This window comes from Dyadobacter sp. 3J3, assembly GCF_009801115.1.
In the GTDB taxonomy this organism is placed as follows: domain Bacteria; phylum Bacteroidota; class Bacteroidia; order Cytophagales; family Spirosomataceae; genus Dyadobacter.
In genome coordinates this window covers 288356-346026 of the sequence record NZ_VTOL01000002.1, presented here as the reverse complement: position 1 = coordinate 346026, position 57671 = coordinate 288356, and the positions used below count along the sequence as shown (strand labels likewise).

Sequence of the window (57671 nt, the reverse complement as noted above, 5' to 3'; positions counted from 1 at the left end):
GAGGGACCGATAAGCTTACTTATTATGCATCCATGGGTATGCAGAAGCAGGACGGGATTCTAAAAAACAGTAATCTTAACAGATACACAGGAAGAATTAATTTGAATCAAAAACTGCTTAATGATAAGGTCAGCGTTGATATCAATTTGAATGCTACCAATACAAAAAATACAAGGCCTCCTGAGGGAATCGTTGGAAGTGCAATTGCTGCAAATCCTACTTATCCGGCTTATGACGCAAAGGGAGCACCTTTCCAATATGCAGATGGTACGAACCCGCTGATTACGTTGGCACTTGAAAAGGATCTGACTACGACAAATCGTCTAATCGGTAATATTTCTCCGTCGGTAACGATCATCAAAGGTCTGGTTTACAAACTAAACTTTGGTATCGACAATTCTACTTCTACGCGGGATTTACAGTCTCTGGCAAGTACTGTACCTTTAAACCTTGGAAGGTTAGAGACAAGAGATGTCCGTAACAGTAACAAGCTGATCGAAAACTACATCACCTACACACTTGATAAAAAGGATCATAATTTCTCCGCGTTAGTTGGTCACTCGTATCAAAAAATCTCTTTAACAGGAAGAATTTATAGCATCAATAAATTTCCTGTTGGCGGAGTTGAACCGATTTATAATCCGGGTGTGGGCCAGGATCTTACTTTGGCAGTGAACAGGCCAACGGGTACTGCAACTTTGAATGAGCTGCAATCTTTCTTTTCGAGAGTGAATTATGCCTTCAAAGATAAATACCTGGTAACGGCTACGGTACGTGCGGATGGTTCTTCCAAATTTGGAGCAAACAACAAATATGGTGTGTTCCCATCGTTCTCTTTGGGATGGAGACTTTCTGAGGAGAAATTCCTTAAATCATCGGCTTTTACGGATTTGAAACTTCGTGCAGGTTGGGGACAAACAGGTAACCAGGAAATTCCTTCTAAAATTACTCAGGCCTTGTTTACTTCAACAATTACGGACAAAACAAGTTATCCATTATTTAATACAGGAGCTTATCCTGGCGGAACTACTTATGCGCGTCTTGCTAACCCTAATATTCAGTGGGAAACTTCTTCTCAAACGGATTTAGGTATTGACTTTGCTCTTTTCAAAGGCGCATTGAGTGGATCGATTGATTATTTCAGCAAAACATCCGGTAAAATTCTTTTGGAAGTAATTCCGTCGGATCCGGTTCAGCCAGCAGGTACTTTCTGGACGAATGTTGAAAATATGAAAATCGTTAACCAGGGAACTGAAATTGATCTTGCTTACAGAAAAACACTTGGAAACGGTATCAGATTTGGATTGAGCGGTAACATCACGTTTATCAAAAATAAAGTAAAGAACTCACCTTATTCTGTAATTCCATCGGGTGCGGCACAAGGTTCAGGACTTACTTCGGCTACGATCAACGGATATATCAGCGGACAGCCAATCGGTACTTTCTTTTTGAAAGAATTCACAGGGTTTGATGATAAAGGAATCAGTACTTTTAAAGACGTGGATGGTGATGGAATTATTACGGACAAAGACCGTGTAGCGGCTGGATCTGCGCTTCCTACCAAAATGTATAATTTCAGTGGAAACATCGGTTTCAAAGGATTTGACCTGGTTGCTAACTTCAATGGAGTATCAGGTAACAAACTTTACGATAACACAGCCAACTCCAATTTTTACAAATTGAGATTATCCAAAGGCTTAAATGTAACGCCGGAAGCTATTGCTTATCCGAACGAATCAACGAATAATTCGGCTCCGGTTTCTACCCGTTATCTTAAAAATGGCTCATTCCTGAGATTAAACAACCTTGCATTAGGTTATAATTTCAATACCACGGCATTGGGAATCAACAACTGGGTTCATTCGATCCGTTTATCCGTAACGGGACAAAATCTGTTTGTTGCCACAAAATACAATGGTTATGATCCAGAGGTGAACAACGACCGGTCGATTAATGGAATTACTTCCTATGGTATCGATTACCTGAGCTATCCAAAAGCTAGAACGGTGATTGTTGGTTTAAATATTGGCTTCTAATCTTACGACAATGAATAAGAAATTACCTATCATACTTACAGTTGCAGGGATGTTTTTGATAACAGCCTGTACAGATTTAAAGGAACAAGTGCTGGATGAAACGTTAGGGTCTAACCTTACAGATGAACAAACGGCTAATGGGCTGATTGCGCCGGTATATGCGCTTCTGCCTGAACTTCATAAGCATACCAACTATTTTGCTTTACAGGAAATTTCAACTGATGAGGCAATCTTGCCTTACCGCGGTGGTACTGACTGGGGTGATAACGGAATTTACCTGGCAATGCACGCGCACACGTCGGTAAGTACGGATCCGAATATTAAAGCAACCTGGGATAATATCGTTCAAAGTATTTCAAGATCCATCACTGCGATCACCACGTTGTCTACGGCGAAAGATGCAACTTCTGCGCTTTATTTGGCCGAAGCAAGAGGAATGAGAGCGTATTATTCGATGATGATGCTGGATTTGTTCGGTATTGTTTTCGTGAAAGAAGATCCGGGAACTGTATCGAAAATCATTCGTGGTGCAGAGGCCGTTTCTTATATCGAAAGTGAATTACTTGCTGTTGAGCCCTTAGTTCAAAATAAAGCTACGGTTGGACCAGGAAGATTGACAAAAGCTGCGGTTTGGGGACTTCTTGCAAGGCTTTATCTGAATGCTGCTGTTTACCGTGATATTTATGCTCCGCAATTTACTTTTGCAAGTACGGATATGGACAAGGTTATTGACTATACCACACGTATTATCAGCTCAGGTGAATCCAAATTATCAGCAGATTATTTCTCGATTTTTGGAAATACAAACCATGATAACACGGAATTGATTTTTGCAGTGGATCAGCGTCCTGACCTGAACGGACATAATCGTATGGCTTATTTCTCTCTTTCGGGTGATCAGTTTCCAATAGCAGCTTTTCCGGCAGCGAACGGTACGGATGGACCTGCTATTACTTCTGATTTTTACCAAAGTTGGGTGCAGGCTTATGGTGCAGTTGATCCAAAACGTGATCCTCGTTTCTACAAGGAGAACATGTCGGTTTACACCAATCCGGGAGATACTTGTCTGGTAGATGCTGATTATAAAATAAATCGTGGGATTTTACGTGGACAACAATATGGTGCAATCCGTGTAAATGGTGCATTTTTAAGATGTCCGGATGGAAAATTGAAGGTTGGTAAATTGACAAACCTAAGCCGTAACCGTAACGATTTGCCTGTAATTTTTACGGAAAAAATTGACTTTACAACGGCAGGAAGTGGATATAGTTCAGGATATAGAGTTGAAAAATACGAATTCAGCCGTGTTTCTGATTCGGGTAGAAATAAAGGAGAAGCTGATATTTCAATTCTTCGTCTGGCTGATGTGTATCTGATGCGTGCCGAAGCAAAATTGCGTAAAAGTGCAGGTGATGCAACGGCTCTTGATGATGTTAATACGGTAAGGGCGTCAAGAACAGCTACAACACCTCCTCCGGCTTTGACTTCGATGAACCTGGATTTGCTATTCCGCGAAAGAGGTTTTGAATTGTATTGGGAAATGGTTCGCCGTACGGATATGATCCGTTTTGGTAAATATGAAGGAACATGGACTGAAAAAACAAGTACTGACGTTCACAAACGTATTTTCCCAATTCCTCAAACTGCCATTGACGGTGCATCAAACTTACCGGGTTATATGCAGCAGAATATAGGTTATTGATCTGATAATCTGATTTGTAATAATTTCAAAAAAAAGGCTTTCGGGATTTCCGGAAGCCTTTTTTTGAAGATAAATTTGTCCAATCAAATAATTTTCAATTCTAGTTTTTAGTCCATATTTCCCTTAAACCCTTACTCGTACCCAGAAATGGATCATTATCAGGAAAAAGTACTTTTGAAATATTAATTTCAGCCTGTTTTCTTTCTTCTGGTTTTCCTCTTAAAATGTCGTAATTCATACCATTTGGATAAGCGCCAATTACTTTAAAATCGGTTGAAGATTCCAGGTTTTTATGACCGACGCCTGCGGGAATTACGATTATATCTCCTGCGCTGACTTTTAATTTCTGACCCTTTTCTCCGCCTAAAAGAAGTGTGGCAGAACCATCATAAATCCCCAAAACTTCATGAGAAATGCTGTGGTAATGATGATAGGAAAAAACTCCGTTCCGCCAGGAATTTTACCAATTATTACTTTCAAAAAGTTTTTCTAGCCAGGCGCCAGCATTAGTTCCTCGCTCGATGACAGCGTTTTTGTAAATAATCAAGGGGTATTTACTATTTGGAATTAATCCGTCGTCTTTAAAAAAGTAGGTTTCAGTTTTTTTTTCCATGATTTTAAAAGCATTATTTTCTCAACGGCCCGTCACTTACTTTTTTCCCATCCTTCCAGACCGATTCTATTTTTCTGGTATTCTTGATATTCTTTTCAGGACTTTCGGTTAAAACAATAAAATCTGCTTTTTTGCCTTTTTGGATTGTTCCATATAGATTATCAATTCTAAGAATTTTCGCAGAATTCAGCGTGGCTGCTGTAATGGTTTGCATAGGCGTCAGGCCAGCCTGAACCATTAATTCCATTTCCAGATGCTCCGAAAAACCTTGTGCGCGAATAGGGAAAGCACCAGAATCTGTCCCCAAGGCTACCAAAATTCCTGCGTCATGAATCTTTTTTAGATTTTTCAATGCGATATTGAATCCTGCAATATTTCGCTGATAATCAGGTGAAGTTTTAACCTGATCCTGATATTTTTGGCTGACAATCATGTCATAAACGCCAGGTTCCAGAGAAGCTTTGAAAAATTTATTTTCAACCCATTCAGGCTTTCTGGCGTAGATATAAGCATATTCATCCAGGGAAAGCGTTGGAATATATGTGACTCCCTTAGCTTTCATCGATTTAAGTAAATCCGCATCAATTTCCTTATCCCGAATGCTGTGTGCCATAATATCCAAACCGGATTCAGTCAAATCACGGGCATCTTCAACGTTGTACAAATGGCTTGCAACCCGAAGCCCTTTTTTATGCGCTTCACGAATAATTGCTTTATAAACCTCCGGTTTCATTTTATCGGCTTTTCCGCCGTGATCATCCACCCAAATTTTAACAACCGTCGGTTTAACTTTGGAAAGTTGTTCAATTTGCGCTGGAACCTGGTCTGCCGAATCTGGTCTCCATAACAAGTTCATCCAGGAACCTGGCGCTTTATCCGGCGTATTAAAACCGTAACCCGCAGAATACAATCGGGCTCCGGGCAATAAACCAGCTTTTGTAGAATCGATCAATCCTTCAAAAATTAAAGGCCGGTCGGTGCCCATGGTCAGGATTGTGCCTACACCGTAATCCTGGTATCTTTTTAATTGTCTCAGAATATTTTCCCGGGTATAGTTTTCAGCGGTTGTGGAATTTCCTTTTAGGGTACCAATATGGGTGTGAGCGCTGATGATGGCGGGCATAATTGTCTTTCCCTTTAAGTCAATTTGAGTTGCGGCAGGATCTTTTAATTCGGATTGAATTGCTGCTATGGTCCCGTCCTTGATCAGGATATTAACATTAGGTTTGGAAGCCGATCCAGTTCCATCAATCAGATTTACATTTTTCAACAAAATTAAATTGTGCGGCTGCGCATTGGATTTTGTCGAAAACAGGACCAAAACCCAAAACAGCGCATATTGAAAATATAGTTTCATAACATTTTAGTTTTCATTTTCTGCATTATAATTATACCAGAACTGAGAAATGGTATGGGATCTTAATATGTTCAAATAAAAATAAAAACCCTGAATTGGCAAGTTAAAGCCAATTCAGGGTTTTTATTTAAATAAGATATTTTCTTATTCCTGATTCTTAAAAAATGCAATTGAATTCTCTTTGTCAATCTTGATTTGTGCAATCAAAGCATCCAACCCATTAAATTTTTGTTCCGGACGGAGATAGTGGAGTAATTCAACGGTTAAATCTTCGCCGTAAATTTCTTTGTCAAAATCAAAAATATTGGCCTCAATAGTACGGAAAGTTCCATCAACAGTTGGACGAACGCCAATATTAAGCATTCCCTGATATGCTTCCCCGTTGTGGTACGCTTTGATAACGTAAACCCCGTTTGCAGGAATAAGTTTGTAAGATTCGTGAAGCTGAATATTGGCGGTTGGAAATCCAATTGTTCGTCCCAATTGCTTTCCTTTTACAACCAGGCCAGTAATCGAGTAGGGGCGACCTAACAGATATTTCGCTTCGTCCACATTCCCGGACAAAAGCGAATGACGGATTCTCGAAGAACTAATCGCCAGATCTTCAATATCCTGACGAGGAATTTCTTCAACCTCGAAACCATAAGCAGATGCATTCTTTTGAAGAAATTCAAAACTCCCTTCCCGGTTTCTCCCAAATCGGTGGTCATATCCGATCACCAGCTTTTTCGTCCCAATTTTGTCAACCAAAATCTGGCGAATGAAATCATCGGATGACAATTCAGAAAAAGCTCTGGTAAATGGAATGATCGCCAAATGCTGGATACCCATTTGGGAAAACAATTCTATTTTTTCATCAATAGTAGAAAGCAACTGCAAATCCTGACTATCTTCTGAAACCACCATTCTAGGATGTGGCCAGAAAGTGAGTACGGTAGATTCGCCATCGCATTGATTACTGATTTCTTTAAGCCGGGAAAGTATTTTTTTATGGCCAACATGCAAGCCATCAAAAGTGCCACTGGTTACGACGGCGCATTCCAATCTGTGAAAGGAATCAAGGCTGTGGTATATGTTCATTCTTCAACGGATAGCTTCAATTCAACACGCTTCTGGTAGATGAAATCGGTCAGGTTTTTGGCATCTTTTAGTTCAAAAGCACCGATTCTGGTACGACATAAAACGCTCAGATATGCCCCGCTTCCTGCAACAACACCGAAATCTCTGACAATACTACGAATGTATGTACCTTTTGAACAAATGATCCGAAAATCGATGGCCGGGAAATTAGTACTGTCAATTTCAAAAAGTGAAATCTCTACACTGCGTTTTTTTATTTCAGCAGTTTCACCGCGACGGGCTTTTTTGTAAAGTCTTTCACCGTCTACTTTAACAGCAGAATAAATAGGGGGGATTTGCTCAATTTGACCAAGAAAAGTTTTTCTCGCCGATTCAAGTATTTCCGGTGTGATATGTTCCGTAGGAAATTCTGCGTCAAATTCCGTTTCCAGATCAACCGAAGGCGTTGTTTTACCTAATACAAAAGTGCCGGTATATTCCTTTTCCTGTGCCTGATAGGTGTCAATGATCTTTGTTTTCTTTCCTGTACATAAAATGAGCAAGCCGGTCGCCAGAGGATCCAGCGTGCCGGCATGACCGATTTTATTATATTTACAAGCTCTCTTTATCTTGTTGACAACATCAAAAGATGTCCATTTTAGTGGTTTGTCAATCAATAGAACTTCTCCTTCGTCTTGTATGGTCGTCTCGTTACTCAAACTGTGCTTATGTTATCTAAAAATATCTCCTCGTTCTTTGTCAAAAAACACTAAACGATGTCTAGTTTATAACCCGACGCCAAAAGTGCCAACAGAATAATTCCTAAAATGATACGGTAGTAGCCAAAAACTTTGAAACCGTATTTTGTAAGGAAATTAATAAAGAATTTGATTGCCAGCATCGCAACAACAAACGCGACCACATTACCAATCAATAAAGTTTGAATATCAGATGCCTGAATGGTATCGTATGTTTTCAAAAGTTTGTAACCACCGGCCGCAGCCATGGTTGGAACTGCAAGAAAAAATGAAAATTCAGCAGCTTGTTTCCTTGAAAGACCTTGAAGCATCCCTCCGATGATCGTAGAAGCAGATCTTGAAACACCTGGAATCATTGCGATACACTGGAAAAAACCAATTTTTAGGGCATCAAAATAAGATATTTCTCTTTCTTTGGTTTCGTCGTTTGCAATGCGATCAATAAATATTAAAATGATTCCACCGACTAAAAGTGAAATTGCAACTACAACAACATTTTCAAGCATTGAATCGATAAAATCGTTCAATAAAAATCCTAAAACAGCAGCCGGAAGAAATGCTACAAACAACTTGAAATAAAAATCAGTGGATTGAAAAAAACGTTTCCAGTATAAAACGACAACGGAAAGAATAGCGCCAAACTGAATGTTAACCGTAAACATTTTAGTGAAATCCAGATGGCTGATCCCCATAACAGAGGATGCAATGATCATATGGCCAGTGGATGAAACGGGTAGGAATTCTGTAATTCCTTCAACAATTGCTAAAATAATAGCCTGCCAAATGGTCATGAATTAGCTGGTTTACGTAAAATGGCCCAGAACTCAACAACGAAACCAATCACTACAATAATCGGTCCGACGGTTAATCCTAATGCACCAAAACCAAACTCTTCTTTGTCCATGCTCATGATCGCAAATCCTAAAAGAATCACGGCTAAACCGATCAGCATCATTTTATAATTTGACGCTCCGAAAGGAAGACTGTTTTTTGTGTTGCTCATAAATATTTTTTTAACGGGTAAGATTTTACAATTCAATTAATATAAATCATCCAAAGCCATACGTAAATAGCGTGCAAGCGACTGATATGTACTTGCTATACCAATCATAATACCCAAAGCAAGAACGACAGCAACAAGAATGACAAGCTTGTCATATTCCTGCAACATACCCAGGCCTTCAACATTTCGTACTGCAATTTGTTGTAAACCAATAAGTAACCCACCGGCAAGAACTCCTCCGATAGTACCTTGCATAGCACCACGCATAATATACGGACGCTGAATAAAACCATTGGTAGCACCAACGAGCTGCATACTTCTGATTAAAAAACGTTGGGAATAAATGGCTAGTTTGATGGTGTTATTAACCAGTAAAACAATGATAATCAGCATGATCAAAGCGAAACTTGCAAGGACAGCATAGATCTTTGTTACATTACGATTGATATTATCAGCGAGATCTTCCTGATAAACGACTTCGTAAACACCGCTCAACTTATCAATATCTTTTTTGATCGCCTGTAATTTTGACTCTTCAAAATAATCTTCGCCGATTTTTACACGGTAACTATCACGCAATGGATTTTCTCCTAAAAAAGCGGTGAAATCTTCTTTTGTGCCTTCAATAAATTCTTTTGCAGCCTCTTCCTTGGATACAAAAGTGATTGGATTTGTAGTTTCCGGAGTATTCAGCACATATGGCCGGCTTTTCAAAATAGTCAGTAAGGAATCCTGACCAGCTTTTGTGACAGCCTTATCAATGAAAACTCTTACCTCAATATTTTGACGAATGATCGAAACCAGTTTCTTGGATTGTAATACCAGAAGCCCGCAAAAGCCGATCAGAAATAATGCAGCCGTCAGACTCATTACGATCATTGCGTTGGGGTAACTACCAATCTTCTTCTTTTTTTTAGGCATAAAAAGGAATATTACGCGAATCAGGTTTGTAAAAACTTACTTGCGAAGTATTAGTGGCAAAAATAAGGATTAATATCACATGAGAACCCGGTACGGCCGGGTCTTAACTATTTTTAACTATTTCGTAAGAAACAGATTAATTTCTCTTGCTCATTTCGTCGCGGATTTTCGCAGCTTTTTCGTAATCTTCTTTCGAAAGTGCGTCATCGAGCATACGCTGAAGTTCGTCAAAAGAAAGATCTCTTAACTGATCCATCAGACTTCCACGCGATTGCAAAGTTTCCTTCACAGCTTCCTCGTCACCATCTTCTTCATCTTCGGTTAAAGAGCTTGAAATAATGCCTGCTTCGGATAATATCGCTTCGTAAGTATATATAGGAATATCAAAACGCAACCCGATGGCGATAGCATCAGATGGACGTGCATCAATTTCTACTTCACGTAAACTGTCTTTACAAACAATTTTAGCATAAAAAATACCTTCTTTCAAATCGGAAATTACGATTTCTTTCAAGGTGTAATTCATTCCTTCGGCAAAGGATTTGAAAAGATCGTGGGTCATTGGCCGGTTTGGAACAATGTTCTCAATCTGGACCGCGATGGCCTGCGCTTCGAACACGCCAATGATAATAGGAAGACGGCGGTTTCCTAATTCTTCGCCCAATACAAGAGCGAAGGAACCTGCCTGAGACTGGCTTGGGGAAAGCCCCAATATTTCTAACTTAATTTTTTTCACGTTTGGACTTTAATGGGCTAACGCAACGGTTTTCTAAACAGTTCGGATGATTTTGCGCAATGGGTACTAAGATTCTTGGTGAATAGCTTCCGCTCTGTTCAAATGCATTTTTAATCATATTTAGATAGATACCGACTTGTCAGCCAACGATCTAAGAAAATAAAAATACAGTTAATTTTACATTTTTCAAGTTATGGAAACGTATTCGTTTGCAAAAATAAATAACCCGACCTGCATAAAAAAATGCAAGCCGGGTTATCTCTGAAAACAATTGGTTATTTCAAGTCCTCAACGGCCTTTGTAAGCTTTGGTAAAATGTCAAAAACGTCACCAACAATACCATAATCTGCCGCTTTGAAAAAGGGAGCTTCCGGGTCTTTATTAATCACAACGATATATTTTGATCCGTTAACCCCGGCAAGATGCTGGATCGCTCCTGAAATTCCACAGGCGATGTATAGATTAGGCGCAACCTTAATTCCGGTTTGTCCAATATGTTCATGATGCGGCCGCCAATCAAGATCCGAAACGGGTTTGGAGCAACCTGTCGCTGCACCCAGCGCTTTTGCCAGATCCAGAAGAGGCTGCCAGTTTTCCGGACTTTTCATGCCGCGACCACCGGAAACAATAATATCTGCTTCGGCTAGTGATAATTCAGAACTTGCTTTTTCAATCGTGCCAACACTCGCCTGAAAATCCTGATCACGCAGAATCGGAGAGAAAGTTTCAACAGTTGCTTTTTCTGATGATTCAGTCGCTTCGATAGCATTTTTCTTCACGACCAGAATTTTAATGTCTGATTTTATTTCAACATTTGAAAATGCTTTTCCTGTGAAAATACTTCTTTTAACGGTAAAATTTCTATTGATAACAGGCAAATCTGTAACACCGGAAATAATTCCTGCTTTCAGTTTAGCAGATGCTCTCGCCGCAACGGCATCGCCAAGACCGGATTTTGCTAGGATAATAATTTTGCTGTTTTCCTGTTTTACAGCCTGTGCAAGCACATCTGCATAAGCAAGACTATTTTCATGCGTTAATTTTTCATCCGAAACATGAAGAACTTTGGATGCGCCAAAACCACCTACTTGTTCAAGTGAAGCTGAATCGGCTTTTCCAAGTGCCAAAACAGTGGCGGTAGTTCCTGTCATTTTCGCGACTTCTGCGCCGTATGCAACAGCTTCCAGTGATGTTTTTTTCACAGAGCCGTTGTCTAATTCTACAAATATGAGTACTGACATTTTTTGATCAATTTTAACATTTGAAAAGCCAAATTGTGCTTTAACAAATAAGATTAAATAACTTTCGCCTCTGTTTTTAAGAGTTTTATAAGCGTTTCGGCCTGATCTGCCGGAATCATTTTACAAGCACCTTTGGGAGCTGGAAGTGAATAGTTTTCCGGAACTGTAAATTCTTCCATATTAATAGGTTCAACGACTACCAAAGGTTTAGTACGGGCTGTCATAATTCCACGCATGTTTGGGATTTTCCATTCAGAAATGGGTTCCTGACAACCTAATACCAATGGCAAAGTTGCTGAAAGTGTTTCTTTTCCTCCATCAATTTCTCTTGCCAAAGTTGCGGTCGTTCCTTCAATTTCAAGTTTCATAACCGGAGAATAAGAAGGGATACCCAGCATTTCTCCAACAAGTCCGTGGACTACACCGCTATTAAAATCAATGGATTCCCGGCCCATTAATATAAGATCGTAATTATTTTGTCCGGCCACATGCGCAATCTGGCTTGCTGTGAAATAAGAATCAAGTGGTTCGGCATTGATACGAATCGCGTCGTCAGCGCCAATAGCAAGTGCTTTTCTGATCTGTGGATCCGCATCCGCACCACCAACATGAAGCACGGTCACTGAACCACCCAGCTTTTCTTTCAGTTCTACTGCGCGGGCCAGTGCGTAATCATCGTAAGGCCCGATTATAAATTGTACACCGGCTTTGTTAAGTTTGGTGTTATTATCGGTGAAAGTTATTTTGGCCGTCGTATCCGGCACATTGGTAATACATACGAGTATTTTCATGATTAAAATGGAAGTGACTGGTTAAAAAGCTGTTGATATAATTATCGCCAAACGTAACCTGGATAATTTGAAAAGCCGTTTACCGTCGTTATTTATAATTTTTTAAAAGTAAATTTATAATGGCGAATATACAGAAAATCTTAAATAGTATGCAAGCATAACAATATTAAAATGGAAAACTCATTGCTTCAAAATCTGATTACTTTTTACGAGGAAGATCCCAACGATCCGTTCAACATATATGCATTAGCTTTGGAATATTTAAAGTCTGATTCGGGACAGGCAGAGAAATATTTTGATATACTTTTGACAGAGCATCCCGATTATTTAGCGACCTATTATCCGGCGGGGGCGTTCTTTGCAGAACTTGAAAAAGTAGAAAAAGCAGAATTAATATATCAGAAAGGAATTGATCTGGCGCTACTTAAGAACAATTCAAAAACGCACCAGGAGCTTCTAAGAGCCTATCGGTCGTTCCTGGATGAGCTGGATGATTAGCATCCGGATTGATAAATTAATTTTGTAGTTTGGCGAAAAAATAGTAGTTTTCCTAATTGGTAAGAAATGTGGCTTGTTTGGCGACTTTTATAGGTTACAACGCTTTCACTCTGCTCAGTTTTAGTTTTTAATATTTTACGTTGAGTTTCCCCGTCGGTCGGGGGAAGAAATCATTCATTGTTATTTATGGAAAAGGAATCATTTATTCCCATTGTTGTAAAATGGGCTCAAGCTCATGGATTTAAGGAAATTCAAGCCAATATGGAAGGCTTTGAAACACCTAAATCGTATGAAAGAGCTGCTGATAATGAGAAATTCACGCCGGATGTTACAGGTGTGAATATGTTCAACAGACATTATCTAGAGGTGTCCATGAAAACAGATCAGCTTCGCGGAAGTGTTTCCAAATGGAAACTTTTGAGCGAACTGGCAGGAATGAAAGGTGCTAAGTTGTATCTAATGGCACCGCGTGGTCACGTCCGTTTTACACGTGAAATAATTACTCAATATAATATTCCGGCAGAAGTTATTAAAATTGACTAATTGCTGTTAGCCAGAATAAGAAATCAAAAACCGGGTTGAATATTTAAATTCAACCCGGTTTTTTGTGTTATACTGACTTTTTCAGACTTCTGGATATTTCCATTCCCCGCGGTAATCTCTCCGCAATAATTTATTTGCCTCGGCGTCTCCCGGAATTATTTCTTTTTCTCCATCCCAAATAATACTTCTTCCTAATTTATAAGATAGCATGCCTAATAAGGCTAGATTTGTCGATCGCTGACCTACTTCTATTTCACAAATTGGTGGTGTATTTGTTTTAATAGAGCTTAGGAAATTAGCCCACAATTGCTGAATATTCTGATCATCCGGTTTGTTCAGTTGAGCATCCTGGTGAATGATCGGTTTGTTAGGATTGGATGGATAAAATGTCCAGCCATCCAGCCAGCCCATGTGAAATGTTCCTTCGGTTCCATAAAAGTAAACACCTACGGCTTGCTGCGAATGCGTTTTCTCTGCGTTGTTCGCTCCAAAATTCCGGTGTTCCCATTCCAGTGTGAAACCATCAAAATCATATACGGCGACCTGATGATCCGGAGCATCGGTATTGTCCTGTCGAATGGCCCGGCCACCCGTTGAATATACCTTTTTTGGATATTTCTGTTCCGACCACCACATGACCTGATCCAGCCAGTGAATTCCCCAGTCGCCCAATGTTCCGTTGGCGAAATTGAGATAGTTACGGAATCCTTTCGGATGGATCGTTTTGTTGTATGGCACCATTTGAGCAGGCCCACAATACATGTCCCAATCCAGTCCTTTTGGAACTTCTTCATCCGGTGTTTTTTGTCCGGGTCCTCCGCCATAATGGACAAAAGCTCTTGCCATACCAATTTTCCCTGCTTTACCGGATTTAAGAAATTCCATTCCGGAAATATTATGAGGAGAAACGCGTCTATGCGTTCCAACCTGAACAATCCGGCCGTGTTTTCTTGTCGCATTTACCATCGCCCTGCCTTCTTGAATGGTATGGCAAATGGGTTTTTCAACATAAACATGCGCCCCGGATTCTACTGCGGCAATACAGCATAACGCATGCCAATGGTCAGGCGTAGCGACTATCACGATTTCCGGTTTCTCTTTCAAAAGCATTTCGCGGTAATCTTTATAAAGCTTAGGCTTGTCGGGAGTCAGTTTTGTGACTTCTGAATTCGTAATTTTCAACTGGTTTTCATCCACATCACAAAGCGCAACTACTTTGGATTCTCCGGCTTGTATGGCACAGCGGAGAATATTGGTGCCCCACCAACCCGAACCAATCAGGGCAGTTTTAAATTGTGTTGTTCTTTTTAACGATGTCAAAAGTGGAAGCGAGGAAAATGCTGCTCCCGCAAGTACCGATTGTTCAATGAATTTCCTGCGATCCATCTATTTAATGATTGAATTTTTGAATGAGAGAATGATTGAATGGCGTCTTATTGGCTATTTTCCTTTAAGTTTTGTGATTAGCCAGTTGTTCATTACGTCGCGCTCTTCTGGATAAGTCCAGTGACCGGTTTCCAGATATAGCTTCAATTCTTTTGGTGCGGTTGTGACATTGTAAGCAGAATACATAGAAGTTGGTGGACAGGTTTCATCGTTATAGCCCCACATATAATAACCCGGAACCTTCACACGTCTTGCAAAATTAACCACGTCATAGTAGCCGACTGTCGCCAGTTTTTCTTTGGTATTATTTACTTTAACACTTGTTTTGTCAAAATAATGAGGCCATCCGCCAGCTCTTCCGCTAAGATATCCTGTTACATCGCTCAAAGCAGGATAAAATGCGCCCAGCCATTTTACACGAGAATCTAAACCAGCAGTAATAATCGACAATGCGCCCCCCTGACTTCCACCCGTTACGGCCAGATTTGTTCCGTCATATTGTGGTAAACTTGTCAGGAAATCATTGGCACGAACGCAGCCCATGTAAACGCGTTTATAATAAAAACGGTCTTTATCATCCAGATTATAATTTGGATATCCATTTAAAGCACCCAGGCCCAGATCGGTATAAACACTCGGATCCATAATTACCGAAATGCCATGAATCCCGATTTCAAATGTGATGATATCCTTTTCTGCCATAACCGGATCTCCATAATAAGCACGAACACCCGCACCTGGTACTTTCAATAAAGCCGGATATTTTCCTTCCTTTTTTGGAACACTCAAAATTCCGTAAAGACGAGTGCCAACCTTAAAATTCTGTAAATTAACGTGATAAACATTTACCTTTTCCGTGCAGCGTTCCGGAAGTAAAGTCATTTTGGCATCCATCGGAATTGTTGCCAGCTCCTTTTTTGCGGTTTCCCAAAAAGTATCAAAATCAGCTGGATTGGTTACGGTCGGTTGAATTTTTTCCGGTTCAAAACCAGCCGTTGCGAGTCCACGGTATTCGCCTTCGCCATTGGCTGTCCAGGCAACACATCTTAAAAATCCAGGTGTTTTTAAAGTTCCGGCGTCAACAGTAATGGTTCCGTTGGCAGCTGTTTTAGTATCTTTGATAGTCGGCTCCATTTTTTCAAGTCCGATTTCATACCGGATAGAAGCATTTTTTACTGGATTTCCATTTTTTAAAACCGTAATTGTAAATTTTACTTTATCACCTGTTTTGTAAGTCCAGTCTTCACGATCGGGTGCGACGATTATTTTTGTCGCGCGCTCGATAGGTTGGGGAAAAGCCGGTGTAAAGGCCAGGCACAGGAATAGAAAAAAATAATAAAACCGGAGTTTCTGGGATTCAGGATTAATGATGTTTCGCATGGATATAGATTATAAATTCTTTGTATTGGTATAGAAAGGGGGAGAGAGGCTATTTCTTTGATTTCAATCCGGATTTTTTTTGCAATATTTAAATCAGTATAGTGAAATCAGGGTGTGAACATCAATTAGTAGTAGTTTGATACGTATAAATAAGTTTATAAGCGAAACGGGTTTTTGTTCCCGTCGTGAGGCCGACAGGCTGGTAGAACAGGGTAGGGTTACATTAAACGGTAGGCCAGCAGTTTTAGGTGATAAGGCGACGGATGAAGATGAAGTTTTGGTGGATAGAAAACCATTGAAAGCTAAAAAGGCCGGCGTTTATATAGCTTTTAATAAACCCGTTGGAATAACCTGTACGACAGAGCGTCAGATCAAAGGTAATATCATTGATTTCATCAACCATAAGGAAAGGATTTTTCCCATTGGTCGGCTGGATAAGCCATCCGAAGGTTTAATTTTTCTTACCAGTGACGGTGATATTGTGAATAAAATTCTTCGTGCAGGAAATAATCATGAAAAGGAATATGTCGTCACGGTTGACAAACCGATAAAACCAGATTTTGTTCAAAAAATGGGTAATGGAATTCCGATTCTGGATACAATTACCAAAAAATGTTTTGTAAGGAAAGACAGTAATTACGTTTTCACCATTATTCTGACGCAAGGTTTAAACCGGCAAATTCGCCGAATGTGTGAATATTTGGGTTACAGCGTAACGAAGTTGAAACGGGTACGAATTATGAATGTAACATTAGAAAATTTACCGGAAGGGAAATGGAGGAATTTGACGATGGACGAGTTGAAATTTATCAATGAGGCGGTGGAAAGTTCTACCAAAACCGAAGAGGGATCTTATGTGGAGGGTTTAGATGAGGAATAATGATAGCGGAATGATTTGTAGCAAAATTATTTCGGTGCGCTGCAACTATGGAAACTGGCTTCGGTACCTTGTTTCTACAAATAATTCAGTGCTCCGCACCTTTTTTGGAGAAAATGATGAATGAATTATAGGAGACAAGGTGCAGCGCACCATAATATTTGTAGGGAAACGGGATCAATAATTTAAATTGGCGAAGGTGCAGCGCACCGCAATATTTGTAGGGAAACAGGATCAATAATTTAAATTGACTAAGGTGCAGCGCACCGCAATATTTGTAGGGAAACAGGATCAATAATTCAAATTGGCGAAGGTGCAGCGCACCGCAACATTTGTAGTGAAACGGGATCAATAATTTAAATTACCCAAGGTGCAGCGCACCGTAATATTTGTAGGGAAACAGGATCAATAATTTAAATTAGCGAAGGTGCGGCGCACCGCAATATTTGTAGAACAAACGCGATTTATATTCAAAATTATCCGAGGTGCAGCGCACCGCAATATTTTTAGGGAATCAGGATCAATAATTTAAATTGGCGAAGGTGCAGCCCACCGCAATATTTTTAGGGAAACAGGATCAATAATTTAAATTATCGAAGGTGCTGCGCACCGCAATATTTGTAGAACAAACGCGATTTATATTCAAAATTATCCGAGGTGCAGCACACCGTAATATTTGTAGGGAAACAGGATAAATAATTAAATTGACCAAGGTGCAGCGCACCGTAATATTTCTAGGGAAACAGGATCAATAATTTAAATTGGCGAAGGTGCGGCGCACCGCAATATTTGTAGGGAAACAGGATCAATAATTCAAATTGGTGAAGGTGCAGCGCACCGTAAAATTTTAGGGAAACAGGATGAATAATTTAAATTACCCAAGGTGCAGCGCACCATAATATTTGTAGGGAAACAGGATAAATAATTAAATTGGCCAAAGTGCAGCGCACCGCAATATTTGTAGAACAAACGCGATTTATATTCAAAATTATCCGAGGTGCGGCGCACCGCAATATTTGTAGAACAAACGCGATTTATATTCAAAATTATCCAAGGTGCAGCGCACCGCAATATTTGTAGGGAAACAGGATAAATAATTAAATTGGCCAAAGTGCAGCGCACCATAATATTTGTAGGGAAGCAGGATCAATAATTTAAATTGGCGAAGGTGCAGCGCACCGTAATATTTGTAGGGAAATAGGATCCAAAATCTAAATTGTCTAAGGTGCAGCGCACCGCAATATTTGTAGGGTAAACGTGATCAATAATTTTAATTATATAAGGTGTAGCGCACCATAAAATTTGTAGGGAAACGGGACGAATAATCTAAATTAGCTAAGGTGCAGCGCACCTTAATATTTTTCTAAAAACAAACGAATAATTTCTATTATCACAGATACTAATTCAACAATAAATGAAAAGAATAATACTCTCCTTACTGTTGATTTCATGCGTAGGAATTAATACATATTCACAAAAAATTGATACGGTTTATCTGGTAAAGCTTCTTGAAAGTCACCCGGACAAATTTTCACATATTTTAAACCATCCCCAAAAAAATCAGGTTCAGATTTTATATACTCAAATTGACCGGGACAAAAACAATGCTCCGCATTTTAGAACTTATAGTTACAATCTGGATGACCATCGTTATTTTTTTCCCGCGAGCACGGTTAAACTTCCAACCCTAATTTTTGCCTTGGAAAAGATAAACAAACTAAAAATACAGGATTTTAGTAAGACGAGTACAATGATTACGGGTGCTGATTTTGACAAACAAACAACCGTTGAAAAGGACTCAACGGCAGAAAATGGCTTGCCTTCGATCCAACAGTATATTAAGAAAATTCTATTGGTGAGTGACAATGACGCTTATAATCGACTCTATGAATTTGTTGGAAGGGCAGAAATAAATCAAAGACTAAAAGATTATGGTTTGACGACAAGCCGGATCTTAAATCGTTACGCTGTAAAAGATACGGAACTGACTTCCCGCCATACAAATCCGGTTTCTTTTTATTCCAATGGCAAAATGGTTTACAGCCAACCGGGCAAATTTGATCCTGCAAATTATCCAATTGAGCTGAGTAATCTTGTTATGGGAAAAGCCTATCTGGATAGTTCTGATCGCTTGGTAAATAAGCCTTTTAACATGACCAATCGTAATGTTTTCAGTATGACCGATCAGCAAGAGGTGATGAAGAAATTAATTTTTCCGGAGGTTTTTCCCATTAAGGAGCAATTTCAACTAACACCAGACGATTATAATCTCGTATATACTTATATGAGCAAGTATCCGCCTGAAAGTAATTATCCTAAATATGATCCGAAGGAAAACTGGGCAACCGGTGCCAAATTTTTATTTTATGGCGCAGATTCCACAATAAAGCCCGATCCTGAGATCCGTATTTTCAACAAGTATGGCGATTCTTATGGCTTCATTATTGATAATTCCTATTTCGTCGATTTTAAAAATAAGGTAGAATTTTTACTAACCGCAATCGTGCAGTCGAATGATGATGAAATCTACAATGATGGGAAATACGAATACAAGGAAGTTTGTTATCCTTTTATGAAAAATCTGGGACAGGTTATCTATCAGACTGAATTAAAAAGAAAGAAAAAATACCTTCCCGATTTGACAAAGTATAAAATGAAATACTGACGGAGATCTAATTTTCTAGAAAATCCGCCGTCCGTTAAAAAAGGACTGAACAAAAAATAAAAACATACCCACCACCAGAGAAACGTCTGCCATATTGAAAATACCGGTTTGGACGAAGCCCAAATCAATGTGAAGGAAATCGGTCACGGATCCGTGAACTACCCGGTCGTAGATATTTCCAATGCCACCGCCAATGGCAAAACTAAGCGCAAGCATACTCATGAAGGATATGTTTTTTCTCAAAAACATATAGGCCACGCCAAATGCAAGGGCTAATAAAGGAATCCCGGAAAGTAGAATAAATTTGATCGTTTCAGGTAAGGCACTTCCCAGGCTTAGAAAAGCCCCGTCGTTTTCTACTTTTGTAAGTGTAAAATAACTACTGATCAGACTGATACTTTCATAGTAACCCACTTTTTTCCGTACAATGTTTTTTGAGATCTGATCGCATCCTATGTTGGCGATCAGGATCAATAAAATGGCACTATTTCTTATAATTCGATTCTTGTTCATTACTAAGCTAACACTTCTATTTTAAGTAAGTTTTAAGAAAAACTGAAATCTTTTTTCTGTTGGATTCTACATCAAACATTTCTCCATAATGCGGAGCATTGGAAACAATCGTTAATTCATTTGGCACCTTTACCCGCGATAAATAGGAACGTAGCAAAACAGATTGTGTATAGGGAACGGATTCATCTTTTTCTCCATGGAAAATGATAAATGGCGGATCATTGGCATCCACGTAAGTGGTGGGACTTGCCAAAGTTGCGATATCCGGCCTTTCTAAAATAGTAGCACCAAACAAGGAAGTTACCGCGTCAGTTGGATCGTTTATTTCAATTTTTGGAATGAGCGCCATGAAATTTGATGGTCCATAAAAATCAATAACAGCCTTAATTTTAAATGGAACTCCTTTTCCGTCAGGCGTAAATTGTTTGATTTTATTATTGTTTGAAAGCGCAAGCAACGATGCTAAATGTCCACCGGCGGAAAAGCCAATTACAGCGAATTTATTTTTATCAATTCCATACTTTCCGGCATTCTGGTAAAGCCATGAAATTGCCTGGTTACAATCCTGTATCTGAGCTGGAAAAATAGCGTCTGTGCTATACCGGTAGTCGATACTGGCAAAGGCGTAGCCTTCATCAATAAAAGATTTAACCGTATTTTTCATATACCCGATATCCGCAAACTTATCATTCAGCTTCCAGGCACCGCCATGAATCCAGATGACAAGCGGTATATTTCCTTTCGCATTGGCAGGAAGATAAATGTCCAGTTTATGCCTTTTCAGCGTATCATTTGCATAAGCCAGATTGTTATGCATGATCGTTCCCACCGGAAATATATTTTTTATTTTTTCCGGAATCTGAGCCTTTACAGCCGCAGTGCTGATTAAAACAAGCACAAATATTTTTACTGTTTTTGACATTTGAAAATGCATATCCGGTATTACTCAGGTTGGTTCTAAGATATTTTTGAAACTTTGTCTTCTACATAAATCTTATTATAATCACACCACTTTTTAATGACCAGATTTATAAAGCGAGACAAATATATCTCATTCAGGAAAACGTTGGACCAATTGTCAAAACGCTGGCATTGTATGCCCAGGAAGAAGAAATAAACTGATGTGCTTACAAATGGAATAATCCGTTTCTCCTCCTCACTAAGGCTTGTGACACTTTCATAACCTTTCAGAAAACTTTCCAGTTTCAGGTTAAACTGGTTTTCGTCTTTTTCCAGATTGTAAAGCTGCATGATATAATAGCCCAAATCCTGGCAAAGCATCCCATTTCCACAGAAATCGAAGTCAAAAATTGTGACTTCGTCTTCACCGAAAAAATGCATATTGTCAAACCATATATCTGTATGAACCGCTCCGGATCTTATTTTGTAACGGTCTGCATTTTGTAGTTCATTCCTCAGAATTTCTTTCAAGTCGGACATATAAACCATTTCTTCCTGTTCAGGATTTAGAAATAATTTAAAGTAATCAAAACAATTTTCAAGCAAAATTTCAGGCGTGTAAGTAACACGTTCAAGTTTGAAATTTTCTGTCAGTGAATGAATTTTTCCAATTGTTTCTCCAACTTTATAATGCATGTCAGCAGAATAATTCAAAGCTTTTGCGCCTCTGGCATGAGAAAACAAAACACCAAAACGAATTCCTTCGGGAGCATTTAGTTCTTTAATATAATGTCCCGCAGGATCTGCAATGGGATAGGAGACAGGTATGGCGTTGGCCTTTAAATGATTGATCAGTCGGATTTCTTCCAGAATTTCGGATTGTGTCCGCCAGTTTAAACTGTAAATTCTAAAAATATATTTTTCAGATTCTGTTGTTACCAGATAGGTGTGGCTGATTCCTGTTTTTAAAAGTTTACAATTTGTTTTTGATTCAAACTTATATTCCTTTTGAAGAAAATCAGCAAGATGTTCGGTTGATAATGTAGAGTTTGAAACAGGAAAAGGTAGCATGTCAATGATTTTTCAGTAATGTTTTAGCACGCAAAAGAACAGAAATTTTTGAATAATTTCCTGATTTGCCATTTATTAGCCTGGTTTATTCTTATAATCATCATTTCGTAAGCTGTTTAATGGGAGTGACTTCCACTTTTTTAAACTCTACTTCCGCACCTTCCGACTGCAAGGCAATGTGGCCTTTCTGTGCTGTTGCATTATATCCGTAATTAACAAAATCGCCATTCAGCCAAACTTTGATAGAATTTTTTACACATTCAATCGTCATGCTGTTCCATTCACCAAGCGGTTTTTCACTTCCATCCGTCAAGTTTGGAATTCTTCGTAATTTATCGCCGTTGACGCCCCAGTTTGCTTTTGGACCACGTCTTTTTTCCATATCAGGTGTGGTAATATCTTCTTGAATGCACCAAAAGTCTCCCGCATTTTCATGCATCATCTGCACTTCTATGGATTTAGGAAACATGTCATACAAAGCTCTCGGAGTAGAAACAAAAACCAAAGCACCACAATTGCCGGGTTTTCCTGCAAAGCGATATTGAAAAGTCAATCGAAAATTTTCGTAATCGGCATTGGTAATTAAATGTCCACCCGGTTTCCCCATACTTACGAGAAGACCATTTCTGATTATGAAAGGAGATTTTATTTTTGGGTCTTTGTCCATTTCCGGGACATCAATATGCCATCCGTTAAGATCTTTTCCGTTAAGCAAATTCTTTGCTTTTTGTGCATTTGAAATCAATGGGGCCGCAACAAAAATGCAAACGGACAGTAGAAAATGTTTTTTCATGATTGGTTTAAATAATAGGTCAGTCCCAACGGTTTTCTAGAATATCGCCTTTTAGAATTTTATTGATAGAAACTTTGGCGTCCAATAAAATGTATATGATGGTTCCGCGTTCCCTTGCATATTGATTTTCAATTTTGCCAGTCATCGCTACTTTCCGGAAAAGTGGTTGCTCCTTTTTTCTTTCTTTATCATCGTCATCTGCGTTTTGGACAAGAATAACATTTTTTATTTCTTCATCCAGCGGAATCCAGTCAATATAGTCAGCGTTCATCGTAACCGCTCGAATATTTTTAAACTTCGAATAGAAATTAATCGCTCCTGCCTGTCCGTAATTATCACAAAGTACAAGTGTATGTCTTTTATCCTCTATTTTTTCATAATCGGCATCTACTTTTTCCGCCAGCTCTTTCCAACCCTGCATATCTGCGTAATCCTGTGGCAGTTGATGATCTTTGCCATCCTCCCAGCGCAGAAGCCCCAGAGCTTTAAATTTTTCTGGATTGTTGGCAATATCTGCCGGACTTTTTACAGGAAACCCAATTTGTAATAGCGGTATGAATAAAAGCAAAATAATCAGCAAGGCAACATAGCGAATCCACAAAAGTCTGGCCGTCAAAATCCTTTCCAAATAGACCGATCCAAACGCGAGAAATATTGGATATAAGCCGATTGCGTAGTAACCTTTGGCTCTCAGATAGATAAATATGGAAAGCGTAAAAACAAATGACCAGAAGAAAACTAGATATTTCCGAAAGGGTTCATACTTGAAAAAGGATAGGAATGCCGCAAGAATAATGAATAACGAACCTATAAAAAACAGGAATTGCTCTTTTATAAAATCCAGCCGGTTTACATTGACAAGCTGCGTTTTTGTCAGCAATTTCATGTGATGAATTACCGGGTAATGATGTTGATATTGCCATATTATATTAGGCGAAACAACTAAAAGAGCCAGACCTGCCGAGAAATATAAATGTTTGTTTTTGAATATTTTCCTCTGATCACTCAGAGCGAGAGCCGGAAGCAGTCCGAGCACCAGAAACATGATGTTATACTTATTCAAAAATGCAAAACCAAGCGCAAGGCCCATTACATACAGCCATTTATTATCCTCAGAATTGATATATTTTAGCAACGAATAATAGAGCAATGTCCAGAAGAGAATATCGGCGGAATTGGGCTGATAGAGCATATTCATTCTCAGAATCACAGAAAAGGTCACAGCTGTTGCACCTAAAATAAGTGCGAATAAATTGCCTCCAAGATCTTCAATTGCCTTCCAAACAATGATTAATGTTAAAATTCCGAAAAGTGCCGGGAAGAATTTTACCCAGAATACAGAATTGCCAAATAGCAAAATCAAATAGGCTGTCCAGGATGTAAACGGCGGGACCGAAAGGTAACCCCAGGCCAGATGTTTACCCTGATCAATATGTATGAATTCATCTCTGTGAAGTTCGTATTCAGGAGAGATGACGAGATACTGAAGAACAAATTTTAAGGTAATAAAAAGGCAGAGGATAAAAGTTTTTTTTGCCAAGATTTTAATGATTTCAGGTGGGAGGAAAGTTAAAGGTTTTATTTCGAATCTAAAAAAGAATATTTCATTAAAAGCGCAATTTGGTCTCTGTCATTATGAGTAAACGTGATCGATTTATCAGGAATAAATTTGAATCCGGCTTTCTGATAACAGCGTATAGCCCTAAAATTATCGTGAAAAACATATAAATAGATTATCCTGGTATCAATTTTGGTGCGACATTCCTCGATCAGCATGTTTACAAATATAAGTCCCAGGCCTTTTCCACGACTTACGGATTCTCCTACCAATAATCTCCCTAAACGTGGCGAATTGATATCCCCGACAATAATTTCTCCAAAAGCAAAAGGATTGTCTAATTCATCACAGCCTATATAAAACTGACGCTCAGGAAATGTAACCTGATATTGATGGATTTGATTTTCATCAAGAGGGAAAGTCCAGGCTGTTCCCGCAAACTGAAACAGAAGTTCGGCACTGGTCATCCAGCTGTTTAGCAAATAAAAATCAGCGGGTAAATATTTTCTTAGGCGCATTAATTTAACGATACATTTAAAATTGTTCTTGAATTAATCAGATACTCTTAATATGGAGTTAATATCAATACCATATCTTTGGTAATGTGGAAAGTATTGCCTTAAAATAAAAGTTTATGCTACGGTTGCGGCCATACTTTTTGCACTGATTCAAATATTAAAAGTTTACCGGATTTATGTATTGGTACGAAGAGGAAGTTCAAAGAGTAGAAAATGAATTATTACGTGTAACCTACCAGCCGGAAACGATATTTTACGGAAGTTCATCGATAACATTGTGGGAGACTTTATATACGGATTTCGCAGATCTTAAACCTGTCAATCTCGGTTTTGGAGGGTCAACACTCGCCGCCTGCGTGTGGTTTTTTGACAGGATTATTGGCCCATTAAATTCCGCAAAAAGAATTATCCTTTATGCAGGCGACAATGATCTTGGGGATGGAAGGCATCCGGAAGAAGCTTTTCTTTCTTACCGGCAATTGATCGGGCAGATCCGAAACAAGTTTGGTAATATTCCTTGTTATTTTATTTCTATCAAACCAAGCATCCAGCGATGGGAAATCCTTGGGCAGATCATCGAGACCAACCGGCTTGTTAAAGAGGAAACCGAAACCGATACCTTTCAGCACTACATTGATATTTTTCCTTTGATGCTGGATGAAAATGGACTTCCGGATCCTTCACTTTTCGAAGAAGATGGTCTGCATCTGAGTATTAAAGGATACGACGTTTGGCAGGAAAAGATAAGGCAGCAGCTGGTTTAAAATAGAATACTCAACACTAAATTCGGGAAGATAATGGAAAGAGCTTACCACAAGTGGTTTAGCCCGATGTTAGGCAAGGAAATGGAGATGCTGGTTTTTGGGGGCAGAGGAGTTCCTGTTATTTTTTTTCCAACAAGAGGTGCACGTTTCTATGATTTTGAAAACTGGAAAGTTGTTGAAGCCTTGCGTCCAAAAATTGAAGCTGGCGAACTTCATATTTTCTGTGTTGATAGTATCGATAATGAAAGTTTTTACTCCGATGCATCCCCGGAAGAGAGGATTTTAAGGCATCTGGATTATGAAAATTATATTCTAAAAGAAGTAATACCTTTTATTAAAAAGATAAATCCGGAAAAGAAATTGATCTCGGCCGGTTGTAGTCTTGGTGGATACCATGCCGTAAATATTGCATTTCGTCATCCTTCGCTGTTTACAAAAGTCGTCGGTATGAGCGCTCGTTACGATCTAACGGTTTCTCTTCCGTTTTTTAAAGATCTTTTCGACGGCTATTTCAGTGATACCATTTATTATAATATGCCGACACGTTTTATCTCTATGTTGTCTGACAAAAGGATCTTGCGAAAACTTAGAAAGCTCGAAATAATTCTAGTGATAGGGCAGGAGGATTCTTTTTTGGAAAATAATACGGAGCTTAGTGCGGCTCTGAAAAATCTGAAAGTGGCTCATGATTTTTTTATCTGGGATGAAGAAGCGCACAGGCCACGTTATTGGCGGGAAATGGTTAAATTATACTTGTAATAAGCTTTAAGGTTGTTTCAATCTGGTTTTTTTCGATCTTCGGGTAATATTTAAATTTACTTACCCAATTGTATGAATCGATCACTTGGCTTCATTGCACTCCTTTTTACTTTTTATTCAGCCACTGCCCAAAAAATCAGTTACAATGTTACTTTCCCGAACATCGCTCACCATGAGGCCCAAATTGACGTTACCGTAACTGGTGCGACTCAAAATCAGTTGCTATTCAGGATGAGCCGCTCTTCTCCCGGAAGATATGCGACCCACGAATTTGGTAAAAATGTTTATGATGTTAAAGGTTTTGATCAGGCCGGAAAACCTGTCTCGGTTCTTCGTGTTGATGGTGATGTTTATCAGGTCAATACCTCCAATGGTTTTGCCAAAGTGCGGTATACTTTATTTGCCAATTATCCCGACGGAACCTACGCTGGTGTTGATCAAAACAGTATTCATCTGAATATGCCGGCAACTTTTATGTGGGTCAAAGAGCTTGAAAATGCTCCAATGGATGTTACGTTCAATATCCCCGAAGGGAAAAAATGGACGTTTGCAACACAGTTAAAACCCACAGAAAAAGTGAATGTTTTTACCGCACCGAATCTTCAGTATTTCATGGATTCACCTGTTAAAATCGGTTCTCTTGTCATCAAAAGCTGGACTTTGTCAAATCCTGACAAAAAACCTTACGAGTTCAGACTGGCTCTGGAAGTGGATTCAAACGATTCATTGACCACTATTTTTGCATCGAAAGTCAAAAAAATCACGCAGGAAGCTCAGGCGGTTTATGGCGAATTTCCATCTTTTGACTACGGGAAATATACTTTTCTGGCCAGTATCAATCCTTATGTAAAAGGAGATGGGATGGAGCATAGAAATAGTACGATGATTGCCTTGCCAACACAATTTGACGGATCTAATAATTTACTGGGTGTTTTTTCTCATGAATTTTTTCATGCATGGAACGTTGAAAGAATCCGTCCAAAAAGTCTTGAACCGTTCAATTACGAAAAAAGTAATATGAGCAGGGAATTATGGTTTGCAGAAGGTTTTACTCAGTATTATGGAGAACTCCTTTTGAAAAGAGGAGATTTTATTACAGTAGAAGATTTCGCAAACGGGGTATTAACAGGACTTGTTAATACCAAGGAAAATACGCCGGGCGCAAAACGTATATCTCCGTCAGAAGCGAGTTGTATGGCTGTTTTTGTTGATGCCGGTGTAGCTGTTGACAAAACAAATTATCCAAACACATACACTTCATACTATCCGTATGGTGCTTCTATTGCACTGGCGCTGGAACTGGAATTGCTAAATCGGAAATTGACGCTGGATGACTATATGAAGGCAGTTTGGCTTAAACTTGGTAAACCTGAAATACCGTATCTCATTTCTGATTTGCAGGCCGTTTTGGAATCTGTTACAGGTGACAGAGCTTTCGCAGCAGGCTTTTTTAGAAAATATATTTATGGTCATGAATCATATGACTATGCTCCTTTACTTCAAAAAGCAGGATTTTTTCTTAAAAAACAATTTGAAGGACAGGCATGGATTGGCAATGTCCGATACAAGGAAAATTCTGAACTGATTATTGCAGCGAATACAACCATTGGTACACCACTGTACAAAGGAGGAGCCGATATTGACGACCAGATTTTAAAACTTGATGGAAAACCGGTTAAAAAAGAAACTGATATCAAAGCTATATTGGATACTCACAAGCCTGGCGATGAGATCGAGCTGGAATATTTGCATAGAAAAGATGTGATCCTGGGCATAATTAAACTTGTTGAAAATCCAAAACTAATTGTTTTGCCAAATGAAAAAGCAGATTTGCCTTTGAGCGATGGCGCTGTGGCTTTGAGAAAGCGCTGGATTGAAAGTAAGTTAAAGTAATTCTGATTATTTAATTTTAATTAATCCACTGGTGTAGAGTTGAATGTCTCCGTCTATAATTTCTTCAATTGTTTTTAGGGGCAAGTCTTCCAACGGATCAAAACGCATAATTTTCATTCTTTATCGCTCATCCTGAATTAATCCGGGATGAGCGATTTTATTTCCTTCCACTACACCCAAATACGGTAAACCGGTTTTCTTTTCAACCCAGAGATAGCAGAACATCTTACTTTTATAGCAGAAAAAAGGCATTCTGTATTTCCAGGCCTCCGAAATATTTCTATCTCTGTCCAGTATAATTTGCCGGATAGCTAGAAGGCAGCTTTTAACAGGCTCCTCTTTCTGTGAATAAAAGTTGTCAATTTCTTTCACACGTTAGTTTGAAATTTCTTTTATATCAAGTTGCTGAATAAGCGCAGGATTTTCTGGCGTCAAAGTGAAATAGACATTTATTATACCATTTTCCCCTTCTATTTGAAAGTTGCCGCGGAGCTGATTTTCTGGATTCAATTCAGTTACTTTTTTTACTTTTCCTATTTTGGTAAATAATGCTTGCGCTGCTTTTTTTCTAAGTTCAACAGAGCGATCCGGAAAGAAATTAACAGCAAATATTTTACTGTTTTCAGCATCTGACCATTCGGGTAACAGTTTAACAATTTGGTCTTTCCGTAATTTTAAGATAGGAGATACAGGTAATTCACGGGGCTTTAAACCTGCTAATGAAATAAGTGTATCCATTACAGCAAAGTTGGCGGTATTCATGCTCGCGTAGGTCAGGTTTCCATTGGCGATAACTCCAATCCCATACTCCGGCATAATCCACCACTGACTGCCAAAACCTGGTAATCCTCCTGTGTGACCCGTAAAAATGCGATCCTGGCAATCTCTGCTGGTTCTTAATCCATAACCATAGCTGCTAACCAGGGAACATTCGCGTCCGTTTGGATATTTAAATTTTGCATTCAGATTATTAAAAGTCCAGGGCTGCTGCATTTCTCTCACAGAACTCCTTTTAACCGGACCAGTTTCTTTATCGTTTTTAGCTGGCCAGGCCGACAAGTGAAAGGCCATATATTTCCCAAAATCTTCCACGGAAGTTAATATTCCACCCATGGCGCCGTAGGTGCCGTCGTGTAGCAGCACTTCCTCTTTCCATTTTCCTTCTTCCCACCGGTATCCATGTGCTAGCAGATCTGCCGGAGCCTTTGTATATTCCCAGATGGTGTGATCCATACCAAGCGGTTTGAAAATATTTTCGTCAATATACTGCTGGTAAGGCATTTTAGTGATATTGCCAATGATTTTACCAAGCATTCCAAAACCAAGATTACTGTATTCATATTTCACACCGGGAACGTTAGAATTTGAAATTCCGCTCTTTATCAGAGCCAAAAGTTCTTCATCTTTTCCATCAAGCTGGCGGTCGCCCCAGGGGTTATCTTCCGGGAAACCGGCAGAGTGTGTCATCAAATTTCTAATTGTAATAGCAGGAGAATCCGAAGTTAATAGTGGCATTGATTTAAGCTCAGGAATGTATAGATAGGCGGGATCATCCAGTCGTAACTTACCTTCGTCACGGAGTTTAAGAATGGCCATCGTCGTCACGCTTTTACTCATTGACGCAATTCTGAAAAGAGATTTTTCGGAAGCTTTTGTTTTATTGGACAGATTTGTGTAACCATAACCGCCGGAAAAAATAACCTTGTCGTCCACAATTATCCCAAAGGCCAAACCTGGAAAATTATTTTTCTCAGCGTATTCCTTATAAATTTTTTCAAGCGTTGGAATTGCCGCTTTTATTTTGGCAATCCTAGCGGGATCCTTAAATACTGGCGGTTGATATGTTTGATAAAAAGAGGCAGGTGCATGCTCTCCTGAATTTAACTTTTGCTGCCCGCAAACGATATGTGTAATTAGAAGGCATGAGAAGACAAGGAAAACTTTTTTCATGTGATCGTAATTGAGTGAAAATTTCTTCGTGAAGATAACCCAATCCACAGGTTGTGTAATCTTTTACCAGAAGAAATTTCTCAACTCATATCAATCATTTGCTAGGCTCATGAAAATCTGATTGCTTTCGGGATCCAGGCGGATCTCATAGGTATATTTTCCGCTTTCAAGTTTGCGTTGACCAGTATAATCGATCGGCTGGATAATATAGGGCTCACCATTAATGTTCAGTTTGACAAAACTGTAAGGGTAGGCGAAATCAAAAGTCTTGTAATCAGATATTTGATTATCGTCCACGGTTCCAAATTTATTGATCCCTCCACTTGTGTTGACTTCAATATCTTCAAATGGTAGCAAACTTGCATTCCGGATTCTAATCTGTACCTGGCTTTGCGCTTCAACATTATTGCTAAGCTCCTTATCTCTGGAACAACTGAGATGTAGAAATACTATCCCAACAAAAAGGCATAATAGTAATTTTTTCATATCGATTGGATGGTTTACTAACCCAATTAAAAAACCATTCCACTGTTACGTAGAATAATTTCGCGGTTCCAATACAACGCTTATTAGGGTGATTTTGTTTTTTTTCGGAGAATTAATTTGATAAAATTGTTTTTGCTTTCATCAAATTAAAGCGTGAAATAATTTAATGAATTGAAGGACAGGGGAATATATTATTTTAAATTTTTAGCTTAAAAACGAATTCACCATAACCAGACTCGATTTCCACACGTTGCAATACACCGGACCTATAAGTGTAAGTCATAATGTCCCCATCAGGCAAGGTGGTTTCGTAAACAGAAGCCGCGATTTCCTTGAATTTTAAAAAAGTCTGGAAAACCTCTGAAAAAATCTCACTTTTTTGAATTGGTTCATTGAAATAAAGCCACGTTACAGTCGCAGGGATATTGCTCTTAAATTTTTTGATTTCGTCATTGTCTTTTTTTAACTCGTAATGGTTATCTGTGAAACGGGTAGTGGCGGCAAGTTTCTTCTTTTTATTTACGAATCGCTGTACCTGTGCGTCTTTCAGCTGAGCATTGGAGAACAGATTGGTTGTATTGGACTGTATCTTGAATGTAAGCAGCATATTAATATTCATCTCGCTATCCGTAGCATAAAATTGCCCTTGCGGCTGAGATTGAGACGTTGCCTTTAAAAACCCTATCTCTTTTCCTCGCCATATAACAGAATAATTTCTATACTGCTGACCATAAGCACTAACTGCTAAAAAACAGATTAATAAAATTAACAACTGTTTAAAGGCAGTCTGGGTAAAGGGACAGTTTGTTTTTAAAACCATAATGCTGAGTTTGAAACGATAATATTCTAAACGGGAACAATTTATGTTTATTCTACCATCCAGGTGCAATTAGTATGCCAAAGATGATAATATAAAATTTCGAATACGTTTTTTAGAGATATTAGCAGTGCTTTTATAGTCAACTTCTCTATTTTTTACTTAAAATCAGGTGTTTATAAACTTTTTCCCTGAATTCGGAAAGCGTTTAGAATAGCGAGCAAAGCTACACCAACGTCAGCAAAAACGGCTTCCCAAAGTGTAGCAATTCCACCGGCTCCCAGTATCATGACTACAACTTTAATTCCCATTGCCAGGGTAATGTTTTGATAAACAATGGATTTGGTGATTTTTCCGGCTTTTATGGCCGACACAATTTTAGACGGCTGATCATTTTGTATCACAATGTCGGCAGTCTCAATTGCAGCATCCGAGCCTAACCCACCCATAGCTATTCCAACATTGGCCAAGGCAATTACAGGAGCGTCATTTACCCCATCACCAACAAATGCAATATTTTTCCCTTGATCTTTCAATTCCTGAACGATCCTAACTTTGTCTTCCGGCAACAAATCTCCATAGCTTTTCTCAATCTGTAAGCTAGAAGCAATTTGTGAGGTTATCGCTTGTTTATCCCCAGAAAGCATAATGGTTTCGATACCCAATGCTTTCAGGTCTTTGATGGTCTGTAGAGAATCTTCTTTAATCTCGTCAGCAATTGTGAGATAGCCTGCATATTTATTATCAATGGCTACTACCACAATAGTCTCCACAATTTTTTCTATTTCTTCTGGAAAGCTGATATCGAATTTTTTCATCAGCTTGGTGTTACCGCAAAGTACCAGATAGTCTGAAACTTTACCTTTTAAACCATGTCCCGAGATTTCTTCAACATCCGTGGGTTTTGTCAAAGAATTAGCCCCGGCAAATTGCACAAAAGCTTTTGCAACAGGATGTGTTGAATAATTTTCAAGTGAAGCAGTCAGGCTTATAAATTTATCCCGATCCATTAAAGTTTCAACTTTTTGAACTTTGAAAACTCCTTTGGTAAGTGTGCCTGTTTTGTCAGAAACCAAGGTATCAATTTCAGTGACAATATCGAGAAAATTCGAACCTTTAACCAGAATACCATTTCGTGATGCAAGTCCAATTCCTCCGAAATAACCCAATGGAATCGAAATTGTTAAAGCACATGGACACGCAATAACCAGAAATACCATCCCTCTGTAAAGCCACTGCTGAAAGTCATAATTACTTACAAAAATCATGGGAACCAGAATGATCAGTAGCGCAAGTCCAAATACTATTGGGGTGTATATTTTAGCCAATCGACTTACCATGAGTTGTGTAGGAGCTTTTCGGGCAGTTGCCTCCTGTACCATTTCTAAAATTCTTGAAAGCTTTGAATCCTTGAAAAGTGCACGAGTTTCAATCTCAACCGTCTTTTCAGTGTTTATCATACCAGCGAGAATCTGCTCACCTTTTGATTTTACAGCTGGTTTAGATTCTCCGGTTAAAGCAGCCGTGTTAAATACACCGGATTCGGAGTGAAGAATGCCGTCCAAAGCCACTTTTTCACCTGCTTTTACCAGAATGATTTCGCCTATAAGAACTTCCTGAGGATTTACTTCCAGATCTTTATTTTCTCTGGTCACCGTTACAGCGTCCGGCCGGATATCAAGCAGTGCTTTAATTGAGCGTTTTGATTTGCTAACTGCCAGATCCTGAATTAATTCACCGATTTCATAAAAAATCATTACGGCAACACCCTCACTATATTGGCCAATGTAAAATGCGCCAAGCGTTGCAATGGTCATCAGCGTAAATTCATTAAAAAGATCACCTCTTGTAATTTTGCGAATAGCAAGAGCGATCGTTTTGTACCCTGCAAGTAAATAGGCCGAGAGCATCAGCGCTATTTCAGTATATTTGTTTATTTCTATTTTTAATCCAAAGGTGACGAAAAGAAAAATAGCCAGAATTGTCAAGCTAAGCCAAAGCGGCCAGCGGCCTAGTAGTAAGCTAGTATTTTCGTTGTCTCCATGGTCATGGTCATGATCGTGGTCGTCATGATTATGACTGTCTTCGTTATGCTGGTGAGATTCATGATTATCATCATGAGAACAGCATTCTTTTTCTTTATGAATATGTTTTATCTGTGTTTGGTTTTTCATAGATCAGAATTGTTACCGAATGAATTTAATATTCATTCAATCTTAATGTAACTTTTATATAAACTAAATATCCGTAAATATACTTGGTAAAGATGTGCAACAGGGTATCAGGTACTGAAAATCAGTTAGTTGCACTGTCGTTGCAGTGAGTTCATTCCCTTTGCATGTTTTGTAAATTTTTAATTTTGAGCGCGTTAGGTAATTCTGGCCCAGTAAATGTTGCCTTTGAGATCGTTAATTTCCTTAAATCTCAGCTCATACTTTGAACTAGTTTTCCCAACTTTTGCAAGCTTTTTTCAATTTCTTCATTATATGGTGTGCCGAAACTAATCCTGATGTAATTTGTAAAACGGGCATCCGTACTGAAAATTTGTCCTGGTGATATACTTATGTTTTCCTTTATGGCCTTTTGGAATAGCTCAAATGCGTTGACTTTTTTATTCATTTCAATCCATAATACATAACCTCCCTGCGGTCGGCTGACTTTTGTTTCTTTTGGAAAATTATCAGAAATAGACTGTATGTAACGCAAGCATTGTGTGTGAAGCGCTTTTCTCATTTTTCGCATATGCAGATCATAGCGCCCGGTTTCAAAGAAAAGTCCAATTGCAGCTTGTGTTGGCGTGGCTGAGGAAACCGAATGGATCAATTTTAAACTAATGACCTTTTCTGTAAATTTCCCAGGAATGCACCAGCCAACTCTATAGCCCGGAGCCAAAGTTTTTGAAACAGAAGAACAAAGCATTACCAATCCCTCTTTGTCAAAACTCTTACAGGTTTTAGGTCTGGTTTTTCCAAAATACATTTCGCCATAAATATCATCCTCTATAAGCGGTATCTGGTTTTTGGCCAGGAGTTCTACAAGTTGTTTTTTTCGATGATCAGGCATAAGCACTCCCAAAGGATTTGCGAAATTGGTTACAAAAAGACAAGCCTTTATTGGAATTTTTTCTATTGCCTTTTCGAGATATTCGAGATCTGCCCCGGTATTGGGATCAGTCGGAATTTCCAGAACTTTGAGACCCAAACTTTTCATTATATTAAAAATGCCAAAATAAGTGGGACTGTCAATGGCCACTGTATCTCCTGGTTCCGTAACTGCCTGTAAACAAAAAACGAGTGCTTCCATACATCCCTGGGTGGTCACAACATCATTTTCTGTAATATTTCCATTCCAGCTAAACGCATATTTTGCAATCTGTTTTCTTAGCAAGACATTGCCTTGAATATCTTCATATCCTGTGCATCCTGTCGGGCTTTTTCGTATGGCTTCCATCATCACTTTGGCTAATTTGGCGATAGGAATCAGCTCTGAGGATGGCACAGCCTGCGAAAGTTTTACTACTCCTTCCTGACTCATGGTTCTATAAACCATTCTAAGGATTTCGTCCACACCAATATTTTCAAAACTGGCTTCCATTTTTGGAATATCAAGGGATTTGGGGATTTTGGCAGGATTGTACCGTACAAAATATCCTGATTTTGCCCTTGCTTCTATATATCCTTTGTTTTCAAGTTCAATATATGCCTTAAAGGCCGTACTAATGCTTATGCCTTGTTCCTTGCTTAGGGCGCGAACCGACAAAAGTTTGTCGCCCGTTTTTAGTATATTGTTTTCGATCTGGGTTTCAAAACGCTCTGCTATTCGGGCATATAGAAATTCTTCTTTATATAAGTTTGTGTCCAATTTATTACTTAGTTGATTAAAATGATGAATCTGTTATGCTGCTAATTTAAAAAACTGAATCTGTTTTATGATGTAAAAATGATGAAATTTTGTAAAACCATTTTAATGAAATGCATGATGAATAAAGCAGATTACATTTTCTTTTATACAAGAGAGCTTAAAAAGCTGAGGGCTGAGATTGCGGCTTATACGGAAGAAGATTTATTATGGGTGAAAATTACTGGTACAATAAATTCCGGCGGAAACTTATCCCAACATTTGATTGGTAATCTCAGGACTTATATTGGTTTGGAACTCGGTCATTTCCCATATGTCCGGGATCGGGAAGCAGAGTTCTCTTCCAACGTTTTTTCCAAAACACAATTACTGGAAGAGGTGGATTTTTTGCTTGAAATAATTCCGGAATCGCTCCTTAACCTGACGGACGATCAGCTTTCAGAGGAATATCCCCGGGATGTATTATCGATTCATGAACCACAAAACGCCAGCCTCGTTTTGACTCATCTTGCAATGCACCTGGCTTACCATACCGGCCAGATTAACTATCACCGAAGAATCTCTAACCAGAATTTTAATGAAAATAATTAACTATAAACCTGACTATCAGGTCTATTTTAAAGATCTAAATTTAAGCTGGCTCGAAGAATATTTTACAGTTGAGCCGTTTGATAGTTATGCTTTTGAAAATCCGGAAGAAGCTATTTTAAAAGATGGAGGCCGAATCATCTTTGTTGAAAATGAAGGGGAAATAGTTGGAACGGTTGCGTTGAAATATGCTGCACCGGGTGTTTTTGAAATGGCAAAAATGGCCGTAAGAAAAGACCTGAGAGGCCTGGGGATTGGAAAGCTACTTTGTAAATCCATTGTAGAAACAGCCAGAAGTATGCATGCTGAAAAGCTGATCCTGTATTCCAGCACACAATTGAAACCGGCTATTGCAATGTATCTCAAAATGGGTTTCCAGGAAATTCCTCTTGAACCAGGTTTGTACAAAAGGGCGGATATTAAAATGGAGTTGGTTTTATAATCAAAATACAAAAGAATTTTATGATCGATATACAGCAATTTTCCAAAGAGTGGATTGATTCCTGGAATGACCACGATATAGAAAAAATTCTAAGTCATTATTCCGAGGATATAGAATTTTATTCTCCGATTATTAAACAGTTGGGTACGAATTCAGAAGGTGTAATAAAGGATAAAAACACATTGAAAGATTATTTCATAAAAGCGCTTGCTCTTTATCCTGATCTGTTTTTTTATCTGCATGAAATCCTGGTTGGGACCGAATCACTCATACTATTTTATACCAGTGTAAATAATAAAAAATCGGCTGAATTTATGCAGTTTGATAGTGAAGGGAAAATAAATTTTGTCCGGGCGCATTACAATTTAAGTCAATGAATGAAATACTAAAAAATGACCTTGAACAGTTTTCGTCAATTTTAGAAGAAATACAAAAAGACAGTATTTCTTTTCTTAATGCGATCAATGAAATTCCTACAAGTCACAGGGATCAAAATACGGATTCTTACCAGTTAAAAGATAATGGCCTTGGAGCCAGCGGAGCGCTTGGGTTTTTCAATGAAAATTTCAGGAAACTAATGGTTTCCAGTGCCGGGCCTCGCTATTGGGGATATGTAGTAGGCGGCGTCACACCAGCAGCTCTGGCAGGTGACTGGTTAACATCGGTATTCGATCAAAACACCCAAAGCACGCAGGGGAATGGTGATATTTCAGCTATTTTAGAGTTGCAAACCATTAAGTTGGTGACCGAATTAGTCGGACTTCCTGATCATTTTAACGGAGGTTTTGTATCCGGAGCTACCATGTCAAATTTTACGTGCCTGGGTGTGGCGCGGCAATGGGCAGGTGCTCATTTAGGGAAGGATATTGCCAGGGACGGAATGTCTGATGAGATTATCGTTTTGGCTGCCACACCGCATTCTTCTGTTGTCAAATCACTTTCGATGTTGGGTTTTGGTAGTAACAATATTGTCAAAATTAAGACGGAGCAAGGAAGGGAGCGCATTGATCTGGTTGATCTTGAACAGAAATTGATTGCGTATTCGGGAAAGTCTGTAATTCTAAATTGTAGCGGGGGAACTGTCAACACTGTTGATTTTGATAATTTTAGAGCAATCACTGATTTGAAAAAGAAATACCCATTCTGGATGCACGTCGACGCTGCTTTTGGCGCCTTTGCCGCCTGTTCTGATAATCATCTCCATTTATTGAACGATTGGGTAAATGCAGACAGCATTACCATCGACTGCCATAAATGGATGAATGTCCCGTACGACAGTGCTATTTTCCTTACCAGAAAAGAACATCAAAAGTTTCAAATCCAGACTTTCCAAAATTCCAATGCGCCTTACCTGGGAAATCCTGAGGATAACTTTTCATACCTGAATTTCCTGCCTGAAAATTCACGCAGATTCCGTGCCTTACCAGCCTGGTTCAGCCTGGTAGCTTATGGAAAAAATGGTTTTAAATGGATTGTTGAAAACAGTGTCCATTGCGCAACGCTGTTAAAAACGTATCTGCAAAACAGTGCGTTTTTGGAGCTTTCAGGATCCGTACATCTCAATGTTGTTTGTTTTGTTTTAAAAGACAAAAATAAAACATCTGAATTTCTGAATATTTTGAACACCAGAGGGAAAGTATTTATGACACCAACCGTATTGGATGGTAAGCTTTGTATTCGAGCAGCTTTTGTAAATTTCCGAACTTCAAAAGAAGATATTGATATTGCCATTCAGGAAATGGAAGAAGTATTAAAAATGCTGTAATTACTTACAGCGACTTCATCAAAAACTGAATTTTTTCGGTTAACGTATTTCCCGTGATCAGGAAATACGTTAATTTTTTTTTAGTTGACCAAAGCTTTTGGCTTGCGCCCAACTTTGGTTTTATTGCGGATTTTATCAGGACGTGGTCTTATTTCGGCGGCATCAAAATAACGGGTAAGCGCTTCCAGAATAATATCTTTCTGTGTAAGGCCTTCCCAATAACCATAGTCCTTCATTTTTTCCAAAAGGATGTAGTCACAGTCAAACGTGACTTTGGTAGGTACGCCGTTAATCTCGGTGTCTGATGAATTATCTTCAATATCGTTGTTGATGTCAGAGACAATGGGTAGAGGTGCGAAATCAAATTTCCTTTCCTTTGCCATATTTTAATTGTTTATACGTTCGAGAATTTCCTTTGTTAATTTATAATAATCTTCCGCACCATTACTATTTGGAGCATAATCGAAAATATTGGTACCACTAGCCTGCGCTTCGGATAAAGCAATATTATCACGAATATAGCTATTCATGAACACGTCACCAAGTTGCTCCTTGGTAGCGCTGATAAGTTCATGGCTGATCTTCTTTCTTATTTTAGGATTATACCGTGTTGCAAATACACCGCCAAGATTTGTTGTCGGGCTGATTTTCTTAATTTCAGCTGAGTAAACCAGGAAATTTCTAAGACCTTCATAGCTTAAAAATTCGGCCTGAAGAGGTACGTAATACTGGTGACAGGACACCAGCGCCATTCTTGTATTACCGTTCAGTGCGGGTGGACAATCAATGATCACAAAATCGTATTTGTCCTTCACTTTTTCCAGTGCAATTTTCAAGTTGAACGGAAATATCGGAGCCGACTTGATCGTGTCTTCCTTGTGGCTCATCTCGGCAGAACCGGGCAAAATATCGACGTCCCCAACTCTTTGTACAATTTCTTCAAAAGCATATTCTCCGGTTATAAAAGAACCACTGTCCTTCTTTAAACCACTGTGTACAATCCCAAAACTTTTTGTCAAACTAGCCTGCGCATCCAGGTCAATTACCAGCACACGTGCATTGGCAAATTTGGCAAGACCTGCTGCGATACTCTGTGCGGAAGTAGTTTTTCCAACACCACCTTTGTTATTGACAATACTGATGATTTTCATTTAAAAGTATTATATGTATTAAAAGTTACAAATGAATGATCTGTTTGATTTGTAAATAAACGGAAAATATTCTTAGAACTAATAATATAAAATAATAAGTTCTTAAAGTATAATATTAATAAAATGTATTGATAATACTAAAAGTAATTGTGATTATTTTATAATTTTTTTTTAAGTTGCTGTATTACAAAATGTTAATTTGGGTAATAAATTGAAAATAAAAAAAACCTCCCGGCCAGGAGGTTCTTTTGCAGATGAAATTTTTATATTATTTTCTAATCAATAGTAATGATTAAATTGCTTCTGATGTGGTGGCTGTCGGGTGTAAATTATTTTGTTCCTTTTTGGAAATGAACCTATACAGATTGTACATTAGAAATACGGTTAAAATTACGGCCAGGACTACAACATTACCCAGTAATCCGTAATTATTAAGGTACCCCGTATCGGTTTCTGAAACGATCATTCCTGCAATGATAGAGGCAACGCCACCGGCAATTTGCTGTATTGAAGCATTGATTCCCATAAATGCACCTCTGTCCTGAGGTTCCGGAACGGCGGTCATTAAGGCACTGGCGGCAATCATTCTTCCACTAATGCCAACGAATAGTAAAATATTGATGATGATAATAATCCAAAGCGGTGTTATACCCAGGTTGCAATAGATTAAGGTCATTATCGAAGTTATTAAAGATCCGATTATGAACATTTTAAACTTGCCGATCTTGTCACTCAATTTTCCCATAATCGGGCTTGCTACCAACATACAAACGCCGGTAATCATATACAGGTAGGGTAGTTGTTTGATATTGATTCCTAAATTATGAACACCGTATGCATTGCCAAATGGCATCAGCATAAATCCACCGGTAGCTAGCAAAGTGGTTGCTGCAAAGGCACGCAGATAGTTTAATTCTCCAAAAATTGAAGTTAAATGTTCAAAAGCATTGCCTGTTTTTTGTAGTTTGAGGTGGGCATCTATCGGTTTCATGTAAATGAAAATAGACAAGGCCACTAAGATACTCAGTCCAACAATCATTAAAAAAGGAGCGTGCCAGTTGTAAGTATTAGCCAAAAACAAACCCAGTGGAATACCCAAAACCTGGCTGCTGGCAAAGGCCATCTGAACAAATCCCATCACCCGCCCTCGAACCTGAATAGCGAAAAGATCCGTTATAATTGCGAAACTGATCGAACTCATAACGCCTCCGAAAATTCCGGTTACCACTCTTGCCATAAGCAGAAATTCATAGCTAGGAGAAATCCCGCAGAGGAAGGTGCCGCCAATAAATCCGATATAAAAAAAGAGTAAAAGTTTCTTCCTGTCGAACTTGTCTGCAAAGCCTGCTGCCAGCAAACCTGCTGCTCCGGCACTGAATGCATAGGCTGAAACGACCAATGCAAATTGCGAAGTTGATATGGAAAGTTCTTTCAATAGAATAGCTCCCAACGGTGAAAGAACCATAAAATCGAGAATAACTGTAAATTGCACTATGGCAAGAATGGCGATGATAAATTTTGGTATTTAGTAAAAGTTTCAGGTTGTTTTTCAGACATATAGAGGACGGTTTAGTCGGTTAGTTCTTCACAAACATATCCTTCATTGGCTAAGATTGCTATCATCTCTTTTGTATGCGGACCGTCCGATTCAATGCGGAGTACATTGTCGCAATCTGTTAAGTCTACGTTCCAGCAAATAATTTTCTTTTCTGCGTTCAGGACAGGTTCTATTTTTTTTAAGTCTTTAAAGTGTAGGTTGGTTTTGAAAACAAGCACATATTTGTTGTCAGGGTATTGCGTTTCCATAGCTTATTTATTAAAAGAGTGAGTCAATGTATTTTTAAAAAAAAATCAGGTTTTACACAGGAAAACGGATGAAAACTGGAATTACTTTAAATTTTAAAATAAAAAGTTTCAGGGTTTTAACGCTTTGATTACCAATGATAATGTGAGATTTATTTTCTCATCATCAAAAATAAAAGGCGGCCTTCCCGGCATACTGGTTTTTGAAATGTGAAACTTTACCAGTTGATAAAGAGGTCCAAAGGCAATAGACCAATAAATTTCGACAGGGAGCGGAATAAGTTCCTTTCGCGATATAGCGGTATGAACGAATTTCGACATGGCATCAATAAATCTTCTTTCCATCACAGAGCGGTCGACCAGCGGAGAGTGTTTGAATTGCTCCATGAAAGTCATGCTGATTTGATTTTCCATGCAATAGTTCATTCGATTTAGCCACTGCACTTTTAGACCTTCATCAAAATGACATTCGGGATCAAAGTTGATTAAGGTTGCATCCGCCATTTTTATACTTTCTTCTTTAAAAAGTTGTTGTAACAGGCTTTCCCGGTCTTTAAAATAAATGTAAATGGTGGCCACAGAAACGCCTGATGCTTTGGCAAGTTTATGCATACTGAGCCCGTCAAAACCTTGGCTTACAATCATCTCGATCGCCTTCTGTTTTATTATAACTTCTTTGTTTGTATCTCTTGTTCTCATAAGTGATACAAATATAAATGAACGTTCGTTAATTTATATTCAATAGGTAAAATATTTTTTTAAAACCTTTGGCTTTCAAACAGATAGTGAGTTATTCAAGTTGTCAGTATGTGACAAGTTGTTTCAAGTGGTGCTCAAGATGCCCGACATAATCTGTGATGTAAAAGTGAAGTGGCAATTTCTGGCCATCGCTACCAACTCCAAGGCGGTGCAGACTGTTTTCTGGAATCACGTCAATAATCGCTCCAAGATGCTGGTTGTAACTTTTCCAAAACTGAATTAAATCTGCTGTACTCAGATTTTGATAATGGCTGAGTTCATTCCATTTATTTTGGTCATAGAAAATGACTGGTTCATTTTCGTATTGAATTCTGATAAACCGTTGGTGATTGTTCGTCGCGCTATCAATTAAATGGCCAAGGATTTCTTTTTTGCTCCATTTTGATGGTGAGGATTTTGTAATGAAGTCGGTTTCTGAAATATTTTTCAGCAGATCAGGAATCGTTTGAATCAGGTATGTAAGTCTTTGAGATGCCTGCTGCACAGTTTCCATTATATACCAGTTATGACAAAATTTTCAACCACTTTTTTATTATACCCTTTATAACCGCCTTGGAAATCTCTGCCTGAAATAGCGATAAAATCGGCCATTCTTTGTGAATTTAACTGCGCTAATAAAAATTCATAATCACCGTCATATTTTATAAAATAACCCGAATAAACCGTGCAATCAGGATTTTCGTGTAAAACAAAGTTAGGGAACTTGTTCATAGGGGAGAAAATAATCTTCTTTCCAAAAGAAGAATCGAGTCCTTGCGCACGTCCGAATGCATACCACGCAACTGCATTTGGCTTACCGTTATCTCTTTTTAAAAGATCCTTTTTTATACTTAGCAAATATTTATAAGTCTTGGGATAATCTCGCGCGAGAGTCGCCTCAGGAATAATTTTGTGCTTTCCGTTTTTATCTTTTCCATAAGGAAAAATGATAAATTCATTCACCGGATCCGAAGAAGTTTTTAATTTGGATCCTTTAACAATTGGCTTGGTAAGTTCACTTTCAAGCCAGAAAACCTGCCCGCTTTTATTAATACACTGAACGAGATTTTCCTTTTTCTTTAAAATAGAAAACAGGAAAAGGCTATCGGAAAGTGTGGTAAGTCCAACTGAAATCTGACAAATTTTGCCCAGATTCTTCCCTTCAATATTTAGATTCTTTTCAACGGAAAGGTTCCAATGACTATTTTTATTGAGCTCTGAAAAAGATATTTCCCGTTTTTGATAGCTCAAATCATAATCGCTTAGCTCATAATGAAAAGTTTCCTGCGACTGCTTTCCGAAAATAGTGATCGCGGCATAAGTCCCTGTATTCCCAAAAATGCGAACAGAACGATAATTGGTAATTTGTCTGAGATTTTGCTGATCTGCAAAATAGGACCGAAGTGGTTTTCCGGTTTCGGAGCTTAAAAATGAGTTTGGTGTAATAAATCCGCAAATACCGTTGTCGGTCAATAGGGTGGAAGCTAACTGAAAAAATGCGACAAACGCATCGGTTGATCCTGATTTACAAAAGGAATATGACTTTTGAATAAATTGACGTTGTTGAGCAGAAAGATTCTGAATTCGAATGTAAGGAGGATTTCCAATGATCAGGTCAAATTTTTCATTACCGTCAATTTGCTGTAAAGCATCCAGATTTTGAAGTTGCCAGTCAACCTTTAAATTCAGTGAGTATACCAGTTCTTCAAGATTTTGTCTACAAAGATTTATGGCTTCCGGATCAATATCCCAACCATTTATATTTTCAAGATGTTGCTTTAAGTTTTCTTTGGGTGAATTTTCAATGATATAGCGTGCAATCGGAACTAGAAAACGACCATCGCCACAAGCGGGATCGAGAATAGAAATTTTGCTAAAATCAAGTTGGTGAAATCCAGAGTTATCAAGAATTTTTTCTACGATGAAAGCGGGAGTATAGATTTGCCCAAGCAGTTTTTTTTTTTCGTAAGTACGCGTTTTTGAGGCCATTTATTTTTATAAATCCTTTCTCATCTTGCTTTTTTTTGGAGTATTAAATAAATAATCCAGTCAAATATACATATATTTTGATTATCTCAAATGGCATACGCGAAAGCCTTTCAGGCCTCTTATGGTATCCGTAAGCACGGGAGATTCAATATCCTTTAACAAAATTTCATACGTATCTGCTTGAAATGTGAAAGTGCTTTGATCAAAGCGGATCCTATCGGTGCCTTTTGTAATTAAGGTTCCGACTTCACCATTAAGCAAAGCATGTTTGTCAATAAAACCTAAAAGAGAGGCAACAGTGCCTTCGCTTTCTGTTTGGTGAAATGAAATACAGAAATAATGCGAGGTTTTTGAACGTGCTTTATGTAGCTGAAACGCCGGAATGTTAAGGACGTAATCCGCGGAAAGATTTCCCGTTCGTCTTCTCATGGATTTGATATCCAGTGAAAAAGTATATTGGTCAGAGTGGATCAGGAAATCTTGTCCCCAATCCTGGCCGTCTGCTGCACCGAAAGATTTGACAGGTCTGGGAAGGTGATAAGTATCTGCAAAAACAATTTCTCCCAAACTCCCTGTGTACCGCATGATGCGGGTTTGGGAGAATCGCTCATTCTGGTTGTCCCAGACATTTGCAATTTTATGATGGCGGAGTGAAAATTCAACCAATTGGCGGGCATATTTCTTTTGCTCGTCAGTTACCGAGATTTGTATGTATAAGTTGGCACTCAAAACATTTTGCTCCACGCAAATCTGATGAGCAGTAAAGTTCCGACAAAACCAACAACGATATAGGCAAAAGGAACATAGGTAAACGCTACCAGATGAAGGCGGTCAAAGAACCACATGACTCCAATCAACGCCGCAATAAGGGTTAGAAATCCGGATAGTTTTCCAAAACCTGGAATGAGGGAGAATGGAATTTTTTGCTTGATGATCATTAATGTTATGGCCATTGAAATGATAGGCAAAAACTGTAAAACGATATTAGCCTGCCAAACGCTTTGACGTTCAAACAGGAAAAGATAAATATTTAATGTGACGGCAAAAATTCCGGGAACGCAAACTGCATACACGAGAATCGAATAAATTAGTCCCCAAAATTTAACATCACGACTTCCGGTTGCTACTTGTCCGACAACCCAAGCAATGCCCGGAAGTAAAATGAAATAAAGTGCTACTGGCCAGTAATTGGAAGAAACATTATTGAAAAGATCGTGAAGCGTCATTTTGTTAAAGTAAGAAGGGAAAAATAGGGAGGATTATCGCCCTTATTTTTCCCTTAGGTCAGTTTTTATTACAATGTCAAAAGAAAGCCAATAGTAAAGTTAGCGTCCCAGTCGAAAACAAATTCTTCACAACCTGTCGCGTCTGCTACGGCTTTGTAGATATTTACCCCCGCTTTTGACTTCGCATTAGTCAATTTTGTATAGTCTGACGGTGCGCTCAACACTGTATAACGTTCTTTGCCTTTTCGTACTTCCTTAGCCATTTCAAAAGGAACCCCGCCGATAATAAATGCTGTTTTGCGCAAATCGGAAGGGATTTGTTTCGATTTTGCACCCACTTCATCATAAACTTTTTTATCGTCCGTACCATCTTGAAAATACTTTGCGCCATAAGATTCAAGCGCCTTAATACCACTTCCTGCTATCCATGAAATTTTTGTATTTCCAGAGCCAATATCCACCACAAAAGCCTTATTCGCATAACCCGCAGGCAATACAGATTTCAGTCCCAACTGACCTTCTTGTTCCGGAGTAACCTGGTTTACCACATAACCAAGAGATTTTAATGCAGCTGTAATTTTGTTTGTCACCTCAGCTTTTGCAGCACCGGAACTTACGACGAAGTGAATATCTTTTTTACCAACGCCATAGTCCAGCATCGTTCCAATATATTTTTTCAAACCGATACGAACATCTTCATCCGTTGCCATATTTTCGGTTACAAGGCTATTTCCGAATTCGGATTTTTCCAGTTTCCACCGTTTTTCGCTATCAACTTTGATAATGAATGAGTTGAACCCACTCGCTCCAAGTTCAACCACACCTTTCAGTTTTCCGTCAACAGGTTCCGGAGCGGTATAGGCAAAGGACTTGTCAGGGATGTCCGATGCTGGGTTATCATTTGTCGCTTTGTCACTCGTTTCGCTACCTTCTTCCGGAGCGGAAGTCGTATCAACCTGACTTTTTTGATCTTTTGCTACTTTTTCCAGTGCTTGCTGACCTCCAAAATATTTATAGCCCACGAAGATGGCCGCGATAACGAGTGCGGTAATTAATAATCTTCCGGCAACAGTTAGTCTTTTCATTGTATGTTAAAAGGTAAATTGATAAATGTAATTTTAATAAAATGTTAATCCAGTAACCCACGATAACTGGAATCTTTAGGCGGATTAATGGAACGAGAAGGTTGATTCGGCGAATCAAGTTGTATCAACTTAAAATCTCCTTTGTTATAAGCTTCAAGCATCGCCTGCCCTTTATCTGATAACAATCCGTTTTGAACATCCACGCCGTTGATAAAGTCCATTGAAAGATCCATTGCTCGTTTCATTTCACCAAGTTTCAGGCTCATGTCGTCCTGAATATATTCCATTGATTCGTCAAAGTAGAATTTTTTATCAGGATTTCCTTTGAAAATACTTACCGCAGTGCGAAGCGCATTGGAGCTTTCTTTGACAATTCTGTACTCGGCTTCCTTAAGTTTTACTTTGATTTCCGTTTCTTTGATAATATAATCCGCGCTTTTATTCACTTTTTCCATGAATTCAAGAATGGTTTTCATATTACGCTGCAACGGAAACAGTTTTTCGTTCATTTCCTGCAAACCGGCTCCTTCGATTGTTGCCAGAGAAGCCGTTTCCTTCATACCGGGACGATCCGTCATTTGGCTTGCTTTGTTTGCTTCTGCAAATTTTTGCTTTATTTCTTCATTATTTTCAGTGATTTTCCTGTTTAGTTTTACCAGTTGTCCGGCCAGGATATTGATCTGTCCCTGCATTTTTTCACGTTTTTCTTTCAGATCATCAATGTAGATTTTCATGATCGCAATCGGATCCAGTTTGATGATCAGACCCGTGATGTTGCGCATCAGTGTTTTAAACAGAAAGAAGACTGCGGTGCGAACATCCTTACTTGTAAATAGAAAAACTACGACTGCCAGCAGGGCAAGTAAGAAACCAAGATACAATGTATTCTGGGTTACTTCGATTAGAAAAGCAGCCACCTTGTTCCAGTAATATAATACCGCAGCGCCTGCTGCTCCTAGAAAAAGCAAAGAAGTAATTCCCTCCGGCTTGCTCCAATATGATCGCTTGGAAGCATCTTCCTGCGAGCCGCCGATTTGAGTAAAGTCTGGTGATGCCATGGTTGAAGGTCCTTATTTTATGTATTGATTGATTTTGCTGAGATCTGAATTTATTTGCGAAACAAAACTTTGGTATGTTATCTCAAAGCTATCTTTGTTTGCGTTTATTTTGGCACTTTGTTCGGAGATCTCACCCGAAATTTGTCCCAAACGGTTTTTATTATCGTCTATCTTTTTTTGAAGATTTGCAATCTCCTGAATATAAGCATTATTATTATCTTCCAGTTTTTTTAATTCATCATTCAAAGAGCCAACTCTTTCTTTGACAGCACGTTCGACATCTTTCAGGAATGATTCACGGTCTTTTCCCAGAACAGAAAGATATTGATCTGCCGAAGTTTTTAGAATAGCATTGTCGGTAACTCCTCCCATGGCTTTGAAACTTGCCCAGGCAGCCTGAAACTGTTTTTCTTCTCCAAGTCCCAAACCTTCCATACTTCTCAGCGCCTGTTTATATTCAAAATAATCTGGGCCGGGCAGATTTGCTTTTTCAAGCAATTCCACAAAATGCTGTACAAATTTCCGGTCAACTTCTGCCGTTCCGGCTGCATTTTTTACCGTAGGAGAAGGGGTTGATTGTTCTGACGTCACAACATTTGCGTTCGCAGGGGCCACGTTGGTTGCGGGTTCACCGGCTGGCGAAGCCGGCGCCGGAGAAACTTGTGTAGGCTCTGTACTTTCGTTGATAAAAAAGCTCAGTATCTTCTTACCGATACCAGGTTCAGAATCTGCCATGTTTTTACTAATAGTTTAAATTTGAGTCCAAAAAAGATAAGCCGTAATGTCGATTATTCGCTGTTTTACTGCTTTCTTATGTCAATATTACTAAAATTCATGTGATTTATACATGCAGGATAGTTACAAATGGTAGCGGGGATTGATGACTGAATTTTTTACGTGATGAATTTTTAGGATATCCGAAATAACGGACCGCTTAAAGGATTTTTAGCCAATAGAATAAATACGATTTGACCGATTCAACTCTTGAACCATTTGCCAAAAGATTCTTCATAACTTGATCCGATAGGTATTTCTTCACCTGCCAGATTGATCATTTTATGCCGGACATTTTCAATCCGGCTAAATGGTACGATAATAGAACGATGGACCCGAACAAATTCCTGTTCCGGAAGTTTTTGCAACATGGCTTTTGCTGAAATTTACGAAACCGGAGGTTTACTAAAAACCTTTGCGGTATTTGCCGGGAATGTGTCGGTATTTCATGTGATTTGAAAGGATATCCTTACTTTCACATTTGAAAATGTCCTGAACATTTTTTGTTTTCACGACAGATGATTAAATATTCTAATCCCTTTTGTTATGCTTAAATTAGGTTTTAATAGTGCCATATTAGGTGATTTTGGTTTTGACCATGTAGTTAAGTTTGCCGGTAATCATGGCTTTTCCTGTATTGAAATGATGTGCTGGCCAGCTGGAAATGCTGATAACCGGCGTTATGCCGGAGTTACTCATATTGATGTAAATTCATTGACAGATCAAAAAGTTGCCGAAATACATTATGCGTTAAAAGAAGCTCAGGTGTTTATTTCTGCGTTAGGTTATTATCCAAATCCGATGGATCCGGATCCGGTTAAATCCGAGTTTTATCTTGAACATATCAAACAGGTTATTCGCGGGGCTGCCAAATTAAATATTCCGGTCGTTACAACTTTTATTGGGCGTGATCCTTCCAAAAGTATCAAAGAAAATCTTAAAACTTTTGCGGATGTATGGCCCGCAATTGTGAAAGTTGCTGAGGAAAATAATGTAAAACTCGCTATTGAAAACTGCCCGATGTTTTTTACGGACGATGAGTGGCCTGGAGGTAAAAATCTTGCGATAAGTCCTGCTGTTTGGGATATAATGTTTGAAAGAATTCCAAGCCCTATATTTGGTCTTAATTACGATCCTTCGCATATGATCTGGCAAATGATGGATGAAATAAAACCGATTTATGCGTACAAGGATCGTTTGCATCATGTACATTTAAAAGATGCAAAACTTTACAAAGACAAACTTGATAAAGTTGGGATTATGGCCAATCCGCTGGAATATCATTCTCCAAAATTGCCTGGACTAGGTGATGTAAACTGGCGGGGATTTTTTGCCGCACTTACAGATGTTCGTTATCGTGGACCTGTTGTTATCGAAGTTGAAGACAAAGCATATGAGGGAAATATCGAAGACGTTCAAAGTGCAATTCTTACCAGTCGGAATTACGTTAAGCAGTTTTTTGGATGAAATGAAAAGAGCTAACTGAAATCCGGTTAGCTCTTTTCGTATTTTCTTAGCTTGAAATATCAAGGCTTCCGTTTGTAAATCCGCACTCCTTCGATGTTTTCGATCAGAGAATAGTATGAATCGATATAGCTCTTGATTTGAGGAATACGGTTGTGCGGAGCAAGGATTTTGGCAAACGTAGAATAATCGTCCGGTCTGGTGACATCAACAAAAACCGATGGTTTGTTGTTTCTGAGATCGTTTAAGAAATCGGTTGTCCAGTAAGGGATTAATCTTGATTTTAAGGCAAAATGAAAACTGTGCGCATCGCGGTATCCCATGGGTCTTTGGGCCCTGACGTACAATTGATCCCGCCAGCCCCATACCACCACAGGTTCATCTGATCTCGAATTTTTTGTAATACTGGCGATTATTTTTTGATCCAGATTTGAATGAATGGCGACAAGATTTTTTTCTTTCAAAAATAAATTTTTGCCAGCTATAACGGTACTACTTATTAGAAAGCAAATCAGGCAATATTTTTGGACAATTACAGGCGACATTGAAATTATGATACCTGTAAAAAGATTAACCGGTATCCATAAATACAATTTATAATGTCCAAAAGAATTCCCTGACTGTAAAATGGCATACAGACAGACAGCAGTGTAAAGCAAAGAGAAAAAGAAGATTTTTTTCTGTTGTGCAGAAGTGGGAAGTCGCTTGGTAACATTAGCAATCACACCAATGGCGACGATAATTGTCACAACTAAAAAATACCATTTCGAATCATCGTAAAAATAGATAAACCTGAAAATCCTTACCAGGTTGAAACGGTCGCTAATTGGAATATCAGAGAATTGGGTTGTGTATGAGTAGTAGAAATAATTCCAGAAGTAATTGTTCCAAAAGATCATAAGACTTCCTTTTGAAAAGTAATACAAGTTGATCAGAACTGTTGGAAGAAATCCACCGGCAATAAGAATTACAATACTTTTCCATCGCTTGTGAATTAGTAATTCAATTAAAAGAGCAACGGAAAGAAAAATCCCCATGGGAACGTTTTGGAATTTTACGTAAACCAGACTTCCCATTACGAGACCAAATATCAGTATTCCATACCTGTTTTTCCATTGACCATAACAATAAGAAAAGTAAACATAGGTAGATGCTGTTAGCATCAAAACGCTTAACTGCTCCGAATTGTAGGCGGTGTAATCGGATACAAAAGTGGTGCCTATAAGTAAGCAAAAACCCCATATCAGAACAAGTGTGGTTTGTTTTGAAAGGAAAAGGTCAAAAATCTTATATAGAAAAAATGTTGTTGCCAGCCAAAAAATGAGCCCGACGCATTCAGAAACAACATAGCCCACATTGAGGCCGAGTTTAGAGACAGAATAAGGGGTAGAACTGTCAAAGGGCGGGAATCGGTGTAATTCAACAATGTCCAGAGCCAGGCGGAGTAGTGATTTACTGTATGCATTCCACTTAGCCAGGTGCTTGTATCGATATTGGACTCCGCTTCTTCCATATAAAAAAAGCGGATAAAAAAGGTCAAAATAAGGAGACCAAAAACATAAAATCCAGAATCTTTTGTTGCAATTGTTTTCGGTTTTAAATAGGATTCAGTAATGCAGTATGTGACGACTGATACTATTAAGAAAAGAATTACTTTAAAGTAAAAATTATATATCATAGAGGCCAAAAAGGAGGTTTCGTAAGATCAATTTAATCGAAATTAGATTAAGATCATACAAATAACAATACTTTTTATCTAATGGCATACACTGGTACTTATCAAAAAAATTCTATTTCATTAATTGGGTTTTATTTGTCTATCAAGAAATTTAAAAGTGGTTTTATGAATTTTTCAAAGTCTTCGATTAAATTCTCATCATTGGAAAATAAAAAAAGCCAGGATGACTAAGTCATAATCCTGGCTAATAAAAATGTACCAATCTATATTGAAACGTGTTTGAGCCAAATTATTGGATCAGTTTCGCTTTGGAAGATAAAAGTGTTGTACAGAATGCTAAAACAGCTACTACTGCAAATGAGTAACGAAGATCAGCCATCTGAGCTACAATCCCGATTAACGGAGGTCCGATTAGGAAACCAATGAAACTAATTGAAGAAACAGCTGCCAAAGCCATTCCAGCCGACATGGTGGTTGATCTTCCTGCTGCGCTATATACAAGCGGAACAACGGATGAAACACCAAAACCTACAAGTAATAAACCGAAAGTTGCGCTTGCCATATAAGGGAATAAAACTGCAATTCCCATACCACCTGCCATTAGTAATCCACTGATTTGAAGCATTTTCTTTCTTCCGATTTTATTTGCCAACCAGTCGCCTGCGAAACGGCCGCCTGTCATAGTTCCCATAAAGGCAACATACCCCATCGTTTTCATAGCTGCCGGAACTTTCACTACTTCCATGAAATAAACACCCGACCAGTCAAACATAGCTCCTTCACAAACCATCGCACAAAATCCGATCAGACCAAGCATTAAAAGATCACGATCAGGTTTTACAAACATAGGTTGCGCTTCACCTTCATTTTTTTCGCTGTCAGGCATTGTGTGTTTGTAGGCAGTGAATATGATTGCAAAAGCTACAACTGCGATAACCATGAAATGTATTTGTGGAGGAACATTTATTGAAATAAAGAAAGTACCAATCATCGCACTTAAAAACCCAGCCATGCTCCACAGTCCGTGAAATGAAGCCATGATCGATTTGCCATAAACCTGCTCTACAGCAACCGCCTGTGTATTTACTGCGATGTTACAGAGATTTCCCCAGAGCCCGAAAGAGAAAAGTACGATAACAAGTTGTTCTGTCCTGGTTGCAAAACCGATAAAGGTTAAGGTGATTGCATAAAGAATAGCTCCGATAAGAACCATTTTTTTGCTTCCGTACTTAGTAACCATCCATCCGGAAATTGGTAAACTTGCCATAAGTCCAAGTGGCAAGGCAAGCAGTACTGTTCCCAAACCGCCTTCTGTCAGATGCAGCATATTTTTGATATCCGGAATTCGGCTAGCCCATGCAGCGAAACTTAATCCCTGAACAAAGAAAAATGCAGCAACGGCCATCCGAAGATATTTTTTTGACTGCGAGGGTGCTAAAATTGAATATGACATAGGTATTAGAGTTGCTCTGTGATTTTCCAAAATGTTATTGAATAGAAAAAATATAACATTTCACAGAATTTGTTAATTTCTTTATAGTCTTAAATTGACCGGGCTTAAAAATAGGATTGCCTCTGGTTGATATAAAAACATTATCTGCTCAAATAACATTCCATTAATTTGTATTATTTCAATAATAATAAAAAGCAGTTATTGTACTAATTGAAGAATTTTATATTTTCATGAACGATTTTTCTCAAAAGTGCTCCTGAAATGAAAAAGGCATAAAAAAAGCCGGCGCTATAAGCACCAGCTTTTCAGTTTTTAGTTTGAAGTATTTTAGTCCACATTTAAGTAACCTAAGGTGTCACTTTTACTTTTTAGGTTTGCAACATCCTGAGAGCTGCTTCGTTCCGCTACATTGGGCGTTTTATAATTTCTTGGTGACATAAGCGGATTTATATCCACAGCCTCTTTTTTATAAGTCCTTGTTACAACCAAAGGTGTCGCTCTCGGGGCATACTTAGGCGTCGTGCTCACATAACGTGAGTTTTGCTGTTTGCTGTAAGATTCGATTGTATTGATATTGGAAACTACAATTCCGTCATTTTTTAAAGCTTTGGCCTTTGCAGCCTTATTCGGGTGTTTGTAATTGTGCGTTGACATTCCCGGATCAACAAGGGTGGATTGCGCCTTGGCCACGCCGGAAACGAAACCTGATATAATTATTGCAGCGGATATTAAGATTGACTTTCTCATGATATAGGATGTTTATTGGATTAATGAACAACAACCCCTTAGGATCAATCGCAAGAAACATCAAATTTTATACACTTCTAAATCACTTGAAAATGGTCATTTTTGATGAAAATCGAAAATTGCGTATTAAAATAGTGCAAAAATTTTGAGAAAGATGTAAAGCAGTTAATAATGTGTTTCAAAATAATATGTATTTGCAGAAAAAAATAAAAATTACCCGAATAATCGCGAAATATTATTCGGGTAAAAAATATTTAATTAACATAAATTTTAATCACTTTCTAATAATTAAGATTAAAATTGCATTAACATTACATTAAAATTACTTCAACAGCGCATTTGCCGAGAGCTGAATTCCTGCACAAATCCTGTCAATTGGTAAATCATTAGCATCTTCTCCAAAGGGATCTTCAATTTCTTCTGCAATAACCTCTAAACTTGCCAGGATATAAAACACAAACATGACAAACGGAATTACTAGAAAATGGAGGCTGAAAACGTAGCCAATTGGCAGCGTGATACAATAGATAAAAATAAATTTTTTGATAAACGAACTGTAAGATAATGGAATTGGCGTGTTTTTAATACGCTCACAAGCCCCACACACATTTGTGAAAGTTTCTAATTCGACATTTAATAAGATAAGATGTTCCGGCAGGATAAGGCCTTTTCGTTGCAGTTCAACTGATTTACTAAACAAAGCAGCTGCGATTTGATTTGGAATATGGTCTTCCAAATGCAAATCGGAAAGTTTGAATGTAGAGGTCTCAGTAAAACTTTCGGAAAGGAAATGGCCTCTTAAATGATTTTTAAATGCAAAAGCATAATTGGGAATCATGATCCGGAAAAATTCCCTTGCTTCCGCATTATCTTGATCAACCAGTGAATTTATTTTCAAAGCCAGATTTCGGCTGCAGTTCATCAGCGCGCCCCATTGTCTTCTACCTTCCCACCACCGGTCATAAGCCGTATTAGTTCTGAAAACCAGTAACATGGAAATCACAAAACCAAGCAAAGAATGCATCAGGGAAATGTTTTTCAGATCCGTATTTTCGCCAATGCGCCATACTTTAAGGATTAAGTAGGAAATGACAGTCGTGTATACCATGATGGTTAATATCAAGGGCATCAATTTTCTGACCGTATCCGCTTTTTGAAAATAGAATATATACCGAAACCATTCTTTGGGGTTGTAATCGATCATACCAGTTTTACCTTATCAATCAGTTTGAAGAATTCTTTAAAACAACGCGCTGTTAACTGGGCATCTTCCAGTGCATTATGCGTTTCGTCTTCTCTTTCAAAACCAAAATAACCGGAAACAGATCCAAGGCTTAACGAACGCGGAACGGATTGCCCGTTCTTTTCCAGAATTTTGAAAAATAAGTAGGAAACCGTGTGCAGGTCAATTTGTTTGTTGGAAAAAGACCAGTTTATTTTTTCCTTCCGATAGGCGAAACGTAGAAAATTAATATCGTACACAACACTTTGGCCGCAAATGATAACGTTTGAAAGGTTTGGTTTGCCGGAGTTTAGTTTTTTGATCCATTTTTCAAATTCCGGAATTACATCAAATATCATCGGAGCATCTTCCAGGTCGTCTATGGAAAGACCGTGCACTTCTTCTGATTTTGCGGTAAAGGCTTCTTCGTTTTCTGGGTATACATTTTGAAGGTAAGTCCCGAGCGAACGCCACTGATCATCAAAGAATTCCGCTCCGATTTGGATAATTTCATTCCAACCTGGCTCCGGCCCGGTCATTTCAATATCAAGCACAAGGAAGGACATAGTTCTATATTATTAATTTGAAATGAAAAACGTAAAATGCAATTTTCGCAAACCAATCTTTTACTTTTGTACGCAAATGTAAATAAACATTGCTTTCAGCTCATTGATTCATCGCTCATTTGTCTATAAAAATGCCAATCGATTACACAAATATCCCGTCTCCCTGTTTTATTTTAGAGGAGGAATTACTTAGAAAGAATCTTCAATTAATAGATCACGTCCAGAAATCTGCGGGCTGCAAGATTATTCTTGCCCTTAAAGGTTTTTCAATGTACAGTGCTTTTCCGATCGTAAAAGAATATTTAAGCGGTGCCACGGCCAGCTCATTAAATGAAGTAAAGCTGATCAACGATTTCATGGGATACCCGGCGCATACTTACATGCCAGCTTATCTTGACAGAGAATTCACAGAAATCATGGAACGCAGCAGTTTCATTACCTTCAATTCCTTCAGTCAGTGGGAACGTTTTAAGGAAAGGGTTTTCGATTTTAAAATTAAAAATCCTGAGCAAGCTTTGTCTTGCGGCATTCGTGTCAATCCGCAGTATTCCGAAGTGGAAACGGATATGTATAATCCGTGTGTTCCGGGTTCACGTTTGGGCGTCACGAGAGACAAATTGCCGGATACTTTGCCCGAAGGAATTGATGGAATTCATTTTCATTCCCTGTGTGAAAACGATTCTTATACCTTGGAAAGAACGCTGGAAGCGCTTGAAACGCGTTTTGCAGATTTGTTACATCAGGCAAAATGGCTGAATATGGGTGGAGGACATTTGATGACAAGAGAAGGTTATGACACAGAAAAGCTAATAGATCTAGTTCAGAAAATCCGCGAAAAATATAACATAGAAGTCATTCTTGAGCCCGGTTCTGCGATTGCATGGCGAACCGGTGAACTGGTGACGACCGTTCTAGATGTTATGGATAGTCAGGGAATTGATGTGGCCATTCTGGATACTTCCTTTGCGGCGCACATGCCTGATACTTTGGAAATGCCCTACAAGCCAGTTATCCGTGGAGCATATCAGGAAGCCCAATCCGGGAAACCGACATACCGAATGGGAGGGATGACTTGTCTTGCAGGGGACTTTATCGGAGATTATTCTTTTGACAAACCGTTAGAAATCGGGGATCAGATTATTTTTGAAGATATGATCCATTATACCATGGTAAAAACAACAACATTTAACGGCGTTAACCTTCCTTCCATTGGTATATGGCAAAAGGACGAGACTTTTAGATTAATCAGATCTTTCGGATACGAAAGTTTCAAAGATCGTTTATCATAAGAAAAACTGGCCTTACAGGTGTTAACATCATCTGTAAGGCCAGTTTATTATGGAAGCATTGGAAATAACTTTCTTATTTCTTCGGTTGTCGGCTGTTTTCCATATTCACAAATCTCAAAAACTTCGGCCTGCCTTACCAAATCAGCTTTTTCTTTTCCATACCATTTGTCCAGCGCAACTTTAATTTCCGGCGTTACAGCTGAGCGTTTCTCCATCGCAGCAAAAAGCCATTTTTTTCGTTCTAATGTATCCTTTGGAACATTTTCAAGATCCTGATTTGTCCATGGAAGCCATTCGTAAAACTGTGAAACGTGCGCGTCCAGTCCATTTACTTTTTTGGGTAAAACGGCAGTAATATCAATGGCAATATCAGACCGGAAAGGATTTGGTTTTTGGAAACGATCCCGGAAATATAGAAATACCGGATTCTTTCTAATTGCTGGTACGTCGCTGGCAATATTCGGAACGATGACCAGATAAGCAGCATCCTGAACAATCACCCCTGTGTTTCTATGGTCGGGATGATAATCATTTGTGCGTGGTGCTATGACAATATCAGCATTCCACTTTCTGATTTGCCTGATCACTTCCAGGCGATTTTCCAAAGTTGGAAACAATTCTCCATCGTTATTATGCAGCACTTCATATTCTATTCCAAAACGCTTTGCAGCTTCTTTGGCTTCTTTCAATCTTCGGTAATATAATTTTCCCTCACTCATGGTCTGATGTCCTTTGTCGCCGTTGGTCAGCGATACAAACTTTACTTTATGACCCATCGCAGAATACATGGTAGCGAGTCCGCCAGCTCCCAAATCACAATCATCCGGATGTGCTCCGAAAACAATGACACGAATAGGAGCCGGGGCTTGTGTTTGTCCGTAAAGGTTTGTTATCGATACAAGACCGAAAACAAGTAAAATGAATTTTTTCATAGATTATATTATGGTTAAAAGATGATTTAGGATATGCTAAAATAGTCATAATTATTTGTTCTTCGACGCGTTCAAAAAGTGTTTCAAATTGGAAAAGTTTTATTTTCAAGATGATAAATGCAGTAAAACGAATTCATGGAAATGTTCAAATAATAATTTTTTCATGCTTCATCTTAAAGACTTCCAATCCGTTACAGCCATGAATAGAAATATTTAAGAGGTAAACGGTGAAAATCTGCCTTTTTTGCTGTACTT

General features: G+C 38.6%; 59 protein-coding genes (1 of these 59 cut by a window edge). 15 read left to right on the top strand and 44 right to left on the bottom strand.

Features of this window, described 5'->3' with window-relative positions; translation table 11 throughout:
- Together FZF08_RS05285 and FZF08_RS05280 are read left to right on the top strand one after the other, a co-directional pair.
- Positions 1-2036, top strand: partial view of a SusC/RagA family TonB-linked outer membrane protein gene (locus FZF08_RS05285; protein ID WP_229216442.1) — the 3' portion only. The gene continues 892 nt to the left of window position 1, outside the view; the window shows 2036 of its 2928 coding nt (coding positions 893-2928); its start codon lies off the left edge, out of view; the stop codon is at positions 2034-2036.
- Between the two features lie 10 nt (positions 2037-2046).
- Entirely contained in the window at positions 2047-3738 is a 1692-nt protein-coding gene (locus FZF08_RS05280; RefSeq protein WP_159467593.1) for a RagB/SusD family nutrient uptake outer membrane protein, read from the top strand.
- A 100-nt stretch (positions 3739-3838) separates the two neighbouring features.
- On the opposite strand, the gene FZF08_RS31515 is transcribed toward FZF08_RS05280, so the two are convergent.
- The 11 genes from FZF08_RS31515 to FZF08_RS05230 all read right to left on the bottom strand — a co-directional run bounded on the left by FZF08_RS31515 (position 3839) and on the right by FZF08_RS05230 (position 12217).
- Positions 3839-4138 carry a hypothetical protein gene (locus FZF08_RS31515; RefSeq protein ID WP_200837033.1) on the bottom strand — a complete coding sequence of 100 codons (300 nt, stop codon included), beginning with the start codon at positions 4136-4138 and terminating at the stop codon, positions 3839-3841.
- A gap of 60 nt (positions 4139-4198) precedes the next feature.
- Positions 4199-4351, bottom strand: coding sequence for a hypothetical protein (locus FZF08_RS31510; protein ID WP_200837032.1), 153 nt, complete (start codon positions 4349-4351; stop codon positions 4199-4201).
- Positions 4352-4364: 13 nt separating this feature from the next.
- A complete protein-coding gene (locus tag FZF08_RS05270) occupies positions 4365-5708 on the bottom strand; it encodes an amidohydrolase family protein (protein WP_159467592.1) in 1344 nt (447 codons plus the stop codon).
- A 144-nt stretch (positions 5709-5852) separates the two neighbouring features.
- On the bottom strand, positions 5853-6788 hold the full coding sequence (locus FZF08_RS05265; RefSeq protein ID WP_159467591.1) for a bifunctional riboflavin kinase/FAD synthetase: 936 nt from the start codon (positions 6786-6788) through the stop codon (positions 5853-5855).
- Positions 6785-7486, bottom strand: a complete 702-nt coding sequence (gene truB, locus FZF08_RS05260) for a tRNA pseudouridine(55) synthase TruB (protein WP_159467590.1) — start codon at positions 7484-7486, stop codon at positions 6785-6787. The genes FZF08_RS05265 and truB overlap by 4 nt, the downstream gene beginning before the upstream one ends.
- Before the next feature lie 50 nt (positions 7487-7536).
- The gene (locus tag FZF08_RS05255; RefSeq protein ID WP_159467589.1) at positions 7537-8316 is read right to left on the bottom strand and encodes an undecaprenyl-diphosphate phosphatase; all 780 of its coding nucleotides are present in this window, start codon (positions 8314-8316) and stop codon (positions 7537-7539) included.
- Positions 8313-8528 carry a DUF3098 domain-containing protein gene (locus tag FZF08_RS05250; RefSeq protein ID WP_159467588.1) on the bottom strand — a complete coding sequence of 72 codons (216 nt, stop codon included), beginning with the start codon at positions 8526-8528 and terminating at the stop codon, positions 8313-8315. Before FZF08_RS05250 ends, FZF08_RS05255 begins: the two co-directional genes overlap by 4 nt.
- Positions 8529-8564: 36 nt before the next feature.
- Positions 8565-9449, bottom strand: coding sequence for an ABC transporter permease (locus FZF08_RS05245; RefSeq protein WP_159467587.1), 885 nt, complete (start codon positions 9447-9449; stop codon positions 8565-8567).
- Between the two features lie 136 nt (positions 9450-9585).
- On the bottom strand, positions 9586-10185 hold the full coding sequence (locus FZF08_RS05240) for a bifunctional nuclease family protein (protein WP_137341897.1): 600 nt from the start codon (positions 10183-10185) through the stop codon (positions 9586-9588).
- A gap of 275 nt (positions 10186-10460) precedes the next feature.
- Positions 10461-11426, bottom strand: coding sequence for an electron transfer flavoprotein subunit alpha/FixB family protein (locus FZF08_RS05235; RefSeq protein WP_159467586.1), 966 nt, complete (start codon positions 11424-11426; stop codon positions 10461-10463).
- Between the two features lie 53 nt (positions 11427-11479).
- Positions 11480-12217: an electron transfer flavoprotein subunit beta/FixA family protein gene (locus FZF08_RS05230; protein WP_159467585.1), complete on the bottom strand. Its 738-nt coding sequence runs from the start codon at positions 12215-12217 to the stop codon at positions 11480-11482.
- Between the two features lie 171 nt (positions 12218-12388).
- Between FZF08_RS05230 and FZF08_RS05225 the strand changes: the two genes are divergently transcribed.
- Together FZF08_RS05225 and FZF08_RS05220 are read left to right on the top strand one after the other, a co-directional pair.
- Positions 12389-12715 carry a tetratricopeptide repeat protein gene (locus FZF08_RS05225; RefSeq protein ID WP_159467584.1) on the top strand — a complete coding sequence of 109 codons (327 nt, stop codon included), beginning with the start codon at positions 12389-12391 and terminating at the stop codon, positions 12713-12715.
- A 186-nt stretch (positions 12716-12901) separates the two neighbouring features.
- Positions 12902-13258, top strand: a complete 357-nt coding sequence (locus FZF08_RS05220; RefSeq protein WP_090335811.1) for a hypothetical protein — start codon at positions 12902-12904, stop codon at positions 13256-13258.
- Between the two features lie 81 nt (positions 13259-13339).
- Here the strand turns inward: FZF08_RS05220 and FZF08_RS05215 are convergent, their stop codons facing one another.
- Together FZF08_RS05215 and FZF08_RS05210 are read right to left on the bottom strand one after the other, a co-directional pair.
- Positions 13340-14644 carry a Gfo/Idh/MocA family protein gene (locus tag FZF08_RS05215; RefSeq protein ID WP_159467583.1) on the bottom strand — a complete coding sequence of 435 codons (1305 nt, stop codon included), beginning with the start codon at positions 14642-14644 and terminating at the stop codon, positions 13340-13342.
- Between the two features lie 54 nt (positions 14645-14698).
- Positions 14699-16024, bottom strand: coding sequence for an acetylxylan esterase (locus FZF08_RS05210; RefSeq protein ID WP_159467582.1), 1326 nt, complete (start codon positions 16022-16024; stop codon positions 14699-14701).
- 136 nt (positions 16025-16160) lie between these two features.
- Here FZF08_RS05210 and rluF point away from each other — a divergent pair, with 136 nt between their 5' ends.
- Both rluF and FZF08_RS05200 read left to right on the top strand, forming a co-directional pair.
- On the top strand, positions 16161-16904 hold the full coding sequence (rluF, locus tag FZF08_RS05205; protein ID WP_159467581.1) for a 23S rRNA pseudouridine(2604) synthase RluF: 744 nt from the start codon (positions 16161-16163) through the stop codon (positions 16902-16904).
- Positions 16905-18315: 1411 nt separating this feature from the next.
- Positions 18316-19566: a serine hydrolase gene (locus tag FZF08_RS05200; RefSeq protein WP_159467580.1), complete on the top strand. Its 1251-nt coding sequence runs from the start codon at positions 18316-18318 to the stop codon at positions 19564-19566.
- Between the two features lie 15 nt (positions 19567-19581).
- Here the strand turns inward: FZF08_RS05200 and lspA are convergent, their stop codons facing one another.
- The 6 genes from lspA to FZF08_RS05170 all read right to left on the bottom strand — a co-directional run bounded on the left by lspA (position 19582) and on the right by FZF08_RS05170 (position 24919).
- Positions 19582-20079, bottom strand: coding sequence for a signal peptidase II (lspA, locus tag FZF08_RS05195; protein ID WP_159467579.1), 498 nt, complete (start codon positions 20077-20079; stop codon positions 19582-19584).
- 16 nt (positions 20080-20095) lie between these two features.
- A complete protein-coding gene (locus FZF08_RS05190) occupies positions 20096-21001 on the bottom strand; it encodes an alpha/beta hydrolase (protein WP_159467578.1) in 906 nt (301 codons plus the stop codon).
- A gap of 35 nt (positions 21002-21036) precedes the next feature.
- On the bottom strand, positions 21037-22050 hold the full coding sequence (locus FZF08_RS05185; RefSeq protein WP_159467577.1) for a phosphotransferase enzyme family protein: 1014 nt from the start codon (positions 22048-22050) through the stop codon (positions 21037-21039).
- A gap of 100 nt (positions 22051-22150) precedes the next feature.
- Positions 22151-22843, bottom strand: coding sequence for a DUF1080 domain-containing protein (locus tag FZF08_RS05180; RefSeq protein ID WP_159467576.1), 693 nt, complete (start codon positions 22841-22843; stop codon positions 22151-22153).
- Positions 22844-22862: 19 nt separating this feature from the next.
- Positions 22863-24383, bottom strand: coding sequence for a glycosyltransferase family 39 protein (locus tag FZF08_RS05175; RefSeq protein WP_159467575.1), 1521 nt, complete (start codon positions 24381-24383; stop codon positions 22863-22865).
- A 38-nt stretch (positions 24384-24421) separates the two neighbouring features.
- Complete coding sequence (locus FZF08_RS05170; RefSeq protein WP_159467574.1) at positions 24422-24919, bottom strand: GNAT family N-acetyltransferase; 498 nt, start codon at positions 24917-24919, stop codon at positions 24422-24424.
- A gap of 176 nt (positions 24920-25095) precedes the next feature.
- Here FZF08_RS05170 and FZF08_RS05165 point away from each other — a divergent pair, with 176 nt between their 5' ends.
- From FZF08_RS05165 to FZF08_RS05155, 3 genes are all read left to right on the top strand, one after another.
- A complete protein-coding gene (locus FZF08_RS05165) occupies positions 25096-25683 on the top strand; it encodes a GDSL-type esterase/lipase family protein (protein ID WP_159467573.1) in 588 nt (195 codons plus the stop codon).
- A 33-nt stretch (positions 25684-25716) separates the two neighbouring features.
- Positions 25717-26442 carry an esterase family protein gene (locus FZF08_RS05160; RefSeq protein ID WP_159467572.1) on the top strand — a complete coding sequence of 242 codons (726 nt, stop codon included), beginning with the start codon at positions 25717-25719 and terminating at the stop codon, positions 26440-26442.
- A 72-nt stretch (positions 26443-26514) separates the two neighbouring features.
- Positions 26515-28335 (top strand): M61 family metallopeptidase, encoded by a 1821-nt coding sequence (locus tag FZF08_RS05155; RefSeq protein WP_159467571.1) that lies wholly within the window; start codon positions 26515-26517, stop codon positions 28333-28335.
- A gap of 120 nt (positions 28336-28455) precedes the next feature.
- On the opposite strand, the gene FZF08_RS05150 is transcribed toward FZF08_RS05155, so the two are convergent.
- From FZF08_RS05150 to FZF08_RS05125, 6 genes are all read right to left on the bottom strand, one after another.
- The gene (locus FZF08_RS05150; RefSeq protein ID WP_229216420.1) at positions 28456-28707 is read right to left on the bottom strand and encodes a DUF1801 domain-containing protein; all 252 of its coding nucleotides are present in this window, start codon (positions 28705-28707) and stop codon (positions 28456-28458) included.
- Positions 28708-28710: 3 nt separating this feature from the next.
- Positions 28711-30285, bottom strand: a complete 1575-nt coding sequence (locus FZF08_RS05145; protein ID WP_159467570.1) for a serine hydrolase — start codon at positions 30283-30285, stop codon at positions 28711-28713.
- 90 nt (positions 30286-30375) lie between these two features.
- The gene (locus FZF08_RS05140; RefSeq protein WP_159467569.1) at positions 30376-30771 is read right to left on the bottom strand and encodes a hypothetical protein; all 396 of its coding nucleotides are present in this window, start codon (positions 30769-30771) and stop codon (positions 30376-30378) included.
- 196 nt (positions 30772-30967) lie between these two features.
- Complete coding sequence (locus FZF08_RS05135; RefSeq protein ID WP_159467568.1) at positions 30968-31591, bottom strand: DUF6134 family protein; 624 nt, start codon at positions 31589-31591, stop codon at positions 30968-30970.
- 173 nt (positions 31592-31764) lie between these two features.
- Positions 31765-33762 carry a heavy metal translocating P-type ATPase gene (locus FZF08_RS05130; protein ID WP_159467567.1) on the bottom strand — a complete coding sequence of 666 codons (1998 nt, stop codon included), beginning with the start codon at positions 33760-33762 and terminating at the stop codon, positions 31765-31767.
- 250 nt (positions 33763-34012) lie between these two features.
- A complete protein-coding gene (locus FZF08_RS05125) occupies positions 34013-35449 on the bottom strand; it encodes a PLP-dependent aminotransferase family protein (protein WP_159467566.1) in 1437 nt (478 codons plus the stop codon).
- A 114-nt stretch (positions 35450-35563) separates the two neighbouring features.
- Here FZF08_RS05125 and FZF08_RS05120 point away from each other — a divergent pair, with 114 nt between their 5' ends.
- The 4 genes from FZF08_RS05120 to FZF08_RS05105 are packed head-to-tail and all read left to right on the top strand — an operon-like array spanning position 35564 to position 38241.
- Positions 35564-36037 (top strand): DinB family protein, encoded by a 474-nt coding sequence (locus FZF08_RS05120; protein ID WP_229216419.1) that lies wholly within the window; start codon positions 35564-35566, stop codon positions 36035-36037.
- The gene (locus tag FZF08_RS05115; protein WP_159467565.1) at positions 36024-36476 is read left to right on the top strand and encodes a GNAT family N-acetyltransferase; all 453 of its coding nucleotides are present in this window, start codon (positions 36024-36026) and stop codon (positions 36474-36476) included. Before FZF08_RS05120 ends, FZF08_RS05115 begins: the two co-directional genes overlap by 14 nt.
- A 20-nt stretch (positions 36477-36496) precedes the next feature.
- On the top strand, positions 36497-36853 hold the full coding sequence (locus FZF08_RS05110; RefSeq protein WP_159467564.1) for a nuclear transport factor 2 family protein: 357 nt from the start codon (positions 36497-36499) through the stop codon (positions 36851-36853).
- Positions 36850-38241 carry a pyridoxal-dependent decarboxylase gene (locus FZF08_RS05105; protein ID WP_159467563.1) on the top strand — a complete coding sequence of 464 codons (1392 nt, stop codon included), beginning with the start codon at positions 36850-36852 and terminating at the stop codon, positions 38239-38241. The genes FZF08_RS05110 and FZF08_RS05105 overlap by 4 nt, the downstream gene beginning before the upstream one ends.
- Before the next feature lie 80 nt (positions 38242-38321).
- Here the strand turns inward: FZF08_RS05105 and FZF08_RS05100 are convergent, their stop codons facing one another.
- The 13 genes from FZF08_RS05100 to FZF08_RS05040 all read right to left on the bottom strand — a co-directional run bounded on the left by FZF08_RS05100 (position 38322) and on the right by FZF08_RS05040 (position 48436).
- On the bottom strand, positions 38322-38624 hold the full coding sequence (locus FZF08_RS05100; RefSeq protein WP_159467562.1) for a hypothetical protein: 303 nt from the start codon (positions 38622-38624) through the stop codon (positions 38322-38324).
- Positions 38625-38627: 3 nt separating this feature from the next.
- A complete protein-coding gene (locus FZF08_RS05095) occupies positions 38628-39392 on the bottom strand; it encodes a ParA family protein (RefSeq protein ID WP_159467561.1) in 765 nt (254 codons plus the stop codon).
- 292 nt (positions 39393-39684) lie between these two features.
- Positions 39685-40857, bottom strand: a complete 1173-nt coding sequence (locus tag FZF08_RS05090; RefSeq protein ID WP_159467560.1) for an MFS transporter — start codon at positions 40855-40857, stop codon at positions 39685-39687.
- 104 nt (positions 40858-40961) lie between these two features.
- The gene (locus FZF08_RS05085; RefSeq protein ID WP_159467559.1) at positions 40962-41198 is read right to left on the bottom strand and encodes a hypothetical protein; all 237 of its coding nucleotides are present in this window, start codon (positions 41196-41198) and stop codon (positions 40962-40964) included.
- Between the two features lie 108 nt (positions 41199-41306).
- The gene (locus FZF08_RS05080; RefSeq protein ID WP_200837031.1) at positions 41307-41894 is read right to left on the bottom strand and encodes a TetR/AcrR family transcriptional regulator; all 588 of its coding nucleotides are present in this window, start codon (positions 41892-41894) and stop codon (positions 41307-41309) included.
- 103 nt (positions 41895-41997) lie between these two features.
- Positions 41998-42447 (bottom strand): DinB family protein, encoded by a 450-nt coding sequence (locus FZF08_RS05075; protein WP_159467558.1) that lies wholly within the window; start codon positions 42445-42447, stop codon positions 41998-42000.
- The gene (locus FZF08_RS05070; protein WP_159467557.1) at positions 42447-43922 is read right to left on the bottom strand and encodes a class I SAM-dependent DNA methyltransferase; all 1476 of its coding nucleotides are present in this window, start codon (positions 43920-43922) and stop codon (positions 42447-42449) included. The genes FZF08_RS05075 and FZF08_RS05070 overlap by 1 nt, the downstream gene beginning before the upstream one ends.
- A gap of 81 nt (positions 43923-44003) precedes the next feature.
- A complete protein-coding gene (locus tag FZF08_RS05065) occupies positions 44004-44651 on the bottom strand; it encodes a hypothetical protein (RefSeq protein WP_229216418.1) in 648 nt (215 codons plus the stop codon).
- Positions 44648-45148 (bottom strand): hypothetical protein, encoded by a 501-nt coding sequence (locus FZF08_RS05060; protein WP_159467555.1) that lies wholly within the window; start codon positions 45146-45148, stop codon positions 44648-44650. Before FZF08_RS05060 ends, FZF08_RS05065 begins: the two co-directional genes overlap by 4 nt.
- A 68-nt stretch (positions 45149-45216) precedes the next feature.
- Positions 45217-46233: a hypothetical protein gene (locus FZF08_RS05055; RefSeq protein WP_159467554.1), complete on the bottom strand. Its 1017-nt coding sequence runs from the start codon at positions 46231-46233 to the stop codon at positions 45217-45219.
- Positions 46234-46277: 44 nt separating this feature from the next.
- Positions 46278-47291 carry a hypothetical protein gene (locus tag FZF08_RS05050; protein ID WP_159467553.1) on the bottom strand — a complete coding sequence of 338 codons (1014 nt, stop codon included), beginning with the start codon at positions 47289-47291 and terminating at the stop codon, positions 46278-46280.
- A gap of 12 nt (positions 47292-47303) precedes the next feature.
- Complete coding sequence (locus tag FZF08_RS05045) at positions 47304-48026, bottom strand: hypothetical protein (RefSeq protein WP_159467552.1); 723 nt, start codon at positions 48024-48026, stop codon at positions 47304-47306.
- A 242-nt stretch (positions 48027-48268) separates the two neighbouring features.
- Entirely contained in the window at positions 48269-48436 is a 168-nt protein-coding gene (locus FZF08_RS05040; protein WP_159467551.1) for a LytTR family transcriptional regulator DNA-binding domain-containing protein, read from the bottom strand.
- 175 nt (positions 48437-48611) lie between these two features.
- Between FZF08_RS05040 and FZF08_RS05035 the strand changes: the two genes are divergently transcribed.
- Positions 48612-49532, top strand: a complete 921-nt coding sequence (locus FZF08_RS05035) for a sugar phosphate isomerase/epimerase (RefSeq protein ID WP_159467550.1) — start codon at positions 48612-48614, stop codon at positions 49530-49532.
- Between the two features lie 59 nt (positions 49533-49591).
- Here the strand turns inward: FZF08_RS05035 and FZF08_RS05030 are convergent, their stop codons facing one another.
- The 5 genes from FZF08_RS05030 to FZF08_RS05010 form a co-directional block, all read right to left on the bottom strand.
- On the bottom strand, positions 49592-50884 hold the full coding sequence (locus FZF08_RS05030; RefSeq protein ID WP_159467549.1) for a hypothetical protein: 1293 nt from the start codon (positions 50882-50884) through the stop codon (positions 49592-49594).
- Positions 50885-51496: 612 nt separating this feature from the next.
- Complete coding sequence (locus FZF08_RS05025; protein WP_159467548.1) at positions 51497-52660, bottom strand: MFS transporter; 1164 nt, start codon at positions 52658-52660, stop codon at positions 51497-51499.
- Between the two features lie 327 nt (positions 52661-52987).
- A complete protein-coding gene (locus FZF08_RS05020) occupies positions 52988-53407 on the bottom strand; it encodes a hypothetical protein (protein ID WP_159467547.1) in 420 nt (139 codons plus the stop codon).
- Between the two features lie 322 nt (positions 53408-53729).
- Positions 53730-54611 carry a bestrophin family protein gene (locus FZF08_RS05015; protein WP_159467546.1) on the bottom strand — a complete coding sequence of 294 codons (882 nt, stop codon included), beginning with the start codon at positions 54609-54611 and terminating at the stop codon, positions 53730-53732.
- Entirely contained in the window at positions 54608-55195 is a 588-nt protein-coding gene (locus tag FZF08_RS05010) for a 3'-5' exonuclease (protein WP_159467545.1), read from the bottom strand. Before FZF08_RS05010 ends, FZF08_RS05015 begins: the two co-directional genes overlap by 4 nt.
- Positions 55196-55326: 131 nt before the next feature.
- On the opposite strand from FZF08_RS05010, the gene nspC reads away from it, so the two are divergent.
- Positions 55327-56484 carry a carboxynorspermidine decarboxylase gene (gene nspC / locus FZF08_RS05005; protein ID WP_159467544.1) on the top strand — a complete coding sequence of 386 codons (1158 nt, stop codon included), beginning with the start codon at positions 55327-55329 and terminating at the stop codon, positions 56482-56484.
- Positions 56485-56531: 47 nt separating this feature from the next.
- On the opposite strand, the gene FZF08_RS05000 is transcribed toward nspC, so the two are convergent.
- Positions 56532-57416: a PIG-L deacetylase family protein gene (locus tag FZF08_RS05000; protein WP_159467543.1), complete on the bottom strand. Its 885-nt coding sequence runs from the start codon at positions 57414-57416 to the stop codon at positions 56532-56534.
- Between the last annotated feature and the right edge of the window lie 255 nt (positions 57417-57671).

Bases quoted from the DNA above. Each gene is read 5' to 3' on its own strand.
- FZF08_RS05280 (WP_159467593.1), top strand. From the start codon at position 2,047: ATGAATAAGAAATTACCTATCATACTTACAGTTGCAGGGATGTTTTTG.
- FZF08_RS31510 (WP_200837032.1), bottom strand. From the start codon at position 4,351: ATGGAAAAAAAAACTGAAACCTACTTTTTTAAAGACGACGGATTAATT.
- FZF08_RS05270 (WP_159467592.1), bottom strand. From the start codon at position 5,708: ATGAAACTATATTTTCAATATGCGCTGTTTTGGGTTTTGGTCCTGTTT.
- FZF08_RS05265 (WP_159467591.1), bottom strand. From the start codon at position 6,788: ATGAACATATACCACAGCCTTGATTCCTTTCACAGATTGGAATGCGCC.
- FZF08_RS05255 (WP_159467589.1), bottom strand. From the start codon at position 8,316: ATGACCATTTGGCAGGCTATTATTTTAGCAATTGTTGAAGGAATTACA.
- FZF08_RS05250 (WP_159467588.1), bottom strand. From the start codon at position 8,528: ATGAGCAACACAAAAAACAGTCTTCCTTTCGGAGCGTCAAATTATAAA.
- FZF08_RS05245 (WP_159467587.1), bottom strand. From the start codon at position 9,449: ATGCCTAAAAAAAAGAAGAAGATTGGTAGTTACCCCAACGCAATGATC.
- FZF08_RS05235 (WP_159467586.1), bottom strand. From the start codon at position 11,426: ATGTCAGTACTCATATTTGTAGAATTAGACAACGGCTCTGTGAAAAAA.
- FZF08_RS05230 (WP_159467585.1), bottom strand. From the start codon at position 12,217: ATGAAAATACTCGTATGTATTACCAATGTGCCGGATACGACGGCCAAA.
- FZF08_RS05225 (WP_159467584.1), top strand. From the start codon at position 12,389: ATGGAAAACTCATTGCTTCAAAATCTGATTACTTTTTACGAGGAAGAT.
- FZF08_RS05220 (WP_090335811.1), top strand. From the start codon at position 12,902: ATGGAAAAGGAATCATTTATTCCCATTGTTGTAAAATGGGCTCAAGCT.
- FZF08_RS05215 (WP_159467583.1), bottom strand. From the start codon at position 14,644: ATGGATCGCAGGAAATTCATTGAACAATCGGTACTTGCGGGAGCAGCA.
- FZF08_RS05210 (WP_159467582.1), bottom strand. From the start codon at position 16,024: ATGCGAAACATCATTAATCCTGAATCCCAGAAACTCCGGTTTTATTAT.
- FZF08_RS05200 (WP_159467580.1), top strand. From the start codon at position 18,316: ATGAAAAGAATAATACTCTCCTTACTGTTGATTTCATGCGTAGGAATT.
- lspA (WP_159467579.1), bottom strand. From the start codon at position 20,079: ATGAACAAGAATCGAATTATAAGAAATAGTGCCATTTTATTGATCCTG.
- FZF08_RS05190 (WP_159467578.1), bottom strand. From the start codon at position 21,001: ATGTCAAAAACAGTAAAAATATTTGTGCTTGTTTTAATCAGCACTGCG.
- FZF08_RS05185 (WP_159467577.1), bottom strand. From the start codon at position 22,050: ATGCTACCTTTTCCTGTTTCAAACTCTACATTATCAACCGAACATCTT.
- FZF08_RS05180 (WP_159467576.1), bottom strand. From the start codon at position 22,843: ATGAAAAAACATTTTCTACTGTCCGTTTGCATTTTTGTTGCGGCCCCA.
- FZF08_RS05170 (WP_159467574.1), bottom strand. From the start codon at position 24,919: ATGCGCCTAAGAAAATATTTACCCGCTGATTTTTATTTGCTAAACAGC.
- FZF08_RS05165 (WP_159467573.1), top strand. From the start codon at position 25,096: ATGTATTGGTACGAAGAGGAAGTTCAAAGAGTAGAAAATGAATTATTA.
- FZF08_RS05160 (WP_159467572.1), top strand. From the start codon at position 25,717: ATGGAAAGAGCTTACCACAAGTGGTTTAGCCCGATGTTAGGCAAGGAA.
- FZF08_RS05155 (WP_159467571.1), top strand. From the start codon at position 26,515: ATGAATCGATCACTTGGCTTCATTGCACTCCTTTTTACTTTTTATTCA.
- FZF08_RS05145 (WP_159467570.1), bottom strand. From the start codon at position 30,285: ATGAAAAAAGTTTTCCTTGTCTTCTCATGCCTTCTAATTACACATATC.
- FZF08_RS05140 (WP_159467569.1), bottom strand. From the start codon at position 30,771: ATGAAAAAATTACTATTATGCCTTTTTGTTGGGATAGTATTTCTACAT.
- FZF08_RS05135 (WP_159467568.1), bottom strand. From the start codon at position 31,591: ATGGTTTTAAAAACAAACTGTCCCTTTACCCAGACTGCCTTTAAACAG.
- FZF08_RS05130 (WP_159467567.1), bottom strand. From the start codon at position 33,762: ATGAAAAACCAAACACAGATAAAACATATTCATAAAGAAAAAGAATGC.
- FZF08_RS05120 (WP_229216419.1), top strand. From the start codon at position 35,564: ATGATGAATAAAGCAGATTACATTTTCTTTTATACAAGAGAGCTTAAA.
- FZF08_RS05115 (WP_159467565.1), top strand. From the start codon at position 36,024: ATGAAAATAATTAACTATAAACCTGACTATCAGGTCTATTTTAAAGAT.
- FZF08_RS05110 (WP_159467564.1), top strand. From the start codon at position 36,497: ATGATCGATATACAGCAATTTTCCAAAGAGTGGATTGATTCCTGGAAT.
- FZF08_RS05105 (WP_159467563.1), top strand. From the start codon at position 36,850: ATGAATGAAATACTAAAAAATGACCTTGAACAGTTTTCGTCAATTTTA.
- FZF08_RS05100 (WP_159467562.1), bottom strand. From the start codon at position 38,624: ATGGCAAAGGAAAGGAAATTTGATTTCGCACCTCTACCCATTGTCTCT.
- FZF08_RS05095 (WP_159467561.1), bottom strand. From the start codon at position 39,392: ATGAAAATCATCAGTATTGTCAATAACAAAGGTGGTGTTGGAAAAACT.
- FZF08_RS05090 (WP_159467560.1), bottom strand. From the start codon at position 40,857: ATGGTTCTTTCACCGTTGGGAGCTATTCTATTGAAAGAACTTTCCATA.
- FZF08_RS05085 (WP_159467559.1), bottom strand. From the start codon at position 41,198: ATGGAAACGCAATACCCTGACAACAAATATGTGCTTGTTTTCAAAACC.
- FZF08_RS05080 (WP_200837031.1), bottom strand. From the start codon at position 41,894: ATGAGAACAAGAGATACAAACAAAGAAGTTATAATAAAACAGAAGGCG.
- FZF08_RS05075 (WP_159467558.1), bottom strand. From the start codon at position 42,447: ATGGAAACTGTGCAGCAGGCATCTCAAAGACTTACATACCTGATTCAA.
- FZF08_RS05070 (WP_159467557.1), bottom strand. From the start codon at position 43,922: ATGGCCTCAAAAACGCGTACTTACGAAAAAAAAAAACTGCTTGGGCAA.
- FZF08_RS05060 (WP_159467555.1), bottom strand. From the start codon at position 45,148: ATGACGCTTCACGATCTTTTCAATAATGTTTCTTCCAATTACTGGCCA.
- FZF08_RS05055 (WP_159467554.1), bottom strand. From the start codon at position 46,233: ATGAAAAGACTAACTGTTGCCGGAAGATTATTAATTACCGCACTCGTT.
- FZF08_RS05050 (WP_159467553.1), bottom strand. From the start codon at position 47,291: ATGGCATCACCAGACTTTACTCAAATCGGCGGCTCGCAGGAAGATGCT.
- FZF08_RS05045 (WP_159467552.1), bottom strand. From the start codon at position 48,026: ATGGCAGATTCTGAACCTGGTATCGGTAAGAAGATACTGAGCTTTTTT.
- FZF08_RS05040 (WP_159467551.1), bottom strand. From the start codon at position 48,436: ATGTTGCAAAAACTTCCGGAACAGGAATTTGTTCGGGTCCATCGTTCT.
- FZF08_RS05035 (WP_159467550.1), top strand. From the start codon at position 48,612: ATGCTTAAATTAGGTTTTAATAGTGCCATATTAGGTGATTTTGGTTTT.
- FZF08_RS05025 (WP_159467548.1), bottom strand. From the start codon at position 52,660: ATGTCATATTCAATTTTAGCACCCTCGCAGTCAAAAAAATATCTTCGG.
- FZF08_RS05020 (WP_159467547.1), bottom strand. From the start codon at position 53,407: ATGAGAAAGTCAATCTTAATATCCGCTGCAATAATTATATCAGGTTTC.
- FZF08_RS05015 (WP_159467546.1), bottom strand. From the start codon at position 54,611: ATGATCGATTACAACCCCAAAGAATGGTTTCGGTATATATTCTATTTT.
- FZF08_RS05010 (WP_159467545.1), bottom strand. From the start codon at position 55,195: ATGTCCTTCCTTGTGCTTGATATTGAAATGACCGGGCCGGAGCCAGGT.
- nspC (WP_159467544.1), top strand. From the start codon at position 55,327: ATGCCAATCGATTACACAAATATCCCGTCTCCCTGTTTTATTTTAGAG.
- FZF08_RS05000 (WP_159467543.1), bottom strand. From the start codon at position 57,416: ATGAAAAAATTCATTTTACTTGTTTTCGGTCTTGTATCGATAACAAAC.